This window comes from Fundidesulfovibrio soli (genome assembly GCF_022808695.1).
Taxonomy (GTDB): Bacteria; Desulfobacterota; Desulfovibrionia; order Desulfovibrionales; family Desulfovibrionaceae; genus Fundidesulfovibrio; species Fundidesulfovibrio soli.
The window spans coordinates 1-42814 of sequence record NZ_JAKZKW010000028.1 but is presented as its reverse complement, the minus strand read 5'-3'; the positions used below and the strand labels follow the sequence as shown (position 1 = coordinate 42814).

Here is a 42814-nt window from a genome sequence, read left to right as displayed (position 1 = left end):
TGGCCTCTGCGCCGCCGAAACGCCGCTGTATTTGAAGAACATCGCCGCTTCGGCGGCGCAGAGGCCACAGCCGGACCCGACGCGGCTCACCGCGCCTGAAACGTGGCGACCAAACTAGGCATCCCTCCTGAGCAAAAAAGCGGACGCCCCCGCGAGGAGGCGTCCGCTTTCTCATTTCTTCCTGTGTTCCGTCCGGCTACTGGGCCACGATCTCCACCTTCAGCGAGCCGTTGTCGTCGTTGACCTCGATCTGCGGCGCGGCGGCCTTCCACTCCACGGCCACGGCCAGGCACTGCTCCGTGAGCCAGCCCACGTGGGCCTCCAGGGCCTCCTTCCAGACGCCATCGGCCTCGATGCCGAGCCTGATGCGCTGGTCGTAGGCCAGGTCCAGCTTCTTGCGCTGGTCCTGGATGAGGCGGTTGAGCGTCCGGGCCGCGCCCTCGCGCTTGAGTTCGGGGGTGATGGTCAGCACCAGGCCGGCGACAACGCCCTTGTCCGCGGCCACGCCCACGTCGCCGGAGAGGGCCTCCCAGGCCACGGTGTAGTGCGTGGGCTCCACGCGGGTCCCGGCGGCGCTGAGCGCGCCGTCCTCGCCCACGGCGTAGTCGCCTTTCTTCACGGCGGCCAGGGTGGGGCCGAAGGCTCCCTTGAGCAGGGGGCCGAGGGTCTTGGCGTCCAGCTGCACCACGCGGGCGGCGAAGGCGCTGGCGTCCTCGGGGTATTCCACGGCCTTGACGTTGACCTGCTCCTCGATGAGCGCGCGGTAGGGCTCCACGGCGGCCCTGTCCACGCCCGCCACCATGATAGAGGCCAGGGGCTGGCGCAGGTTGATGCGCACCTTCTCGCGCACGCTGCGCCCGCACTCGATGATGCGGCGCACGGTGTCGATCTCGCTGGTGAGTTTCTCGTCGTCGCGGGCGGGCTGGGCAGCGGGCCAGTCGGCCAGGTGCACGGAGGAGCCCACGAGGTGCGTGTGGATGTAATCCATGGCGAAGGGGATGAAGGGGGCGAAGATGCGCGAGGACTCCACCAGCACGGTGTAGAGCGTGTCGAAGGCTTGGCGCGCGTCGTCGGTGACCTCTTCGGTCCAGAAGCGGGGGCGGTTCAGGCGCACGTACCAGCCCGAGAGCGTCTCCACGAACTCCAGGATGGCCTGGTAGCAGCGGGGCAGGTCGTAGGCCTCGATGTGGCCCTCCACCGTTTTGCGCAGGCGCTCCAGCTCCGCCAGGATGTGCCTGTCGGGCAGGGCCGAGGCGGCCTCCAGCAGGGCGGGCTCGTAGCCCTTGGCCAGGGCCGCGTAGGAGGTGAAGAAGTGGAACACGTTCCAGTAGGGGATCAGGTAGCGGCGCACGGCCTCTTCCACGTCGCGCTCGGTGAAGCGCACGTCCTGCCCGCGCACCACCGGGGAGGAGAGCAGGTAGATGCGCAGGGCGTCGGAGCCGTGCTTGTCCACCACCTCCATGGGGTCGGGGAAGTTCTTGAGCCGCTTGGACATCTTGCGGCCGTCCTCCGCCAGGACCACGCCGTGGCAGATGGCGTTGGTGAAGGGGGTCTGGTTCTTGAGCAGCGCCCCTTCCACCAGCAGGGTGTAGAACCAGCCGCGCGTCTGCGCGATGTATTCCACGATGAAGCTGGCGGGGTAGTTGTCGTCGAACCACTGCTTGTTCTCGAAGGGGTAGTGGGCCTGGCCGTAGGGCATGGCCCCGGACTCGAACCAGCAGTCGAACACCTCGGGCACGCGCTGCATGGTGCCGGAGCAGCCTGAGGCCGAGCACTTCCAGTTCAGCTCGTCGCAGAAGGGGCGGTGCAGGTCCGTGATCTGGGTGCCGGTCTTGGCTTCCAGCTCCGCGATGGAGCCGGGCACCTCCACCGCGCCGCAGGTCTGACAGCGCCACACCGGGATGGGCGTGCCCCAGAACCTGTTGCGCGAGACGGACCAGTCGCGCGCGTCCGCGATCCAGTTCTTGAAGCGGCCCTGGCCGATGTGCGCGGGCACCCAGTTGATGTCCTCGTTGCAGCTGAGCAGGGCCTCGCGGTTCTGGGCCACGCGCACGTACCAGCTGGAGATGGCGCGGTAGATCAGGGGCTGGTCGCAGCGCCAGCAGTGCGGGTACTTGTGGCGGTAGTTCTCCTGGGCGAAGAGGGCGCCGGTCTCGCGCAGGCGGCGGGCGATGTGCTTGTTGGCCTCGAACACGCCCATGCCCTGCCAGTCGGGCGCGGCCTCGGTGAAGCGGCCCTGGTGGTCCACCGGGTCGAAGAGGTCGATGCCTTCGGAGGTGCAGAGGTTGTAGTCGTCCTCGCCGAAGGCGGGGGCCATGTGGACGATGCCCGTGCCCATGGAGGTGTCCACGAAGGGGCCTTCCAGGATCACGTGGGTGCGCTCCCCCTTGGCGTAGGGGAAGAGCGGCTCGTAGGCGCGCCCGATGAGCCCGGAGCCGGGGCGCTCCTCGACGATGCGCGGCTCCTCGGGCAGGAATTTCTTCATGGCCTCCATGCGGTCCTTGGCCAGCCAGACCAGGTCGCCCTCGGCCACTTCGACCAGGGCGTAGGCGATGTCCTTGTTGACGGCCAGGGCCAGGTTGGAGGGCAGGGTCCAGGGGGTGGTGGTCCACGCCAGGTAGGACCACTGCGGGTTCTCGCGGTCGCGCAGGCGCACGGTGATGGCCATGTCGTCGCGCTCGCGGAAGGAGTCGTCCAGGCCGGTCTCGAAGTTGGAGAGCGGCGTCATGCAGCGGTTGCAGTAGGCCACCACGCGCGGGCTCTCATAAACCAGGCCCTTGTTGAACATTTCGGAGAAGGCCCAGAGCACGCTCTCCATGAAGGTAAGGTCCATGGTCTTGTACTGGCGCGAGAAGTCCACCCAGCGGCCGATGCGGGTGATGACGCGCTCCCACTCGCCGGCGTAGCCCAGCACGATGTCGCGGCACTTCTGGTTGAACTTGTCGATGCCGTACTTCTGGATCTCGGCCTTGCCCGAGATGGCCAGGTGCTTCTCCACCTCGTACTCGATGGGCAGGCCGTGGCAGTCCCAGCCCCAGGTGCGGTCCACGAAGCGGCCGCGCATGGTGTGGTAACGGGGCACGGTGTCCTTGACGTAGGACGTCAGGATGTGGCCGTAGTGGGGCAGGCCCGTGGCGAAGGGCGGGCCGTCGTAGAAGACGTAGGGTTTGCCGGACTTGGTCCGGTCCATGGACTTCCAGAAGGTGCGGTCCTGCTGCCAGGAGGCGAGGACGTCCTCCTCCAGTTTGGGGAAGGATACGGACGACGGGGCTGGTTTCACGGTAGGCTCCGGGGAAGCTAAATTGAGAGGCCAGGACTTTTGATGAAAACAGCGGGCAAGTCAAGATTGGCGGGCGGCGCAGGCCCCGTGCGGGTCGCGCTGGGCCTGGACGCGGCCTGGACCCCGGCCAACCCCTGGGGCGCGGCCCTGGCCGTGGACGGCGGAGATGGCTGGCGGTTGGTGCTCGCCGCGCCGGACATGGCCGGGTTTCTGGCCGTACCCCGGGAGGGATGCGCGCCTGGAACAAGGGCGGGAGGCGGCTCAGAAGCCGCTCATGGAGTCGAGCATGGAGGTGCGTACGGAGCAGGCATAGGAGCTGGGGCCGGACCCGGAGAGGGGCCAGGCGCAGTGGGTGCGAGGATTCGCGCCGCCCAGGCCCCCGAGCCCAAGGCCCTGCTGGCGCGCTGCCGCGAACTGGCGGGCGTGGAGCCCCAGTGCGTGGCCGTGGACATGCCCATCGTGCCGCATGGGCGGGTGACGGGGCGCAGAGAGGCCGACAACGCCGTGTCCCGGGCCTTCGGGGGCCGCAAGTGCGCCACGCACAGCCCAACGCCGGAGCGCCCAGGCGTTCTGGGCGAGGATTTCAGCCAGGGCCTGGAGGGCCGAGGATATCGCGTCGCCGTGGCCGGATGCGCGCCCACGGGGCGCGACCTGCTGGAGGTCTACCCGCACCCGGCGCTGCTTGCGCTCACGGGGGAGCGGATTCGCCTGCCCTACAAGAGCTCGAAAACCGGGAAATACTGGCCGGACCTGCCGCGCGCGGAGCGGGTGGAGCGGCTGCTCGGCGTCTGGCGGGCCATCCGCGAGGCCCTGGCCGGGCGCATGGAGTTCGCCCCGGGCGTGCTGCCCCCGCCGGACGGAACGCGCCTCAAGGCGTATGAGGACATGCTCGACGCGGCGGTCTGCGCCTGGGTGGGGGCCTGCTACCTGGACGGAGCGGCCGTGGCTTACGGAGACGCGGGCTCAGCCGTGTGGGTTCCCGAGGGAATTTGACAAACCCCCTAAAGTTTTCCCCATCAAGACCGATAAGGAGCCGCAGGAAACCGGTATTGTATGGTTTCATCCAGGGAGGGGTGGGACATGAACATCAAAGCCATAGATCAGCCCAAGGATGCGGCGGTTGCGGCGGGGGATGCGGAGCGCGCTGCGGCGGCGTCCAGGCATCCCGAATCTACGAAGCATCAAGACGCTGCGGGCGTGCAGGCGAAGCAGGCCGTCCACGAGTGGGAGCCCGCCCAGGCGGGCCAGCAGCAGGCCGCGCAGCCCGACGCGAATCAGGTGATCTCCCAGGCCCAGAGCTACTTCAAGGACAAGGGCGTGAACCTGCACTTCAAGCTGCTGGAAGGCGGCAAGGACGTGCAGGTGGAGGTGATGGACAAGGACGAGCGCAAGGTGATCATGAAGATCCCCCGGGACGAGATCGTCAAGCTCTCGGAAGGGCTGCGCAAGATGGCCAAGGGCGTGCTGGACAAGGCCGTCTGAGCCCGCGCGGGTTACCACATTGCAAGAATGCGCTTTTAGAAGCCCGGAACCCTTGATGCGGGGCCGGGCTTTCTTTATCCATGCCGCATGAAAACGTTCACCCGCCTGATGGGCCTGGCCCTGACGCTGTGCCTGGCCCTGGCAGTTCCCGCCGCCGACGGCCTGGCCCAGGATTCCTCCACCAAGCCGCAGTCGCAGTCGCAGTCCCAGTCCAAATCCAAGTCGAAGTCCAAAGACTCCAAAGACGCAAAGGGCTCCAAAGACTCGAAGAAGTCCAAGAAGTCCGGCAAGTCCGAGGGCAAGTCCTCCAAGTCCCAGGACGCGGAGAAGCCTTCCAAGAAGAAGACCCCGTCCGGCGAGGGCTTCCGTGGCCTGGCCTGGGGCGCGCCGCTTTCCGCGCTCAAGGAGCCGGAGCTGCGCGAGGATAGCGGCAACCTGCGCTACTACACCGTTCCCGACGAGAACATGAACGTGCAGGGCGTTGTCGTGCGCGAGATCGTCTACGTCTTCTGCAAGGACAAGCTGGCGGGCGTGCTGACCCGCTACGACGGGCAGATAAACCATCTGACCCTGCTGGGCAGGCTCACCGACCTCCACGGCGCGCCCCTGGAGAGCCCCGAGAACCTGCAGGGGGACCGCTCCTGGCGCTTCGACGCCGGGGACGTCTCCGTCATGATGGAATATTCCACCAAGGCCTCCACCGGGGCCCTGGTCTGGTTCGCCAAGGAGCCTCTGGCCGCCTGCCAGCAGGCCGCCGCTCCTTAAGTTTCCTGCGGTATGGCGCCCGGGCTTACAGGACCGGGCGCCGGACCGGCCCGCCCAGGGCGTATTCCAGCCGGACCAAAGCCTCCTGCTCCTCCAGGAGCGCCCGGTTGTGCTCCAGCCGTATCTTCAAGAGCTCCAACTGGGCCTCCAGCGCGGTCAGTTCAGAGATCTGCATGGCCTGGGCGTACTTGCCCGCCCAGGCGGCGGCCCGTCCGGCCGGGGGCAGCACCCGCGCCGCCAGGGCCTCGGCCCGGGCCTTGGCCAAACCGGCATCCTCCAAAGCGCGCAGGGCCTCCTCCCGGGCTTCGGCCCCGGCCTCCTGCGCCAAACGCTCTGCCTGGCGCAGCCGGAAGGCCGCCTTGGCCCGCTGGGCCTGATTCTGGTCAAAGAGCGGCAGCTTGAGGGACGCGCCAGGCCCCATGGTCCGGTTGCCCTCGATGTCGTAGTCGTAGCCGGCACCCACCTCGAAATCCTTGAGCCACCGCACCTTCTCCAACTCCGCGCCGCTTCGGGCGGCCTGGATGGCGTATCGCGCGGCCTGGACCTTGAGATTATTGTCCTGGGCGTACCGGACGGCCTGGGCCGTTTCGGGCAGGGGGACCGGCTCTTCCGAAACCTGCCCCGCGATGTCGAATTCCTGGCCCTCGGCCAGGCCCATGACCCTGGACAGCCGGGCCTTGGCCACTCCGGCCCTTGCCCTGAGCCCGGCCACCTCCAGCTCGGCCCTGGCCGTGCCGGCCTCAAGCGCCGCCACCCGGGCGTCGTCGGCCAGGCCGAAACTCCGGTATTGCCGCGAAGAGGCGGAGAGCTTCCCGGCCTGGGCGGCCACGTCCGAGGCCAGCCCTTCGGCCCTGCGGGAATAGGCCAGCTCCAGCCAGGCCAGCCTGGCCTCGCGGGCGGCGGTCATGGCCTCATGACCCACCAGGAGCACCTCGCGCTCCAGCTCGGCCTGGGCCTTGGCCGTGCGGTCCTTGATCTCGGCCAGGTCCGAAATCGAAATTGCGGCCTGGGCCGCCAGGGAGCTGAGCGGCCCGCCGGAGAACATGGGGAAGCCGAACAGAACCGCGATGGAGGGGTTGCGGGGCAGCCCGGCCTGGACCACGTCGGCCTGGGCCGCGCCGATCTCCTCGAAGCGGGCCTGCACCCCGGGGTTGTTCACCAGGGCCAGGCGCACGGCGTCGCGCTGGGATACCCCGCGCGACAGGATGGCCAGGACCTCGGCCCGGACGACGGCCTCGTCCTCGGCGGTTCGCACCCAGAGGGGGCGCTGGTCGAGCCGGGCCTGGGCGATGTCGGAGACCTTGCCGAAGGCGCTGTCCGGGTGCACCCGGGCGCAGCCCCCGGCCGCCAGGAGACAGAGGCCCAGAAGACAAGGGAAGAGCGTTGCGCGCATGTTATTGTCCTCCCCCGTGTCCGCCGTGGTTCTTGTCAGGGGCGGCGGGCGCGGAGTGGGCCCCGTGCCCCATGTGGCCCTGGTCCGGTGGAGCGGCTGGCGCCGCCCCGTGGCCGTCCCGCACGTCGAAGAGCATGGTCATGCCGCCCATGGGCATGACGCCCATGGGCACAGGGGCGTGGGCGTTCACCACATGGTGCAGCTTGTGGCAGTGCATGTGCCAATACCCGGGGTTGGTGAAGCTGAACTCCACGTCGCGGACCGCTCCCGGCGGTACGTCAACGGTGTTGCCCGGCCACTGGGCCGACTCCGGTATGGGGCCGCCCTCTGTACCGGTGACCCGCCAGGTGACGCCGTGCAGGTGAATGGGGTGTGAATGCAGGTTGGAAAGGTTGGCGAAGCGCAGCCGGACCTTTTCCCCCACCACGGCGGTGAGCACCTCGGTGGAGGGGGCGGCCTTGCCGTTCATGGTGAACCAGTTGGGGTCCGTGGAGGTGACGTCCACGTATTCGTTGCCGGGCAGGAAGAACCACTCCTGCAGCAGGATGGCGATGTCGCGGGCCACGCGGCGGGAGCCGTCCGCCGGGTGGATGATGAAGAACCCGCCCAGGCCCATGCCCACCTGCTTCTTCTCGTTGAAGGAGGAGTGGTACATGAACGTGCCGGTCTGGTGGACGGTGAACTCGTAAGTGTAGGTCTCCCCGGGCATGATGGGCTTTTGGGTGAGTCCGCCCACGCCGTCCTGGCCGTTGGGCACTTCCAGGCCGTGCCAGTGGACGCTGGTGGGCTCGGGCAACTCGTTCTTCACCACGATGCGCACCCTGTCGCCCTGGACCACCTCGATGGCCGGGCCGGGCACGGAGCCGTTGAACCCCCAGATTTTCACCTTCTTGGGGATGTCCATGCCGTGCATGGCTCCCTTGGCCGTGTGCCAGCGCTCCCAGAGGGAGCCGGGCGCGGGCGGCCCGTCCAGGAGCAGGCGCTCCACGGGCTGGGCGGTCAGGCGGAACACCTTGACGCCGCCGTCCGTCTCGTGGCCCAGGGTGGGGATGTGCGGGGTGTACACCTGCCCGGTCCCCTTGCCGGTGAGCGGCGGGGGCGGAGTGAGGGCGATGGCGGGATTGCGCCAGGGAAAAAGCGGGCCGCCGTGCCCCGCATGCCCCTGCTTGCCCGCCTCCGCCCTGACGGCGGCCCCGAGCGGGGCCAGGGCCGCCAGGGCCAGGAACAGTCGGCGGCCGGGATTCCCCTGGACCGGCCCGGCCACACGGTTCATCAGCCGCTGCATGGAGTCCTTGAATCGGGACGCGATGGGTTCCTGCACACTTCCCCCTTGTGGCCGCCTGGATGAAAGCTGACCCGCGGACGGCGTCCCCGACGGGCCTTGCCTTGGCGCTGGCTCAAAGCCGTACCTGATGGGATGGGCCGCGCTCATGCCCGGGAACAGCCGGAAGAACGGATGCCCCCGTCCCGGCGATCCCTGGTCTTCCTCCGCATCCGTCATTCGGCAATTGCCAACAGCCACAGAGTAATCACTTTAAAATGATAAGCATCCGTTGAGCGCCCGAGTCAATTGGAAAGTTCCGCACGAAGGTGATGGCCGCCTGCCGGGAGGAAGCAGCATCGTGGCGGTCGATCAAGGGGGCGCTGCCCCTGCGGTTCAGGAGCCGGGGCTGGACACTATCAGGGTGTCCGGCCCCTGTTTTCGTATTGCGGGCGTCCCGCCTGCCGTGTTGCCTGTGCAGTGGGACGCAGTCCAACCGAACGGGGTCATGGACGGAACCTGCCGGGACAGCCGTCCGGTCTTTGATAATAAGTAGAATGAAAATGAGTGGTTGCGCCTTGGTGCTCGGTCAGGTATGATAGGGATGCTTAGAGCGTCGGACGGGACTATGCGCCACCCGCCCCTGCATCCGTGCGTCGCAGTCCCAGGCTGGGCGGCTTCCGCCCTTGTCCGCCCCGATCCGGCGCGGCGTCCCCCATTCACCCGATCTCCAAGGACCATAGCCATGCCCGTAACGAAGCGGTTCGCACTCCTGGTCGCCTTTCTCACAACCATCGCGTTCGTCCAGGCCTGCCCGGCCGGAGCCGCGGGCAGGTTCAACCAGTTCGTGGGCCTGGGCGACAGCACCCTCGACACCGGCTATTTCCGGTATACGACCTCGGGCAACGCCCAGGTGGACGCGCAACTGGCCGCGGCCATCAGGCGCGGGGCCCAGGGCGGCTTCGCCGGGCCCGGAGTCATGACCACCACCATGCTGGCGGGCAGGTTCGGGCAAAGCGCGGCCCCCATCGGCGGGGGCGGGACCAACTACGCCAACGGCAGCGCCTACACCGCGCTCCTGAGCGCCGCGCCCGGAGCCCCGGCCATCCCCGGCAACCTGCCCGGCAACGTGGCCACCACCCAGCAGATCGCCAACTACCTGGCCTCCATGGGCGGCGTGGCCAACCCCCACGCCCTGTACGTGGTCAACACCGGCAACAACGACCTGATATTCGTGCAGAACCAGAGCCCGGCCTGGATAGCGGCAAACCCCAATTTCCTGAGCGGCGTCGCGTCCGAACTGACTGCCAGCGTGGCCGCCCTGCAGGCTGCCGGGGCCAGGACCATCATCGTGCCCAACACCTTCTACACCTCGGCCCTGCTGGGCCCCGGCGGGGCGCTCCCCGAGGCCAACGCCGCGTCCTACGCCCGGGCCATCGATTACGGGAACACCAAGTGGGCGAAGCTGACGGCGGCAGGCGTGCGCTTCATTCCCGCCGACCTGACCAGCGTGTTCCGCTTCGTCTCCAGCTATCCGGCCCTGTTCGGGTTCACCCCGGCCTCGGTGCTGGCGGCCAACGCCCCCTCCCCGGTGGCCGCCCTGGTGACCTCCTGGGCCGACATCACGCCCGCCCAGATGCAGACCTACCTGTTCATCGACGGCAAGCACCTGACCACGGCGGGCCAGCAGATCGAGTCCGACTACGAGCAGAGCCTGCTCACGGCCCCGAGCCTGGTCTCCCTGCTGGCGGAGGGCCCGGTGCAGGGCGGTCTGGCGCGCGCGGCCACCATCCAGGGCCAGATCGATCCGGCGGGTCGGCAGCGCGGCCCCGGAGGCGTGAACGCCTGGCTGAGCGCCGGGGTGGGCTCCCTGTACCTGGGCAACGCCTCGGGCTTCCCCGATCTCCAGAGCACGCTGTTCACCGGCACCGTGGGCGTGGACTGGCAGGCCCCCTTCGGGCTGGTGCTGGGCACGGCCTTCACCGCCGGAACCCAGACGCAGAACTTCTCCATGGGCGGGGGGCATTTCGAGCAGAACGACCAGGCCGTGAGCCTCTACGCCGCCTACCAGGCCGGGCCGGTGTGGGCCAACGCCGTGGGCTCCTACGGGTTCCAGCAGGACAAGATCACCCGTCAGGTGAACCTGGGCCTGTTCACCGACACCAACACCGGCTCCACCACGGGTACGTCCCTGGCCCTGGCCCTGCGCGCGGGCGGCGACATCACCTGGGGGCCGCTCACCACAGGCCCGGTGGCCGGGCTGGTGCTGCAGCAGGTACGCGTCAAGGGATTCTCGGAGTCGGGCCTGAGCGGCGTCACGGCCCTCTCCTACGGGGAGCAGGTGCGCGATTCGGCCGTGAGCCAGCTCGGCTGGCGCGTGGCGGTGGAGGCGGGCAGGTGGCGGCCCTTCGTGGAGGCCAAGTGGAACCACGAGCTGGCGGACACCAGCCGCAGGATCAAGGCGGCGCTGACCTCGGCGGCGGCCGCGCCCTATTCCATGGACGCCGCGCCCGTGGGCACGGACTGGGGCAGCGCCTCGCTGGGCAGCTCCTTGAGGCTCACCGACAGGGTGCTTATGCGCGGCGTGGTCTCGACGCAGTTCTCCAACCCCAAGGCGGTTGGATTCGGCGGGGAGCTGAGCCTCTCCGTGAGCTTCTAGCGGGACGCCCGCGCAATCCGTCAGGATGGGCCGCCTGCGCACGGGCTGCTGAAATCATGCCCCGCGCCAGGGGGCGCGAAACCGGGCGGGCGCTGGGTCTCGGTGGCCGCGCAGTGGGCCATGAAGCCCTCGCACCGGCTTAGGAAATCATTCCCTGCGTTTTGGAAGCGCGAAACGCAGGTGCGGGGCCCGGAGGGCCGCTATTTTCCCGCGAAGGCCTGCCGGGCCATCTGGCCCAGGATCACGGCCCCGGCCTGGGCCACGTTGAGGGAGTCGAACTCCCCGGGCATGGGGATGAACAGGCTCTCGTCGCAGTGCTTTGCCACGCCCGGGCGCACGCCCTTCTCCTCGCCGCCCAGCACCAGAACCAGGGGGAAGCGCACCTGGGCCGTGAACACGTCCTTGCCTTCGGGGCCCGCTTCGGCCTTGTAGATCGTGTAGCCCTCCTGTGCGCATTCTTCCAGATCGCGCGAGAGGTTCACGCACTGGTGCACGGGGATGCGCTCGAGCGCGCCCGCCGAAGCCTTGGAGGCCGACCCGCCCAGGCGCGAGCCGTGGTGCTTGGGCACGATGAGCCCGCCGCCGCCCAGGGCCAGCAGGGTGCGGGCCAGGGTGCCCACGTTGCCGGGGTCCTGCACCTGGTCCAGCGCCAACACCACGGGAAGCGGCGCGTGGCGCGCCGACTCCAGAAGGGATTCCAGAGGCACGAAGGACTGACCGAATATGAATGCGGCGACGCCCTGCCTGCAGTCCGGCACGGTGCGCTCCAGAGCTTCCGCAGGCAGGAAGCGGAAGCGGATTCCCGCATCGCGGCAGAGGTTGGTCAGTTCCTTGATGTCCTGGCCTTGCAGCCCCTGGCGAATGAGCACCTGCTCCACGATGGCCGGTTCGCGCTGCACCAGTTCCAGCACGGGTTTGCGGCCCATGACCACGTTGTCCATTGTAGTTCCCGCCGTATTTGCGTTGCATGGCCGCGCCGTTGCGTAGGAGCACCGATGCGGCAAGGTATTGCACGCTGATTATTACAAAGAGTTAACAAAGGCCACCCATTGCTTTTTTTGCGTCCCTGGGCTAGTCGGGCCATCATCCAGAGAAGGCAGCCATAAGCCACTATGCCGGCACTTCCTTTTCCCGATCTCCCCCGCGTGGCCGTCCGCAGCCGAGGAAACCAAATGCGATCATCCGTCAAAGCACTGCTCATATTATGCCTGGTGCTGCTCCCCGCCTGCGCCAAGAAATACCAGGCCGACAACCAGGACATGAAGCCCAACCTGGACCCCGAACTCTCCCAGGACTTCCTGAAGATCAAGCGCCCCAGGCCCCTGACCGAGCAGGAGAAGAAGGCCCTGGCCTCCAAGACGGACATCCCCTTCAACCTGGACGTGCGCGAAACCGAAGACGTGCAGATGTTCCTGACCTACTTCACGCAGGAACGCCGCGAAACCATGCACCGCTGGCTGGAGCGCGCCGCGCCGCACCTGCCCTACATACGCGCCGTGCTCGCCACCTACAAGCTCCCGCCGGACATCATCGCCCTGCCTTTCATCGAGTCGGGCTACAACACCATGGCCTACTCCCCGGCCGGCGCGGGCGGCATGTGGCAGTTCATGCCCGCCACGGGCCGGCGCTTCAACCTCACCGTGGACTGGTGGGTGGACGAGCGCCGCAACCCCTACCTGGCCACCGTGGCGGCGGCGAAGTATCTCACCGAGCTCAACAACATGTTCAACGACTGGAACCTGGCCCTGGCAGCCTACAACTGCGGCGAGGGCAAGATGAGCCGGGTGATCAGCCAGTCGGGCCAGAACGACTTCTTCGACATCGCCAAGAACCCGAACCTGCTCAAGCAGGAGACGCGGCACTACGTGCCCAAGTTCCTGGCCGTGCTGAAGATCTTCAAGAACCTGGAAGCCCTGGGCTTCACCCCCGTGAAATGGGACGCCGGGCAGGTGCTGGAGGAGGTGGCGCTTCCGGGCGGCACGGACCTGGCCGCCCTGTCCGAGGCCTGCGGCATGAACTGGGAGGAGTTCCACAAGTACAACCCGGGCTTCCGCAGGCAGGTGAGCCCGCCGGACCGCGAGAGCCCCGGCTACGTGCCCGTGGAGAAGAAGCAGCTGGCGCTCAACTATCTGGCCAACCCCAGCTGCGTGGCCAACAGGGGCATACGCTCCTATCCCGTCACCGCCGCCGACACCTGGTGGAACGTCTCCAAGCGCACGGGCGTGCCCGTGGCGGCCCTGCGCCAGATGAACCCCTCCTGCGGCGACGCCCTGACCCCGGACCAGACCGTCTACGTTCCTCTGGACGGCTCCGCGCAGGACTCCGCCATGGCCGACCTGGACGAGAAGCCCGGCAAGGGGTCTGAAAGCCAGAAGGCGGTCGTGTACCGCTACAAGCGGGGCGACTCCCTGGCCTCCGTGGCCAGGCAGTACGGCGTGAGCAAGGCCGAGCTCATGCGGGCCAACGGCATCAAGAACGAGAAATACGTCTCCCTGGGCGCCAGCCTGACCATCCCCGGCAAGTTCGTGGCCGCAAGCCCCGCCGCCTGCCCCCCGCCGGCCGTGGCCGCGCAGCAGGGCGATCAGCCGCGCAGCGTGGAGCTGAAAAAGGGCCAGACCCTGCAGCAGGTGGCCCAGACCTACAAGGTGGACGTGAAGGCGCTCATGGCGGCCAACGGGCTCAGGTCCGAGAAGGACGCCAAGCCGGGCAGGAAGCTCGTGCTGCCGGTGTCCCTTGCGGCCGCGCCAGCGGCGGCCCCCGCTGCGGCTCAGACCCAGGCTTCGGCCCAGGGCAAGGGAGCCCCGGCGGCTCAGGCCGTCCCCGCGCAAGCCCCGGCTCAGGCCAAGGCAGCTCCGGCCGCAGCTCCGGCCAAGGCCGCACCGGCTCCCGCGCAAGCCCCTGCCCCGGCCAAGCCTGAGCCTAAGGCCCAGGCCGCCGCCGTTGCCGCCAACGCCAAGGGCCAGCCTGCCCCCGCGAAGCCCGCCGAGCAGAAGAAGCCCGCCGCCGGTGGCGCGCAGCTCTACAGCGTGGGCAACGGCGACACGGTCTGGAGCATCGCGCGCAAGTTCAAGGTGGACCCCCACGCCCTGCTGGCCTGGAACAACCTGGACAAGTCAGTGCAGCTCAAGCCGGGAGACAAGCTGACCATCAAGACGCAGTAGCGCCGGGCCACACCGCGAAGCATCATGAAGAAACCGCCGGAGGCGTACGCCTCAGGCGGTTCTTTCGTTGAGGCTTGCATCATACGCGGCCCGCCCCCGCGCGAAGCGGAACGGGGTTCCAAGGGGCGCAGCCCCTTGGCCGCCGGAGGCCCCCTCCAGCCTGATATCCCCAGCGCGGGCTCAGCCTCCCCCACGCGGATTTCCTGGGGCCTCTTGCTCCGGGGGGGCGTCCCGCTCTCCTTGCCAGCCGACCCCATGATCCAGCCGACCCCATGAGTCAGCCAACCTCATGATCCAGCCGACCTAGTGTGCTTCATGATCGCGGGCAGGGGCCGTTGGCCCTGGACAGGGGGGTGCAGTAGTGATCTTCCGGCGCTAGCCGTCGACGGGCTGGGCGGGCGTATCCAGCAGCAGCTGGTAGAAGGCCAGGTCCAGCCAGCGGCCGAACTTGAAGCCGACCTGTGGCAGGGTGCCCGCGTGCCTGAAGCCGAGCTTCTCGTGCAGGGCGATGCTCCCGGCGTTGGAAGCGTCGATGCCGCCGACCATGGCGTGCACGCCGTTCTGGCGGGCCGCCGCGATGAGCTCCCGCATCAGCGTGCGCCCGAGCCCCCGGCCGCGATGCTCCTTGTGCACGTATACGGAATGCTCCACGGTGTACTTGTAGGCGGGCCAGGCTCGAAACACGCCATAGCTGCCGAAGCCCAGCAGCGTCCCCGCTCCGTCCTCGACGCCGATCACCGGGAAGCCGCCGGTCCGCTTGGCCTCGAACCAGCCGGTCATGCTCTCCGGCGGCCGCGGCTCGTAGTCGTAGAGCGCGGTCGAATGCAGGATCGCCTCGTTGAATATCTCCAGGATGGCCCCGGCGTGGCGCTCGAAGGTGCAGCGCACCATGACCTGTTTGCTCATGAGGGCCTCATTGTCGTGAATGCGGGGGGCCGGGCGAGGTCCGCGCCTTACGCCTGCGGCTCGCCCGCCTCGGGCGGCAGCCCCATGCCGGGGCTCATGCGCTCCCCGCACCAGGTGGGCTCGTAGCCGCCCACCTCGGCCAGCTTGGCCTTGAAGCCCTCGTCGCCCATGACCTTGAGCAGGGCCTGCACGCGCGGCTCCTCCAGGCTGGCCAGGGGCATCACCAGGTCGTAGCGCTCGCGGGCCAGGGGCACGAAGCCGAGGCCCAGGGCCTTGGCCGCCGCGTACACGCCCAGGCCGCAGTCCGCGCCGCCGTTCTGCACGTTGGCGGCCACGCCCATGTGCGTGGTCTCCTCCTGGCTGTAGCCCTGCACCTGCGCGGGCGATAACCCCGCCAGCTTCAGGTGGTAGTCCAGCAGGATGCGCGTGCCCGCGCCGCGCTGGCGGTTGACGAAGCGCACGTCCTGCCGGGCCAGGTCGGCAACGCCCTGGATGTTCTTGGGGTTGCCGCGGGCCACGATGAGGCCCTGGTGCCGCACGGCCAGATTGATGACCGCCACCTCCCTGCCTGGCAGGTGCTTCTGGATGAAGGAAAAGTTGAAATCGCCCGTCTCGGTGTCCAGCAGGTGCGAGCCCGCCAGCAGGGCCGTGCCCTGGGCCAGGGCCGCCAGCCCGCCCAGGCTGCCCACGTGGCTGGAGGCCAGGCGCATGGGCGGGTCCTGGCGCATGAGCTCGTCGGCCAGCAGGTCCAGGGTCATGTCGTGGCTGCCCACCACCACCAGGGTGCGCTCCAGCTCGTCGGGGGAGACCAGCAGCTCGGCCCGGACCTCCTCGCCCCTGGCCAGTCCCTCCTTGTCGGGCGGGATCTGGGCCACGGCCTGGGCGCGCGTCAGGGTGGTGATGAGCCCGGCCCCGCGCGAGAGCGGCAGCGCGGAGTAGCCGTCGCCCACGCGGCCCACGGCCAGGCGCAGGAATTCGGTGAGGCCCGGGCGGGAGGGGGCGTCCTTGGCCAGGCGCACGGTCACGCTTTGGCGGCGTTGGGGTTCGCGGCGGGTGAGCCAGGCCACCAGCGGCCCGACCAGCTCCTCAAAGCAGACCACGGAGGAGACGGGATACCCCGGCGCGCCCACGATGAGCTTGCCGCGCGCCACGCCAAGCAGCGAGGGCTTGCCGGGCATGGCCTGGATGCCGTGCACGATGACCTCGCCGAAGCGCTCGATCACGGCGCGGGTGAAATCCTTGCTGCCCGCCGACGACCCGGCCACCAGGGTGACGATGTGGGCCGGGGTGTCCAGGGCGTCGTCCACCGCGCGGGAGAGGGCCTCCAGGCTGTCGGGCACGGGCGGGCGGCGGCGGGCGTCCACGCCCCAGCCCTGGGCCAGGGCGCAGAGCATCACGGAGTTGGACTCCACCACCTGGCCGGGGCCGGGCTCGGGCCTGGAGGTGTAGTCCAGCACCTCGTCCCCGGTGGGGATAACGGCCATGCGCACCTGCTCGTAGACGTCCACCTCCCACACCCCGCAGGAGAGCAGCGCCCCGATGTCGTAGGCCGAGAGCACCCTGCGCCGGGGCAGGATGAGTTCTGTGGCCACGATGTCCTCGCCGATGCGGCGCACGTGGGTCCAGGGGGCCACGGGGGCCTCCAACTGGGCCTTGCCGTCCTCGGTGAAGACCACGTGCTCGATCATGGCCACGGCGTCCATGCCCGGGGGCAGGGGGTGGCCGGTGTTGACCATGCCGAAGCCCTCGTCCGGCTCCAGGGTCACGGGGCTGCCCTCGCGGGCAGAGAAGGTGGTCTCTGCGCGAACGGCGATGCCGTCCATGGCCGCGCAGTGGTACGTGGGGGAGCTCAGCCGGGCCAGCACGGGCCGGGCCGTGACGCGGCCCAGGGCCTGGTCGGTGGGGACGGACTCCACGCCCACGAGCGTGTTGCGGTCCAGCGCGGCGCGCGTGCGGTCCAGTGCCTCGGCGATGGGCATTGTGCGCAGGTAGATGTTTCGCTTGGCGTTCATAGCAGCACCACCTGGTGGGTTGTCCCGGCCTCCAGGCCCTCCAGGTCCGCCGGGATGCGGACCAGCCCCTGGGCCTGAACCAGGGTTTTGACCAGCCCGGACTTGCCGAGCAGCGGATGGGCCTTGAGCCCGCCGTCGCCGGATTCCTCCAGGCGCACGCGCACGTAATCCTCCCGGCCCTGGCGCGAGGCCACGTTGCGGGCCAGCACGGCGCGCACCGAGGGCCTGGGCCGGGTGAAGGCGGCCTGATCCCCGGCCAGGTGGGCCAGGAAGGGGCAGCCGAAGACGAACATGACCACCTGGGCCGAGGCCACCTGCCCGGGCAAGCCCCACACGGCCTTGCCCCGCGAGCGCGCCAGGATGGTGGGCTTGCCGGGGCTCACGGCCAGGCCGTGCACCAGAAGCTCGGTGTCGGGCAGCAGGGAGAGGGCCTCCACAGTCAGGTCGCGCACGCCCACGGAGCTGCCGCCGGAGAGGAACACCGCGTCGGCCTTGTCCACGGCTTCGGCCAGGGCCGCGGCGATGGCCTCCAGGCTGTCGGGAACGATGCCCATGCGCAGGGGCTCGGCTCCGGCCTGCATGGCCATGGCGGCCAGGGCCGGGGCGTTGGCGTCGCGGATCTGGCCGGGTCGGGGGGTGGCGGATGGCGGGATGAGCTCGTCCCCGGTGGAGAGGATGGCCGCCACGGGCCGCCGCCCCACCGGAACCTCCAGGATGCCCAGCGCCGCCAGGAAGGCGATCTCGGAGGGGCGCAGCGGGATGCCGGGTTCCAGCGCGGTCTGCCCGGCGTGGGCGTCCTCCCCGGCGAGCATCATGTTCTCGCCCGGGGCCGAGGGCTTCCTGATCTCGATGGTGCCGCCGCCCAAGTCCGCCGTGTGCTCCACCATGACCACCGCGTCGGCGCCCGGGGGCAGGCTCGACCCTGTGACCACACGCACGCAGGTGCCGGGCTGGAGTTCCTCGGTGGAGACCTCGGTTATGTCCAGCTCGCCCGCCAGATCCAGGTAGGAGGGGTTGGTCTCGGTGGTGCCGAAGCAGTCGGCGGCGCGAACGGCGTAACCGTCCATGCCGGAGCGGGGCAGGGCGGGCAGATCCTCGCGGGAGGCGACCGGCGCGGCCAGATAGCGGCCCAGGCAGCCTTCAAGGGGCAGGGTCTCGGAGGTCAGGCGGGAGAACGTGGCCAGAACGCCCCGGAACTGCTCCGGGGAGATGAGTTCCAGAAAACCTTTTTCCATCGAATCTATCCGCCGATGGCCGTCATGGCCCTGGAGCAGACCGCCCGCTTGTGGCGCTCGTCCAGAAGTTTGTAGCCCATGGGTTTGCGGGCCAGGGCGCGCCTGAGCACCTCCAGCAGTTTGCCGTCGCTGGTCCTGGGGGAGCGCAGCAGGGGCCGCAGCCGGTATTCCTTGTCGGAGTAGAGGCAGGGCCTGAGCTTGCCGTCGCAGGTCAGGCGCAGGCGGTTGCAGCTCAGGCAATAGTGGCCGGAGAGGCCCGAGATGACGCCCAGCCTGCCCATGCCGCCCTCGATCTTCCACATGCGGGCCGGGCCGTGGCTGCCCTTGACCGGCGGGACGGGCGTGAGGTCCGCGAAGCGGCGGGCGCTCTCCAGGATGTCGGAGGCCGCCCAGAAGCGCGACTCGTCCCAGGTGGTGCCGCCGCCGATGGGCATGAACTCGATGAAGCGCATGTCCAGCGGGAGGGTGCGGGCCAGCTCGATGAAGCCGGGGAGCTCGTGGTCGTTGACGCCGCGCATGGCCACGGCGTTGACCTTCACCCGCAGCCCCGCCTCCAGGCTGGCCTCGATGGAGGCCCTGGCCTCGGCGTAGAGGTCCATGCCGGTGATGCGGTGGAAGCTCTCGCGGTCGAGCGTGTCGAGGGAGATGTTCACGGCGCGCAGCCCAAGGGAGGCCAGCATTTTCGCCTGCGGGCCCAGGAGCGTGCCGTTGGTGGTCAGGCGCACGTCCAGGCCCGGGGCGGCCTCCATCACCCGGGCCAGGAAGTCCGGGAAGCCGCGCCTGGCCAGGGGCTCGCCGCCGGTGAGGCGGATCTTGGTCAGGCCCAGCGGAGCGGCCAGGCGGATGACGCGCAGGTACTCCTCGTAGGAGAGCAGGTCCCTGTGGCTGAGTTGCTGAAAGTCGTGCACAGGCCTGCAGTAGACGCAGCGCAGATTGCACCTGTCCGTGACGCTGACCCGCAGATAGCTGACTTCGCGTCCGAAGCCGTCGGCCAGTTGCGGGGCTGGAGGGCTGGAATCACGATTCATGGTGAAAATGATATGCCATCATTGACACAAAGGGAAGGTCTCACCCCCCGTCAACCATGGGAATAAGTCGAATCTCCGCTCCGTCGCGCAGCGGGGTGTCCGGCCTGGCGGGGGTTCCGTCCTGCAGGGCGATCAGCTCGCCCGCATTGGCAATGCCCAGCCGGGCCAACAGCTCGCCCAGGGTCGCGCCCTCGGGCAGAGTCTCGGATTGGGCGGGCGCATGCCCGGAAGGGCGGGCGCGCCCCAATTGGCCCACCAATTCGACCGTGACCTTCATGGAGGCCTCCTCCCAGTTGCCACGGCCCCCCGGCAGCCGGAACAGCCGGGCGCCGTGGCCAGTCCAGATGCGGCAAGGCTGCCGAGCGAACCACTTTCCGATGCGCTTCCGGCGCTGTGGGTCGGACGTCCAGCAGGTGATTCCCGCGGAGCGCTACTTCGTCACCTCGTAGCCCTTGGCCTTCATGCACTCGTCCAGGACCTTCTGCAGGGCTTCCTCATGGTCCTTGGCGCCGGGCATGGCCGTGGCCACGGCGGCCCGTCCCCGGCATTCGTCGTAGTCGGCCTGGGCGGCGGAGCCCGGCTTGTTGGGGTTGACCACCTTGGGTTGGCCGGAGCAGCCCAACAGGAGTGCGGAAAGCGCTACGCAGACGAAAAGACGCATCGGAACCTCCACGGCTTGACAGTTCACCCCCACCATGACTAAACCCTAGTCCATGCGCAATACCCACGCCCACTGCAGCCAGTATTATTATTCCTACGGTGTCCGCTTTCGCGGGGCGTGGCGGAGCGAACTCCAGTAGGATCAACCCAAGCAGCGCTCTTTCCACAGGGCCGCGAACAAGACGTTCGCGGCCCTTTTTCGTGGCGCGGGCGTCATGGGCCGGGAAAGGCCAGGAGCAACCACCATGCACATCGGCAAAACCATCCGTCTCGAACGCATCATCAACCGCGACACCGGCAGGGCCATCATCGTGCCCCTGGACCACGGCGTCACGGTCGGCCCCATCGACGGCATCATCGACATGCGCGACACCGTGACCAAGATCGTTGAGGGCGGGGCCAACGCCGTGCTCATGCACAAGGGCGTGGTGCCCTGCGGCCACAGGGCGCGCGGGCGCGACATCGGGCTGATCGTCCACCTCTCGGCCTCCACCTCGCTCTCGCCCTTCCCCGGGGCCAAGACCCTGGTCTGCGAAGTGGAGGAGGCCATCCAACTGGGCGCTGACGCCGTGAGCGTGCATCTGAACCTGGGCGACGAGTCCGAGAGGGACATGCTGGCGGACATGGGGCGCATCAGCCGCGAGGCCGCGCGCTGGGGCATTCCGGTGCTGGCCATGGTCTACGGGCGCGGCCCCAAGATCAAGAACGAGTTCGACCCCGAGGTAGTGGCTCACTGCGCCCGCGTGGGCATGGAGCTGGGCGCGGACATGGTCAAGGTGCCCTACACCGGCGACCCCGAGAGCTTCGCCCGCGTGGTGGCCGGTGCGCGCGTGCCCGTGCTCATCGCGGGCGGGCCCAAGACGCCCACCACCAGGGACTTCCTGCGCATGGTGGCGGATTCCATCCAGGCGGGCGGTTCCGGCCTGTCGGTTGGCCGCAACATCTTCCAGCACAAGGACCCCACCCGCCTGCTGCAGGCCCTGGGCAAGATCGTGCACGACGGCGGCGACGTTGAGGACGCCCTGGCCGGGCTGGGGGAATAGTCAGCCCTCGTAACAACGCAGCGGCCAAAGGGCGATGCCCTTTGGCCGCTGAAAAATGTAGGGTTGTAGTCTCCTGCTCCGGCCTCGTGCGGGCCGAGCCGGACGCTGTATTTGAAGAACATCGCCCGGCTCGGCCCGCACGAGGCCAGAGCAGCAGACGGTGCGGTTCATCGCGGCAGGGTAGCCGGTCACTCTCGTCAGTTCTTTCTGGCCCAATGCTTCCCGGCGCGGCCTCGGGGGCCGGACTTCCCTGCGAAGCTCGTCCGCCTGGGGAGCGAAGCTATATGGGATTCAAAAGGGAGGAACTCCCTTTTGCCGCCGGAGGCCATCTCCGTCCCGTTACCACGCAGCCCAAAGAAGCCTCCGGAGTGCAAAGGGCCTTCCGCCCTCTGCACTCCCTTTCCGCTTCGCGACGAGCGCCGGCGCGTTATTCCCCCAGCAGCATGTCCAGCAGATCCTGGCGCTTGTCCTTGGGCAGGCGCGCCAGGAGCCTGTTGGCTCCCGAGAGCACGGCCAGGATGGCCGAAGTGACGATGTTGGGGCTCAATCCCACGCCGAAGGTGCTCCCGGTCACTCCGTCCAGGCTCACCTCCACGAAGGAGGCGGCCCTGGCGTCCGCTCCCACCCCAAGAGCCCGCTCCTCATAGGAGTGGATGCGCAGCGGCAGACCCAGCGCATGCACGGCCGCGTCCAGCGGGCCGTTGCCCTCGCCCATGGCGCAGACGGTGCGCTTGCCCGCGCCCACCTCCAGGCGGATGCCCTGGCGGCCGGGAACGTCCACCAACTGGTGCCCGGCGTAGAGGATGGGCTTGGTCTTCTCCAGGTATTCGCGGGCGAAGAGCTTCCAGAGCGTCTCGGGCGGTATCTCGCCGCCGTGGGTGTCGGCGTGGCGCTGCACCGCGGCCGCGAACTCCACCTGGAGCCTGCGCGGCATCACCAGCCCGTAGGTGGCCTCCATCACATAGGCCACGCCGCCCTTGCCGGACTGGCCGTTGACCCGCACGATGGCCTCGTAGCCGCGCCCCAGGTCCGCCGGGTCGATGGGCAGGTAGGGCACGTTCCAGAGCGACTCGGGCGTGCGCGCGGCGAAGCCCTTCTTGATGGCGTCCTGGTGGGAGCCGGAGAAGGCGGTGAACACCAGCTCGCCCGCGTAGGGGTGGCGCGGGTGGACGGGCAGGCGGGTGAGCTCCTCCATGGCGGCGGTCACCTCGGCCATGCGCCTGAAATCCAGCCCGGGCACGATGCCCTGGGTGTGCAGGTTGAGCGCCAGGGTCACCAAGTCGGCGTTGCCGGTGCGCTCGCCGTTGCCGAACAGGCAGCCCTCCACGCGCTCGGCCCCGGCCAGCTGGGCCAGTTCGGCGGCGGCCACGGCGCAGCCCCTGTCGTTGTGGGGATGCACTGAGATGACCACGCTGTCGCGCCTGGCCAGGTTGCGGTGCATCCACTCGATCTGGTCCGCATAGACGTTGGGCGTGGCCAGCTCCAGGGTGGCGGGCAGGTTGACGATCACCTTGTCCCCGGGGGTGGCGCCCCAGGCGGCGGTGACGTCGTCGCAGACGTCGCGGGCGAACTCCAGCTCCGTGCCGGAGAAGTTCTCGGGGGTGAACTCCAGGGTCCAGGCCGTGCCGGGCTGGGCGGCGGTGAGCTCGCGGGTCAGGAGCACGGCCTCCACGGCCATGCGGCGGACTTCGTCGGGCGTCTTCTGGAAGACCACCTCGCGGAACACCGGGGCCGTGGACACGTAGATGTGCACGATGGCCGAGCGCGCGCCCTCCAGCGATTCCACGGTGCGCCGGATCAGGTGCTCGCGGGCCTGGGTCAGCACGGAGATGGTCACGTCGCGGGGGATGTGCCCGCCCTCGATGAGGGTGCGCACGAAGTCGAAATCGGTCTGCGAGGCCGAGGGGAAGGCCACCTCGATCTCCTTGAAGCCGATGTCCACCAGGAGCTTGAACAGCTTGAGCTTGGAGGCGGTGTCCAGCGGATCGAACAGGGCCTGGTTGCCGTCGCGCAGGTCCGTGGAGAGCCACGTGGGGGCCTGGGTGATGGTCTTGTCCGGCCAGGTGCGGTCCTTGAGGGCCACGGCGGGGAAGGGGCGGTATTTCTCGATCATACGGGCGGTCTGCATGGATGACTCCGGGGTTTTCTGCGTTATCGGCGCGAAGCGGCACGGGGACAGCTGCGGTTCGGGCCTGATAGTCGGCGTCGGTCGATCATGGCGGACCTCCTGCATGGTCGATCATATGGACAATGCCGCTTGGCGGCTGGAGCGGGACGAAAACGGAATAAAGAGAAGAAAAAAACGATTATCAGACCGCCAGGGGCGGTAGCGAGAGGGCGGCGGGAGCCGCGAGGAAGCGGGGGCGGAGGGTCAGCGTCGTGAACATGGACTCACGATACGGACCCTCCGCCCCGCTGTCAACATTGCTGGTGATGGGAGGGGGTTACATGCCAAGCGCGGCGGGCCTGCGGCCGGCGAGGGCCTTGCCGCCCGCGCCGCCTTCGGCCTGGAGCTCCTCGATGAGGCGGGAGAGCACCTGGGCCTGGGCGGCCAGCTCGGCCACGGCCTGGGCGGACTGGCGCATGGCGTCGGACGTCTCGGAGGAGATGCGGCTGATGTCCTCCACTGAGTGGTTGATCTCCTCGCTGGCGGCGGACTGCTCCTCGGAGGCGGCGGCGATGGAGCGCACCTGGTCCGTGCTGCGGTCCACCAGGTCAACGATGGAGCGCAGGGCCTCGCCAGAGGCGCTTGCGATGGAGGTGGCCTTGCCCACAAGGGTCACGGTGCGCTCCACGCTTGCGATGTTGGAGCGGGTGCCGTCCTGGATGCCCCGGATGGCCTCGCCCACCTCCTTGGTGGCGGTCATGGTCTTCTCGGCCAGCTTGCGCACCTCGTCGGCCACCACCGCGAACCCCCTGCCCGCCTCGCCCGCGCGGGCCGCCTCGATTGCGGCGTTGAGGGCCAGCAGGTTGGTCTGGTCCGCGATGTCGGAGATCACGCCCATGATGCGCCCGATGGCTTCGGCCTGCGCACCCAGGCCGGTCATGTCGGCCTTGAGCTCCTCGGCCTGCTTGGCCACCATGCCGATCTCGCGCACCACCTCGTCCACGGCTTTGGCCCCCTCCTGGGCGCGGGCCTTGGCCCGCTCGGAGGTCTCGGCGGCCTGGGAGGCGTTGCGGGCCACCTCGAGAACGGTGGCGTTCATCTGCTCCATGGCGGTGGCGGTCTCGGCCACCCGTCCGGACTGCATCTCGGCCCCGCGCGTGGACTGCTCCACCTGGGCGGAAAGCTCCTCCGAAGCGGAGGAGATGACCTCGGCCACGTCCTCAAGCCTGCCCGCGGCCTGAAGCATGCCTTCGGCCTTGGCGCGCTCGGCCCTGGCGGTGGCCTCCTCGGCGGCGGCGGTGGCCTCCTGAGCGGCCTGGGCCTGCCTGGCGGCGTCCTCGGATTTCTGGTTGGCCTCGCCGATCTTCTCCTTCAGGGTGGAGACCATGCGGATGAGCACCGCGTAGACGCCGCCCTTGCCCTCAACGGGCTTGAAGGCCACGTCCAGGTTGCCCTCGGCCACTTCGGCGGCCACCTGGCCCAGATAGCCGGGGTCCTCCCCGAGCTGGCCGCGCACGTTGCGCGTGGTGAAGAAGGCCAGAGCCGCGCCCGCGCCCACGCAGAGCGCGATGGCCAGCAGCAGCTTGGCCCGGCCGCTGGAGTAGATTTCCAACGCCCTGGCCGCGCTTTCCTCGCCGCCCTTGGTGTTCATCTCTACCAGCGCATTCAGGAGCACCAGCGCATCCTGGATCTGTTTGGCCGATTCCCCCACGGCCACCTCGGCGGCCTTGGCCTGGTTGATCTCAGAGAGCTTGGCGATCTTCTCGTGCTGCGCAAGGTAGCTTTTCCAATGAACCATGAACTTTTCCAGCCCGGCCCGCTCCTCGGCCTGGTCCGGAGTGATGAGCTTGTCGTATTCCGCCAGCAGCTTCTCGGCCCTTTCCCGCGACTGCTTCATGCGCGCTTCGTAATCGCGCATCTGGGCGTCCCCGGTGGACATGATGTGCACCAGCTCGTAGCGGCGGAACTGCTGGACGGCCTCGTTGATCTGCCCCAGGCGGGTGATGCTCGGCAGCCAGTCTCCGGCGAGCAGGTCGGTTTCCGCGCGGATGGCCCCCATCTGGGCGATGGCGAACAGCCCCACCCCGGCCACCAGCAATACGACTATGCCGAATCCTCCGAACAGTTTGACCGACAACTTCATGGTACGACTCCTGAATGGTGTCAGACGGGAAAGTCTGGATCCGTCCATGGAAGAAGTTGAGCAGAAAATGACAACATGGTCAAATTGAGATTTGACGGCAAGCCGGCGGGCCTTTCTCGTGGCGGCCGCCCGTTCAGGGCAGCGGCACGGGCCGGAAGGGCTGGTGCAGATAGCGCTCCACGGCCTCGATCACGACCACGTCCGGCTTCTCAGCCTCGATGATCTGGGGCTGGAAGGTGTGCTCCCACAGGAAGACGCTGCGCTGGAAGCGCTGGGAGAGGAAGGGGATGGCCGCGCTTGAGAAGCTGTCCCGGAAGAAAACCGCCTTGGGCAGGGACTTGTCACCCGTTTCGAGCACCACCATGTCGCGCCCGGAGCGCATGGCCGGGTTGGGGTAGCCCGGAGGCCCGGCGGCGTGGGCCCGGGTGGGGGACAGGCGCTCCATCTCGATGTCGCGCTCGGTGAGGGTGTCGGTGAGCAGGAGCATGTCCGAGAGGTCGCCGCCGTGGGTCTCGAACTCCAGTGGGCGGTACTCCTCGTCGGCCAGGGGCGGCATGCCCGGGAAGCGCGCCCGCAGGGCCTCCACGATGGCCGCGCTGCCCCGGAACGCGCCCCAGCCGTTCCAGTGGGTGTCGGTCTTCCAGTATGCCCGGCGCACTTGGCCCGCGCTGATAAGTGCCGGGCGCAGGTCCAGGAAGGGCACTCCAGCCTCGCGCATGGCCTGGCCCAGCTGGTCCAGCCGGGTCACGGGGGAGAGCTTGTGCATGGCCGGGGGCATGAACTGTCCGTAGACGCTGGCCTTGTTGGGCGCGATCACCAGGAGCATGGGGATGCCGCGGGCCGCCAGCCAGTCTCGGCGGGCCTTCATCTCGGCCGTGAAGGCGTCCAGCTCCTCGCGGCTGAGCAGGTTCACGCCCAGCCAGTCCTCCAGGGCGGACTCCATGTTGAAGAACAGCCAGCCGTCGCGGCCCAGGATCACGTTCTTGGAGGGCGACTCCCTGAACAGGGCCAGCTTGATGCGGTTGGCCGCGCGGATCATGTCGTCGCGGAAGGGGAAGGTCTCCCCGTAGGACGTTGTCAGCTGCTTGGCGAAGGCCTTGAAGTCCTGCCCGGCCAGGGAGAGCGGCGGCAGCGGGGTCTTGAGGCGGTTCTCCACGGCCTTGGGGCCTTGGGAGACGCCCAGCAGGGTCAGCCCCTGGGGCAGGATCAGGGGCAGCAGGAGCAGGGCGACACTGGCGGCGGAGAGGATGCGTTTCATGGCGGCGGCTCAGAATTGGGCGTAGATGAAGGGGGCGTAGGTTCCGGCTGCCAGCTGCAGGAGCGCGGCGGCAAGCAGGACGGGGGCCGCGAGGCGGGCGCAGGCACCGGCCACGGCGGGGGAGAGCGCCTCCAGCCGGGCGGCCAGCCAGGGCAGCGCCGGGGCGCTGCCGATCAGGCCCACGGCCAGGGCCGCCATGTACTGCCGGTTCACGCGCACCATCCAGGTGTAGTCGAAGCCGCTCTGGTTGGCTCCGGCCAGGGCCGAGAAGTAGGCCAGGGCCTGGCTGAAGTCGGCGGCCCGGAAGAACACCCAGCCCAGGCAGACCACGGCCAGGGCGTAGGCGTGGCGCAGCGGGCGGGGGAGGGCGTCCAGCGCCTTGCCTATCCGGGTGCGCTCCAGGGCCAGGAACACCCCGTGCCACAGGCCCCAGACCACGAAGCTCCAGGATGCCCCGTGCCACAGGCCGCACAGCGCGAACACCGCGAGCAGGTTGCGCTGCACCTTCCAGGGGGCTACGCGCCCGCCGCCCAGGGGGATGTAGAGGTAGTCGCGGAACCAGCTGGAGAGCGTCATGTGCCAGCGCCGCCAGAACTCGCGCACGGACTGGCTGACGTAGGGATAATTGAAGTTCTCGGGCAGCTTGTAGCCGAACATGCGGCCCAGGCCCACGGCCATGTCGGTGTAGCCGGAGAAGTCGAAGTAGAGCTGCAGGGAGTAGCTCGCCAGGCCAAGCCAGGCCGTGCCCATGTCCAGGCGACCGGCGGGCTCGCCGAAGGCGGCGTCCGCCATGGGGCCGAGCGTCCCGGCCACGAGGGCCTTCTTGGCCAGGCCCACGGCCAGGCGGGCGAGCCCGGCGCGCAGGTCTTCCATAGTTGGGGCTGCGGGCCAGCCGCCCTCGGGGAACATGTCACGGTAGCGGGCGATGGGGCCGGCCGTGATCTTGGGGAAGAAGACCATGAACAGGCCGAAGCGCAGGGGGTTGGCCTCCGGAGCCTGCTGCCCGCGCGAGACGTCCATCAGATAGGCCACGGCCGAGAAGGTGAAGAAGGAGACGCCCAGCGGCATGCCCGCCGGGGCCATCCAGGCCGGGGCTGAAATGCCGAGCACCTGCGCGGTGAGGAACGAGAAATACTTGGCCCAGGCCAGCAGGAGCAGGTTGGCGCCCACCCCGGCGGCCAGCAGCGCCCGGCGCGCGCCGGAGCCGGGCTCGGCCTTGCCGATGGCCAGGCCCAGGAGCATGTTGCCAGCGGCGGAGAGGCACAGGAGCGGCAGGGAGGTTACGTCGGACAGGGCGTAGAACAGCAGGCTGGCGGCCAGCAGCAGCCCGCCCCGCAACCCGCCGGGGCAGAAGGCGAAAACGCCCAGCACGACGGGGAGCCACACCAGCAGGAACAAGGGTGAATCGACAGGCATGGGCAGCCATATCCTGAGCGGGCTGCGCAGGCAAGCCGTGGGTTCCCGAGAAGTTGCGGCGCGGCAGGCCGCGATTGCATTCACCCCCCCATGTTGCTACATCATGCAAAACAATCGACCGCAGGCCTCCATGCTCCCTTCCGACCAAAAGCAAAGCGCACCCGCCGACGGCGGCACCCAGGCCGCGCCCCCTCAGGGGGGGCGCGCGGCGAAGCCCAAACGCGCGGCAAAGACCTACAAGATAGGCCAGATCGCCGATCTGCTCGGGCTCAAGACCTTCGTGCTGCGCTTCTGGGAGACGGAGTTCCCCATGCTCCAGCCGGTGCGCACGCCCAAGGGCCAGCGGCTCTACACCGAGGAGCACCTGCGCCTGCTCAAGACCATCCAGCGCCTGATGCACACCGAGGGCATGACTCTTGAAGGTGCCAGGCGCAAGCTGGCCGAGCGCCAGCGCAAGAACGAGCTGCGCACCCTTGTGGAGCGCGAGCTCCGGGAGATCAGGGCGCTGCTGGCCCCAGAGGACGAAGTATGAGCCGTTTACGATATGTCGTGATTCTGCTGATGGCCGCCTGGATCGCCGCGGTGGCCTTCGCCAACACCCCCACCCCCGCCGGGGTGGTGGACGACCTCACCGGGCAGGCCGAGGCCGCCTCCGGGCAGGAGCCGCCGCGCAAGCTGGCCAAGGGCGCGCCCGTGTTCGCCCAGGACGTGGTGAGCACCCCCTCCGCCAAGGACAAGGCCCGCCTGCTGTTCTCCGACGGCTCGGCGCTCGAGATCGGGCCCGAGTCCAAGGTGGCGCTCAAGGAGTTCGCCTACGACGAGGCGGACAAGTCCAAGTCGCGCCAGAACATCGAGATGAGCAAGGGCGTGTTCCGCTTCGTCACCGGCAAGGTGGTGGCCCAGAATCCGGAAAACCTGAAGATCGCGAGCCCGCTCTCGGTCATCGGCATCCGCGGCACCACCACGGACCACTGGATACAGACCAAGCAGACCCTGGTGCTGGGCAAGCCCTCCACAGAGGTGCTGGCCGAGCTGCACGCCCTGCGCGAGACCTCCTCCGGCAAGGAGGTCACCGTGCAGACCGAGGAAGGGCTCATGGTGCTCAAGAAACCAGGCGACGTGGCCTGGGTGCGCCCCAAGCTGCCCGGCTCCGTGCGCCCGCTCACCGAGGGCGAGAAGGAGAGCTTCGGCACCTTCACCATCAAGCGCAAGAACTTCGACCCGGCCCCGCCCAGGCGCGGCCTGCCCGGCGGCGGGGGTTGAGAAGGGCGGCGAAGTAAGGGTAATAGGGAAGGAAGAGCTGTTGCCGGAGCGGGGCGCGGCCCCGCACCCCGCCAGGGGGATCATCCCCCTGGACCCCGCAACGGCTTCGCGGGAACAGGGGTTGATACGGGCCTGGAACGGGAATGCGCCTCACCGTGAAGACATGAGGAAACAATGATGAACATCTGGCTCGCCGTACTCGCCCTGCTGGTGGCCCTGCCCGGTCAGGCCCTGGCCTTCAGCTTCTCCGAGGAGGCCGGGAAGGACGCCGCCCAGCGGCAGGCCAAACAGGCCGAAATTTCGGCCCTGCTCTCCGAGCCGTGCCGCAAGAGCATCAAGGGCCAGACCATCGCCCTGCTCATCGCGGAGAAGCAGCAGGGCCTGATGAACGTGAACGCCTCCAACCAGGGCGTGCTCTTCGAGGCCCTCAACTCCAGGCTGCGCGGCATCGGGCTCTCCACCATCCCGCAGCAGGCCATCACCGCGCGCATCGCCCGCGCCGAGGCCGAGGCCATCCTGAACAACGACCCCGACGCCGCCCTGGCCGCCTCCAAGCGCCTGGGCGCGGCCTTCATCCTCAAGGGGATCATCTCCGCGCGCAGCGGTGCCAACAAGATGGTCAAGGCCAACGAGGTCAGCGTGGACATCGTGCTGACCCTCTCCGACGGCTCCGGGCGCACCGTCTCGCAGGTGCGGGCCTCGGGCCAGTCCTGGGCGGGAACCGACGTCACCGGCGCGGCCCTCTCCGTGCTGGACGACCAGGCCGACACCCTGGTGGCCAAGCTCTATTCCGACTTCTGCGCCAGGGGCAAGAAATGAGCCCCCGCACAGCAACACCACTTGAAAAGAGAACGCGCATGAACGCTCGCACACTTGTTTCGCTGCTGCTTATGCTCCTGCTTGGCGCGCTGCCCGCGCTGGCCCAGACGCCCAAGGCGCCCGCCCCGGCTCCGGCCCCAGCCGCCGCCCCGGCCCCCGAGGGCGGCAAGACCGTCACCGTCACGGCCGAGGGCCTGGCCGACCCCAACGCCGACACCTACAAGCGCGACAAGGGCCTGCTCCTGGACGACCTGCGCGCCGACGCCCGCCGCCAGGTGATCGAGAAGGCCGTGGGCTCCTACATGGAGACCTCCACCCTGATGCAGAACTACACCCTGGTGCACGACAAGGTGCTCTCGCGCTCCAAGGGCATCATCAAGCGCGTGGTCAAGGAGTCGCAGCCCTGGGTCGGGGAGGACGGCTTCGCCCACCTGATGATGACCGCCGAGGTCTACACCGGCGAGCTCAAGGACACCCTCTCCGAGATGGGCCGCCAGGAGCGCGTGAGCCTCATCAAGGACGCGGGCAACCCGCGCATCGCCGTGGCCATAAACATCCGCGACGCCGAGCGCGGCGTGGACATCAAGCCCGAACGCTCCGAAGTGGCGGAGAACATCCTCAAGGAGCGCATCAAGGGCTTCGGCTACCGGGTGTGGTCCACCGGGCAGGCTGGGCAGTCCGACTTCACCATCAGCGGCGAGGCCAAGTTCAAGACGGTCTCGGCCAAGCTGGCGGCCTCCGGGCTCACGCTCACCAAGTACGTGCTCACCTCCTGGAGCGTGAAGTGCGTGGACAACCACACCGGCGAGGAAATATACTTCAACAACAAGGTGCCCCAGAAGCAGAGCTGGCCCGACGAGGACCAGGCCATCAAGGAGATCGGCCAGTTGATCGGCGGGGAGTTCTCCAAGGAGTTCTTCGAGGAGCACCTCCAGGCCCCGGCCAAGACCTACCAGGTCAAGGTGCTGGGCCTGCCCAGCTACGACACGGCCCAACTGCTGCGCAAGGAGTTCATCGGCCTGCGGCCGGTGCTGGGCGTGGAGCTGCGCGACTTCGACCGCTCCGGGGCCTCGCTCTTCGAGATCGAGTTCGCTGGCGCGGGGGGCAACTTCAACCAGTTCATGCAGTCGGCCATCCTGGCCCCGCTGAACAAGAAGATGGGCGAGGAAGCCTTCACCCTGGAGAGCGCCTCCGGCGGGGCCGTCACCGTGGCCTACAAGAATGCCCGGGGGGTGAACATCGACGAGCGCCTGCGCACCGCGCCCCCGGCCGGGCTCAACCAGGCCGCGCCGCAGCGCCTGCGCGAAGTCGTGCAGACCGAAGAGACCAGGACCAAGCTGGCCCAGGCCGCGCCCGAGGTGGTCAAGGCCATGGATTCGCAGGATGCCAAGCCCGCCAGCGGGCTGGACGTGATGAAGAACTTCTAGACACCCAGGCAGATGTGCGACGCCTGACGGAGGAAAACGACCATGACCAACCGCGCCATTCTCGCTCTCGCCGCCCTGCTCGTTCTGGCCGCCCTGTTCGCGCTGCCGGGTTGTCAGTCCGCGTCCCAGTCGGCCAACAAGACCGCCGACCAGGCCATGTACCAGCCCGTGACCTACGCCAACCAGGGCAAGCCCGGCCCGCAGCTGGTGGTCATCCCCGGCGCGGTGAAGAGCATGAACGCCACCTTCGCCCAGAAGTACGGCCCCAACAACATCGCCGACTTCGCCGAGATCGAGCTGGGCAAGGACAACTTCCAGGTGCTCGAGCGCCAGGACCTGGGCTCCATGATCCAGGAGATCGAGGTGGCGGCCAACATGGGCGACGCCCAGACCCTCAAGAAGTTCAAGAAGGGCAAGTTCCAGGCCACCAACTGGCTGGTCCGCTTCGACGTTCTGCGCGCCGAGCCCGTGGCCGAGGAGTCCCGCAAGTTCGACGGCTCCTACCTGGGCGCCATCACCGGCTCCATCGTGGGCTCCACCACCAACAGCTGGGCCGCGGGCGTGGGCTCGGGCGCGGCCGTGGGCTCCGTGCACGCCAACGAGGCCGTGGGCATCTGGATCGTGGGCATGCGCTACAAGGTCATCGACGCCAACACCGGCGAGCAGAAGGCCACCGGATATTTCGAGGACAAGATGGAGATGGGCACCAAGGGCGGCGGCGCGCTGGGCGTCTCCTCCCAGTCCACCAAGATGGTCACCCTGGACACGCTGGTGCAGCGCCTGATCCAGCAGTGCGTGGCCGACATCGACAAGCTGAAGTAGGGAGCCCCCATGCGCACAGCACTCCTCCTGACGTTCACGCTCCTGGCCGCGCTCACGCTCGGCTGCGCCAGGAAGCCGCCTCCGGCCCCGCCGGAGCCCTCGGCCCAGGAGTATTTCGACTCCGGGCTGCGCGCCTACAAGATGGAGAACTACGCCCAGGCGGCGCAGAACTTCGAGATGGCCGCGTCCAAGAGCCCCAGCATGCAGGAAGCCTTGTACTACCTGGGCCTCTCCTGCTGGAGGATGAACCTGACGGCCAACGCCAGGAAGAGCTTCGTGGAGGTGCTCAACCTCAACCCCGGGCACCTCTACGCGCGTGAGTCCCTGGGCATCCTGCTCTACAGGGACGGCAACGTCGCCGAGGCCCAGCGTCAGCTGGAGGCCGCGCGCGGGCTGGGCTCCATCAACCCGGACGTGTATCTGGCCCTGGGGCGCGTCTACGCCGCCCAGGCCCGCTGCCCCGATGCCGCCGAGGCCCTGCAGCGGGGTCTCGCGGTGGACAGCTCCAACGCATCGCTGCGCGCCGAGCTGGCCAACGTGAAGAAGACCTGCGGCCGCGCCCCCAAGGGCAAGCCCAAGGCCCCGGCGACCCGCGCACCGGAGCCTCGGGCGAAGAAAGCCGCCAAGGCGGCGCCCGCCCCGGCCGCCCCTGCATCGAGCCTCACCGGCGGGGCCGCTCCCCTGACCCCGGGGCAGTTCTAGCATGAGACGCGCAGCCCTCCCCGCCGCCCTCCTTCTGGCGCTGCTGGCGGCCGCACCGGCGTCCGCCCAGGGCAACAAGGAGCTCATGGACGAACTGGTGCGCCAGAAGCAGAAGGCCAAGGACGAGGTGTTCCAGGAGCTCAAGCGCCAGGGACAGGTGCCCCAGAACGGCACCGTGACCTTCGAGGCAACGGTGAAGCGCAACCCCGTCAACCCGGAGGCCACCAGCGTCCGCATCGACTCCGTGACCGTGCAGGAGCGCCCCTCGGGCAACTTGCAGGGCAAGGCCCTGGATCCGGTGTTCGCCCCGCGCGACCCCTCCACCGGGGCCGTGGCCTCCCCCGGGCTCAAGGGCGGAGCCGCGCCTCTGCCCCAGGACAACGGAGCCCCCGGAAAGCAGCCCGAAGTCAAGGTGCGCGAGAGCGTCACCGTGGTGGACGGCGTGCCGCAGAACGGCGCGCCAAAGGCCAAGAAGGCCAAACCCAGGACCAAGAGCACCAGGAAATACACGAACTGACGATATCTCGTCAGCCTTTCCCCGCGCCGCCGCAGGCCTTCCCCTGCGGCGGCGCGGATACCGGAAGCCCGTCAAGGAGAACGCCCATGACCCGCACAGCGTCCGCAGCCCTCGCCGTAGCCCTCGTCCTCGCCCTGCTGACGGGCGGGCAGGCCTGGGCCCAGGGCAGCAAGCAGCTGATGAGCGAACGCATGGCCGTCCAGGACATGAAGCGCATGATCGTGGAGACCATCATCGGCTACAAGGTCCAGAGCCAGACCCAGTTCGGCCTCACCGAGCAGCCCAAGTACCAGGCCGACGCCAAGGCCCAGGCCGTCATCAAGGACATCCAGGTGGACCAGGTGGTCTACGACCGCCAGAAGGACATCGCCCTGGCCATCGGCTACATCGACCTCAACGGCGAGATCCAGAACGTGCTCGGCGAGCGCCTGGCCTTCAAGGACGTGCGCGTGGAAGGCTTCGGCTTCGGCACCACCACCGAGGCCTCGCGCCCGCCGCTCTTGGCCCTGCGCGCCGCCATGGTCAACGCCTACGACCTCATGGGCGCGGCCCTGCTGGGCGAGAAGCTCTCCTCCCGCACCGTGACCGAGAACTTCATCCTCTCCAAGGACTCCAACCGCTCGAAAGTGGCCGCCGCGGTCTACGGGGCCTACATCCCCAACCCGCGCGTGGATGACCCGCAGCGCGGATGGGGCTGGGACGAGAAGGGCATCGCCTTCGTCAAGCTGGAGATGGACGCCCGCAAGATCCGCGACCTCATGGGCAACGTCACCGAGATCAACTACGAGAACATCATCTCCGTCACCGGGCGCGGCGCGCAGGTGGACGAGGTGGCCAAGACGCCCCAGTCCATGCGCAAGCCCGCCGAGTTCAGGGACCTGGGTGTTCCCGGACAGCAGGCCCCGGCGGACCTGAACGGCAAGACCGGCCAGTAAGAGAAGATATGGACAAGAGGGGTGGAGCCAGGGGCTCCGCCCCTGGACCCCGCCGGGGGAAATGATTTCCCCCGGACCCCCTCGACGGCTTCGCGCCTGTCGGTAGTCACTGTGTAATATATTGCCGGGGTCCGGGGGGAGGCACTCCCCCCGGCGGGGTGCAGGGGCAGCGCCCCTGATTCCCTCCCCCTCTCCAAGTCTCCATGAAGCCAAATCCCAACATCCGCACCGTCAGCGCAGCCGAGGCCGGGCAGAAGCTCGTGCAATACCTGGGGCGCGTGCTCGGCGAGGACGCCCCCGGCTCGGTGCTCATGCGCTGGATCAGGACCGGACAGGTGCGCGTGGACGGCAAACGCGCCAAGCCCTTCGACCGCGTGGCCGAGGGCCAGAGCGTGCGCATCCCGCCCTTCGCCGAGCTGCGTCCCGTTGAGGAGCGGGCAGGGGCAGGCGCTCCGCTGGACCTGCCCGTGCTGGCCGAAACGCCCGACTGGCTGGTGATCGCCAAACCCGCAGGGCTGCCCGTGCACCCGGGCAGCGGCTGGACCGACTCCGTGCAGACCAGGCTCGCCCAGGCCTTCGCGGGCAGCGCCTTCGTGCCGACAATCGCGCACCGGCTGGACCGCGACACCTCCGGCGTGCTCCTGGCCGCGCGCACGCACCAGGCCCTGACCAGGGCTCACGCCATGCTGGCCGCGAGGGAGACGGACAAACGCTACCTGTGCTGGGTGCTGGGGGAATGGGGCCTTTCAGCCCTGCGCGAGCCGGTGGAAATGGCGGACAGGCTGGAGAAGGCCGGCGCGCCGGGGCGCGAGCGCATGGAGGCCGGGGAGGAGGGCAAGGAGGCCCGGCTGGTGGCCGTGCCCCTGCGCATCGAGGCGGACAGGGCGCTCCTGGAGGTGCGCCTGCTCACGGGCCGCACCCACCAGATCAGGGCGCAGCTGGCCTCGCGCGGGCACCCCATCGCCGGGGACGCCAAGTACGGCGGCGGCAAGCCGCCCATGCGCCTGCACGCCTGGAAGCTAACCATCGGGGAGGAGACGTTCGCCTGCCCGCCGCCCTGGAGCGGGCGGTGGGACGCAGGCCCCTTCCTCCCCTGAACAGGGCCGCCAGCCTCAGCTGATGGGCATGGGCACCACCACGGCCTTGGTCGAGTGCTTGACGCTGTAGTGGAAGGGCGGCTTCACGGGAAGGGTGAACGGCAACATGCCCGCGAACGGGTTCACCTTGCCGTAGAACCGCAGCGCCGCGGTGGCCTTGTAGCACTGGGCGTTCCAGTAATAGCTGGTGGAGTTGAAACTCTCCGTCTCCCCCGTGTGCTCATAGATGTTGTTGCCGGAGCGGACCATGTACCCGGTCAGCGCATAGAGCGCGTAGGCCTGGCCGGAGCAGTCGTCCGTCTTGTAGAAGAGGTAGACGTTCTGCAGGTTGTAGGTGGTCATGTCCAGTTCGAAGAACTTGCCGATCTTCTGATTGTAGAATCCCAGCGTATTGGGCGAGGTCACCATGCCCAGGTCCTGGTTGTTGGCGTCGTAGATCTCGATCTGGGCCAGGGACGCGCTCACCGTGGACAGGACGATGGCGACCGCGAGGAGAATGTTGCTTGCCGGGCGCATTATTCCGCTCCTTGGGGGTTTGGCAGGCTCCCCCATGTGCAGGGCTCGCCTGGTGCGATTCTTCTCAGTATAATTCCTAATATCGCATGGCGGAAAGCACAAGGCCGGATGTCGGATTTCCCGGAGTTTTGCGACGGCCGGTGAAGGGCGGGGCTAGTGGGGCATCACCCGCGCCCACAGGGCGGAGAGCGGCATGACGATGAACAGCGCCGGCAGCCAGTTGGCCACGGCCATGGATTTGATCTCGCAGATGCGGAAGCCCGTGGCCAGCATGATGACCCCGCCGCAGGCCGAGAAATCCGCCACCATGGCCGGGGTGGTCAGGGGCATGATCAAGGTGGAGGCCCCGAAAAGCGCGGCCTGGATGGCCAGTTGCGGAACGGCCAGGGCGGCCACCGCGTAGCCCAGCGACGCCGCGAAGATGGCCGAGGTGAACAGGTCCAGCACGGCCTTGACCAGCAGCAGGGTCGGGTCGCCGGTGATGCCCTCGTTCATGGAGCCGAACACGCTGGTGCCGCTGACGCAGAACAGCACCATGAGCGCCACGAAGCGCTCCAGGAAGTCCTCGTGGCTTATGCCTCCCTTGGGGGCCGGGGCCACCTTCTCCACCAGCTTGCGCAGCTTCCCGGCAAGGCTGCGGATGCCGCGCTCCAGGTGGACGAGCTCCCCGATGATGGCCCCCAGCACCAGGGCCAGCACCACGGGAGGCAGGGCGTTGACCTTGACGATCATGGCCACGCCGAGCGCCATGGAGCAGCAGCCGAACACGTGGGGCATCCTGTTGCGCAGGTTGGCGCTCATGCGCTCGCCCAGCGCGCCGCCGAACACGCTGCCTATCACCACGGAGACGCCGTTGACGTATGGTCCGAGCATGGTTCCCCCAACGATCACATTTTCGCAAAGACGCGCGCCCGGCATACTCCCGCAACAAGGAGGGGGCAAGCCCGCCCGCACCTGTACGATCACGCCTCCTGAATGAGCGCCATCCCGCGTTCGCGGAACGCACGCCCGTGCCTAAAATTCCGAAAGCTTCCTTTGAGGATGCAGGCGGCAACGGGAGGCCCGCGTCCGTCCGGGGGGGGCCTGACCAAGTTGTAAGCTAAAAATTTATCCCCAATGATGCCACGATCTTTGCAGAGTTAGGAACAGGATGCGAACACTCGAAGCGCCCCCGCGCGGCCCAAACCCTGTGGCTTTCCAGGCGATTTTGAATTAAGAATCCCGGCTGCGGCCATTCGGCCCTCGAACGACATCCAGCAGTATCATTTCCTTTTTTGAAGGAGTCTCCATGCCCGTCTCCAGCATCCCGGCGGACCTGCCCGAGCCCGGTTTGAACCAGAACGCCAAGGTCGTCCTCGCCAAGCGCTACCTGCGCAAAGGCCCCCAGGGCGAAGCCATAGAAACCGAGCAGGAGCTCTTCTGGCGCGTGGCCGATGCCATTGCGGGCCAGGAGACGCTGTTCGCCACGTCCTCCTGGAAGCCGGACGCGCTCGCCCGGGCCTTCTACGACCTGATGACCTCCTTCAAGTTCCTGCCCAACTCGCCCACTCTGATGAACGCGGGCACGGACCTGGGCCAGCTGGCGGCCTGCTTCGTGATCCCCGTGGGCGACTCCATGGACGAGATCTTCGACGCGGTGAAGCACGCGGCCCTGATCCACAAGTCCGGCGGCGGCACGGGCTTCTCCTTCTCGCGGCTGCGCCCGGTGAACTCCCGGGTGGGCTCCACGGGCGGCGTGGCCTCCGGCCCGGTGTCCTTCATGCGCATCTTCAACACCGCCACCGAGCAGGTGAAGCAGGGCGGCACGCGCCGTGGCGCCAACATGGGCATCCTGCGCGTGGACCACCCGGACATCCTCGAGTTCATCCGCTGCAAGGAGCGCGAGGGAGACCTCAACAACTTCAATATTTCCGTGGCACTCACCGAGGCCTTCATGCAGGCCGTGGAGGCCGACGAGGAGTACGACCTGGTGGCCCCGCACTCCAAGGAGGTCATCACCAGGCTCAAGGCCCGGGAGGTGTTCTCCCTGCTGGTGCAGAAGGCGTGGGAGTCGGGCGATCCGGGCATCATCTTCCTGGACCGCATCAACCGCGACAACCCCACCCCGGCCCTGGGCGAGATCGAGTCCACCAACCCCTGCGGCGAGCAGCCCCTGCTGCCCTACGAGGCATGCAACCTGGGCTCGGTGAACCTGGCCCTGATGAAGGCCGACACCCGCGACGGCGTGGACTGGGACGAGCTCAAGCGCGTCATCCACCTGGCCGTGCGCTTCCTGGACAACGTGATCGAGGCCTCGGTCTACCCGCTGGAGCGCATCAGCGACATGGTGCGCGCCAACCGCAAGATCGGCCTGGGCGTCATGGGCTTCGCGGACCTGCTCTATCAGCTGGAGATCCCCTACGACTCCCAGGAGGCCCTGCGCCTGGCCGAGAAGATCATGGACTTCATGCAGGACGAGTCCAAGGCCGCGTCCAAGGTCCTGGCCGAGGAGCGCGGCGCCTTCCCCAACTTCGAGGGCTCGGTCTACGCCCAGCACAAGCAGGGCCCCTTCCGCAACGCCACCACCACCACCATCGCGCCCACGGGCACGCTCTCCATCCTGGCGGGCTGCTCCTCGGGCATCGAGCCGCTGTTCGCGCTCTCCTTCGCGCGCCACGTGATGGACGGCGAGAAGCTGGTGGAGTCCAACCCCTACTTCGAGGCCGCGGTGAAGGCCGCCCAGTGCCACTCCCCCAAGCTCATGGAGGAGGTGGCCGCCAAGGGCTCCATCAAGCACATCGACTACATCCCCGAAGAGCTGCGCCGCACCTTCGTCACGGCCATGGACATCGAGCCCGTGTGGCACCTGAAGATGCAGGCCGCCTTCCAGAAGTACACTGACAACGCCGTCTCCAAGACCGTGAACCTGCCCAACTCCGCCGTGCAGGACGACATCTGGCGCATCTACTGGCTGGCCTACGAACTGGGCTGCAAGGGCGTCACCGTGTATCGCGACGGCTGCAAGTCCGCCCAGGTGCTCTGCACCGGCGACGGCTCCAAGAAGGAGAAGGCCGACGACCGCCAGGAGTCCAAGGTGCGCAACCGGCCGGACGTGGTCTACGGCTTCACCCAGAAGGTCAAGACCGGCTACGGCGACCTCTACCTCACCGTGAACGAGGTGGACGGCAAACCCTTCGAGGTGTTCGCCACCATCGGCAAGTCCGGCCGCTCCATCACGGCCAAGGCCGAGGCCATCGGCAGGCTCGTCTCCCTGGCTCTGCGCTCAGGCGTGGACGTGGCCGACGTGGTGGGCCAGCTCAAGGGCATCGGCGGCGAGAACCCGGTGTTCCAGAAGAAGGGGCTGCTGCTCTCCCTGCCGGACTCCGTGGCCTGGGTGCTTGAGCGCCGCTACATGCAGGGCCGCACCATGGGCGACGGCGTGAAGTCCCTGACCACGCCCACCTGCCCTGACTGCGACCACGAGCTGACCTTCGAGGAAGGCTGCTACGTGTGCAAGGCCTGCGGCTTCACCAAGTGCGGCTAGTGTCGCGTCCTTGAAAAACATGCATATGTTTTGCAAGGGAAAGAGTAATTATTTCAATTATTTTTCGGACGTTACACTAGGCCGCCGGGGGCAGGGATGATTTCGGCCGTGCACCTTTCGCACGCCTTCGGCGGGCACAAGGCGCTCCAGGCCGTGAGCTTCCGGGTCCACAAGGGGGAGTTCGCCTTCCTCACGGGCCGCTCCGGGGCGGGCAAGACCACGCTTCTGCGCATCCTGCACGGGCAGCTGCCCCTGCAGGCAGGCAAGGCGCGAATCGCGGGGTACGACCTTGCGGCGCTTACGCGCTGCAGACTGCCCCTGCTGCGCCGCGACGTGGCCGTGGTCTTCCAGGACTTCAAGATACTTCCCGACCGCACCGTGGCCGAGAACGTGCGCCTGCCCCTGGAGGTCTGCGGCCTGCCCGAGGGGCAGATCGCCCGCCGGGTGGACTCCGTGCTGGCCGCCCTGGAGCTTGAGCGCGCGGCTGGCCTGCCCTGCGCGGTGCTCTCCGGCGGCGAGCAGCAGCGCGTGGCCATCGCCCGGGCCATGGTGGCCGGGCCCAAGGTCATCCTGGCGGACGAGCCCACCGGCAACCTGGACCGCGACATGGCCCTGCGCCTCATGGACGTGTTCAAGCAGTTCCACGCCCACGGCGTGACCATCCTCATGGCCACCCACAACCACGACATCGTCGCAGCCACCCCGCAGGCCCGCGTGCTCAATCTTGAGGCCGGTTTCCTGGGGCAATCCGGCGGCGCCCACCCCGGCGAGGGTGCGGCGTGATCCTTCTGCGCCGGGCGCTGGCGCGTGCCTTCCTGCAGATCGGCGGAGCCCCCGGGCTGCACCTCATGGCCGCGCTGGCGCTGGCCCTGGCCTGCTTCCTGGCCGGGGGGCTGGGGCTGTTCCTGGCCAACCTGGAGGGCAACCTGCTCGAAAAGCACGGGCACGCTCAATTCCGCATCTACTGGAAACCGGGGACCGGCCTGGCCGAGGTGCGCCGCCAGTGGGAGCTGATCCGGGCCATGCCCGGCGTGGACGAACTCACCGGGCTCACCCCGGAGGAGTCGCTGGAGAGCCTGCGCTCCACCCTGGACGAGGGCTACGATTTTCCCCGCGCGGGCGGGTCCGCCCCCCTGCCGCCCAAGGCCTTGGCCTCGTTCGCGGTGCGCGCAGCGGACACAGCCCCCGCGCTGGAGCTGCTGGAGCGGCTCAAGGCCCTGCCCGGCGTGGAGCGGGTGCGCATCGCCCCCGCGCAGTTGGACGTGGCACAGGCCCTGCGCAGCCTCTCGGCCGCTGCGTTGTGGCCGCTGGCGGGGGCGCTGGCCCTGGCGGTCGCCCTGGTGGCGTATCTTTCCGCCAGGCTGTGCTTGGAGGGCCGCAGGGCCGAAGTGGAGCTGATGCGCCTGGTGGGCGCGAAGGAATGGTTCGTGCGCCTGCCCTGGGTGGTGAGCGCGGCGCTGACGGGCCTGGCGGGGTCCCTGCTGGGGCTGGCGGCGCTGGCGGCCCTGCGCCTGGTCCTGGCCGGGCGGCTCCACGGCCCCCCTCTGTGGATCAGGCTCGCGCCCATGCCCCTGGAGGAGATGGCCGCCATGGTGGCCCTGGCGGCGTGCATGGCCGCCCTGGGCGGGCTGTTGGCGGCCAGGAGGTAGCTTCAGCCCTTCCCGGTAGTCTCCGCGAAGCGGAAGCAGCTTTCCAGGTGGTCGTTGACCAGCCCGGCCGACTGCAAATAGGCGTAGACGCTCACCGGCCCCACGAACTTGAACCCCTTGGCCTTCATGTCCTTGCTGACTTTCTCGGCCAGGGGCGTCACGGCGGGCACCTGGGACATCTCCTTCCAGGCGTTGACCACGGGACGCCCGTCCACGAATCCCCAGAAATAATCGGCGAAGCTGCCGTGGCTGGCCTGGACCTTCATGAAGGCCCTGGCATTGACCGGTGCGGCCTCCACCTTGAGGCGGTTGCGGATGATGCCGGCGTCGGCCATCAGCCGCTCCATGTCCGCCTTGCTGTAGCCCGCCACCACCTGGGGGGCGAATCCCTGGAAGGCCTGGCGGAAGCCCTCCCGGCGCTTGAGGATGGTCAGCCAGGAGAGCCCGGCCTGGAAGCCCTCCAGTATCAGCAGTTCGAAGAGAACCCGGTCGTCGCGCAGGGGCGCGCCCCACTCTGCGTCATGGTATTCGAGCAGCAGCGGATGCCCCAGGCTCCAGGGGCAGCGCGGCCTGCCGTCGGGACCGGGGACGGCGCTCACGCAGGCTCCGAGGCGGTCAGATAGATCTCCATCTTTTCCGAGAAAAGATAGAGGCAGTCCACCATGAAGGCGTACTCGGGGCACTCCTGGCGCCAGAGGGCCATGATGTCCTTCAGTTCCGCGCGGGCCTGGCGCACCTCTTCCGGGGTGTCGGCGTTGTTGATGCGGGCCAGCAGCTCCAGATACTCGTCAGAGCCGAAGGCCGTGAGCACGGCATGGCTGACGCGTTCCTTGTCCAGATCGTCCCAGACGCCTTTCATCGCTTGGTCTCCAGTGGTGGTTTGGCCCGCCCGCCCGGGAAGGTGCGCGGACCCATGCAGCGCGCCATATACGCAGCCCGGACGATTTGGTAAAGCTGCCAGGCAGGAGAGGTCCATGCGCCCCAGCACGATCTTCAGCGTCATCACGCCCAGCCGGGGCGACAGGCCCCTGGCCCTGGAGCAGGCCGGGCGCAGCCTTGAGGCCGCGACGCGCCACGCGGAGGCCCTGGGGCTGCTTGCACCTGGCCAGGTGGAGTGGCTGGTGGGCTTCGACGGGCTCAAGGGCCTCCGCCCGCATGTGGACCTGCCCGCGCGCTTCGTTGATTTCCCCAAATACGGCGATTTCGGGCACCGCATCCGCGACAACCTGCTGCCTCTGGCCAAAGGCTCGCACCTGCTCTTCCTGGACGACGACAACGCCTTCACGGAATCGGCACTGGCCAGCTACATGCCGCACTTGGAACACGAGCTGATCGTGGCCAGGATCGACGTGAGCCGCGCCTTCCCGGACGTGGGCCTGCTGCCGCGTCCGGGGCCGGACAGCCAGGTGCTCAGGCAGTGCAACGTTGACACCCTGTGCGTGTGCGTGGCGCGCGATCTGGCGCTGACGCGCGGGCGCGGCTGGACGTCGGAGGGCGGCTATCAGGCGGACTTCGTGAACATCCGGCGCTACTGGAGACGTGCTCGTTCGGTAAAGGTGATCGAGGACGTGGTGGGTGTGTACGACGCGGGGCGCGGGTTGGATGCGGCGGGCGTGAGCGAAAGGCAGGCCCTGCTGGAACCGGGGGATTGAACCGGACGGGTTTTAGGGGTTGTAGTCGGCGTCCCTGGCCCACAGGCGGCACGGCCCCAGGATATATTTGAAGAATATCCTGG

General features: G+C 68.4%; 37 protein-coding genes. 19 read left to right on the top strand and 18 right to left on the bottom strand.

Annotation, left to right across the window (positions count from 1 at the left end; translation table 11 throughout):
- Positions 1-196: 196 nt before the first annotated feature.
- Positions 197-3280 (bottom strand): isoleucine--tRNA ligase, encoded by a 3084-nt coding sequence (ileS, locus tag MLE18_RS16855; protein ID WP_243439969.1) that lies wholly within the window; start codon positions 3278-3280, stop codon positions 197-199.
- Positions 3281-3367: 87 nt separating this feature from the next.
- On the opposite strand from ileS, the gene MLE18_RS16850 reads away from it, so the two are divergent.
- The 3 genes from MLE18_RS16850 (at position 3368) to MLE18_RS16840 (ending at position 5527) form a co-directional block, all read left to right on the top strand.
- Positions 3368-4273, top strand: coding sequence for a DUF429 domain-containing protein (locus MLE18_RS16850; protein ID WP_243439968.1), 906 nt, complete (start codon positions 3368-3370; stop codon positions 4271-4273).
- A gap of 87 nt (positions 4274-4360) precedes the next feature.
- The gene (locus MLE18_RS16845) at positions 4361-4762 is read left to right on the top strand and encodes a flagellar protein FlaG (protein ID WP_243439967.1); all 402 of its coding nucleotides are present in this window, start codon (positions 4361-4363) and stop codon (positions 4760-4762) included.
- Positions 4763-4849: 87 nt separating this feature from the next.
- Complete coding sequence (locus tag MLE18_RS16840; protein ID WP_243439966.1) at positions 4850-5527, top strand: hypothetical protein; 678 nt, start codon at positions 4850-4852, stop codon at positions 5525-5527.
- Positions 5528-5552: 25 nt separating this feature from the next.
- On the opposite strand, the gene MLE18_RS16835 is transcribed toward MLE18_RS16840, so the two are convergent.
- Both MLE18_RS16835 and MLE18_RS16830 read right to left on the bottom strand, forming a co-directional pair.
- A complete protein-coding gene (locus tag MLE18_RS16835; RefSeq protein ID WP_243439965.1) occupies positions 5553-6920 on the bottom strand; it encodes a TolC family protein in 1368 nt (455 codons plus the stop codon).
- Between the two features lies 1 nt (position 6921).
- The gene (locus MLE18_RS16830) at positions 6922-8241 is read right to left on the bottom strand and encodes a multicopper oxidase domain-containing protein (protein WP_243439964.1); all 1320 of its coding nucleotides are present in this window, start codon (positions 8239-8241) and stop codon (positions 6922-6924) included.
- Positions 8242-8926: 685 nt separating this feature from the next.
- Between MLE18_RS16830 and MLE18_RS16825 the strand changes: the two genes are divergently transcribed.
- Positions 8927-10840, top strand: a complete 1914-nt coding sequence (locus MLE18_RS16825; protein WP_243439963.1) for an autotransporter outer membrane beta-barrel domain-containing protein — start codon at positions 8927-8929, stop codon at positions 10838-10840.
- Positions 10841-11040: 200 nt separating this feature from the next.
- On the opposite strand, the gene MLE18_RS16820 is transcribed toward MLE18_RS16825, so the two are convergent.
- Positions 11041-11781 (bottom strand): TrmH family RNA methyltransferase, encoded by a 741-nt coding sequence (locus MLE18_RS16820; RefSeq protein ID WP_243439962.1) that lies wholly within the window; start codon positions 11779-11781, stop codon positions 11041-11043.
- A 231-nt stretch (positions 11782-12012) separates the two neighbouring features.
- Between MLE18_RS16820 and MLE18_RS16815 the strand changes: the two genes are divergently transcribed.
- Positions 12013-14001: a LysM peptidoglycan-binding domain-containing protein gene (locus MLE18_RS16815; RefSeq protein ID WP_243439961.1), complete on the top strand. Its 1989-nt coding sequence runs from the start codon at positions 12013-12015 to the stop codon at positions 13999-14001.
- Positions 14002-14376: 375 nt separating this feature from the next.
- Here MLE18_RS16815 and MLE18_RS16810 read toward each other — a convergent pair whose 3' ends face one another.
- From MLE18_RS16810 to MLE18_RS16785, 6 genes are all read right to left on the bottom strand, one after another.
- Entirely contained in the window at positions 14377-14907 is a 531-nt protein-coding gene (locus tag MLE18_RS16810) for a GNAT family N-acetyltransferase (RefSeq protein WP_243439960.1), read from the bottom strand.
- Positions 14908-14954: 47 nt separating this feature from the next.
- Positions 14955-16919 carry a molybdopterin biosynthesis protein gene (locus MLE18_RS16805; protein WP_243439959.1) on the bottom strand — a complete coding sequence of 655 codons (1965 nt, stop codon included), beginning with the start codon at positions 16917-16919 and terminating at the stop codon, positions 14955-14957.
- Positions 16916-18154, bottom strand: a complete 1239-nt coding sequence (locus tag MLE18_RS16800) for a molybdopterin molybdotransferase MoeA (protein WP_243439958.1) — start codon at positions 18152-18154, stop codon at positions 16916-16918. The genes MLE18_RS16805 and MLE18_RS16800 overlap by 4 nt, the downstream gene beginning before the upstream one ends.
- 5 nt (positions 18155-18159) lie before the next feature.
- Positions 18160-19182, bottom strand: coding sequence for a GTP 3',8-cyclase MoaA (gene moaA / locus MLE18_RS16795; protein ID WP_243439957.1), 1023 nt, complete (start codon positions 19180-19182; stop codon positions 18160-18162).
- Between the two features lie 40 nt (positions 19183-19222).
- Entirely contained in the window at positions 19223-19459 is a 237-nt protein-coding gene (locus tag MLE18_RS16790; protein WP_243439956.1) for a MoaD/ThiS family protein, read from the bottom strand.
- Between the two features lie 153 nt (positions 19460-19612).
- Positions 19613-19843: a hypothetical protein gene (locus MLE18_RS16785; RefSeq protein WP_243439955.1), complete on the bottom strand. Its 231-nt coding sequence runs from the start codon at positions 19841-19843 to the stop codon at positions 19613-19615.
- Positions 19844-20087: 244 nt separating this feature from the next.
- On the opposite strand from MLE18_RS16785, the gene MLE18_RS16780 reads away from it, so the two are divergent.
- Positions 20088-20885 (top strand): 2-amino-3,7-dideoxy-D-threo-hept-6-ulosonate synthase, encoded by a 798-nt coding sequence (locus MLE18_RS16780; RefSeq protein WP_243439954.1) that lies wholly within the window; start codon positions 20088-20090, stop codon positions 20883-20885.
- Positions 20886-21312: 427 nt separating this feature from the next.
- Here MLE18_RS16780 and leuA read toward each other — a convergent pair whose 3' ends face one another.
- From leuA to MLE18_RS16760, 4 genes are all read right to left on the bottom strand, one after another.
- On the bottom strand, positions 21313-23013 hold the full coding sequence (gene leuA / locus MLE18_RS16775) for a 2-isopropylmalate synthase (RefSeq protein WP_243439953.1): 1701 nt from the start codon (positions 23011-23013) through the stop codon (positions 21313-21315).
- A 316-nt stretch (positions 23014-23329) separates the two neighbouring features.
- Positions 23330-25135: a methyl-accepting chemotaxis protein gene (locus MLE18_RS16770; RefSeq protein ID WP_243439952.1), complete on the bottom strand. Its 1806-nt coding sequence runs from the start codon at positions 25133-25135 to the stop codon at positions 23330-23332.
- Positions 25136-25268: 133 nt separating this feature from the next.
- Positions 25269-26393 carry an alginate O-acetyltransferase AlgX-related protein gene (locus MLE18_RS16765; RefSeq protein WP_243439951.1) on the bottom strand — a complete coding sequence of 375 codons (1125 nt, stop codon included), beginning with the start codon at positions 26391-26393 and terminating at the stop codon, positions 25269-25271.
- A 9-nt stretch (positions 26394-26402) separates the two neighbouring features.
- The gene (locus MLE18_RS16760; RefSeq protein WP_243439950.1) at positions 26403-27809 is read right to left on the bottom strand and encodes an MBOAT family O-acyltransferase; all 1407 of its coding nucleotides are present in this window, start codon (positions 27807-27809) and stop codon (positions 26403-26405) included.
- Positions 27810-27939: 130 nt separating this feature from the next.
- On the opposite strand from MLE18_RS16760, the gene MLE18_RS16755 reads away from it, so the two are divergent.
- The 9 genes from MLE18_RS16755 to MLE18_RS16715 all read left to right on the top strand — a co-directional run bounded on the left by MLE18_RS16755 (position 27940) and on the right by MLE18_RS16715 (position 35391).
- Positions 27940-28341, top strand: a complete 402-nt coding sequence (locus tag MLE18_RS16755) for a MerR family transcriptional regulator (protein WP_336605594.1) — start codon at positions 27940-27942, stop codon at positions 28339-28341.
- Positions 28338-29072 carry a FecR family protein gene (locus MLE18_RS16750; protein ID WP_243439949.1) on the top strand — a complete coding sequence of 245 codons (735 nt, stop codon included), beginning with the start codon at positions 28338-28340 and terminating at the stop codon, positions 29070-29072. The genes MLE18_RS16755 and MLE18_RS16750 overlap by 4 nt, the downstream gene beginning before the upstream one ends.
- A gap of 177 nt (positions 29073-29249) precedes the next feature.
- The gene (locus MLE18_RS16745; protein WP_243439948.1) at positions 29250-29891 is read left to right on the top strand and encodes a hypothetical protein; all 642 of its coding nucleotides are present in this window, start codon (positions 29250-29252) and stop codon (positions 29889-29891) included.
- A 38-nt stretch (positions 29892-29929) separates the two neighbouring features.
- Positions 29930-31318 (top strand): hypothetical protein, encoded by a 1389-nt coding sequence (locus MLE18_RS16740; protein ID WP_243439947.1) that lies wholly within the window; start codon positions 29930-29932, stop codon positions 31316-31318.
- 42 nt (positions 31319-31360) lie between these two features.
- Positions 31361-32140: a hypothetical protein gene (locus tag MLE18_RS16735; RefSeq protein WP_243439946.1), complete on the top strand. Its 780-nt coding sequence runs from the start codon at positions 31361-31363 to the stop codon at positions 32138-32140.
- Positions 32141-32149: 9 nt separating this feature from the next.
- Entirely contained in the window at positions 32150-32842 is a 693-nt protein-coding gene (locus tag MLE18_RS16730) for a tetratricopeptide repeat protein (protein WP_243439945.1), read from the top strand.
- 1 nt (position 32843) lies between these two features.
- Positions 32844-33359 carry a hypothetical protein gene (locus tag MLE18_RS16725; protein ID WP_243439944.1) on the top strand — a complete coding sequence of 172 codons (516 nt, stop codon included), beginning with the start codon at positions 32844-32846 and terminating at the stop codon, positions 33357-33359.
- 86 nt (positions 33360-33445) lie between these two features.
- Positions 33446-34294, top strand: coding sequence for a hypothetical protein (locus MLE18_RS16720; protein ID WP_243439943.1), 849 nt, complete (start codon positions 33446-33448; stop codon positions 34292-34294).
- 203 nt (positions 34295-34497) lie between these two features.
- Entirely contained in the window at positions 34498-35391 is an 894-nt protein-coding gene (locus MLE18_RS16715; protein WP_243439942.1) for an RluA family pseudouridine synthase, read from the top strand.
- A gap of 15 nt (positions 35392-35406) precedes the next feature.
- Here MLE18_RS16715 and MLE18_RS16710 read toward each other — a convergent pair whose 3' ends face one another.
- Positions 35407-35907 carry a hypothetical protein gene (locus tag MLE18_RS16710; RefSeq protein ID WP_243439941.1) on the bottom strand — a complete coding sequence of 167 codons (501 nt, stop codon included), beginning with the start codon at positions 35905-35907 and terminating at the stop codon, positions 35407-35409.
- 153 nt (positions 35908-36060) lie between these two features.
- On the bottom strand, positions 36061-36780 hold the full coding sequence (locus MLE18_RS16705) for a DUF554 domain-containing protein (RefSeq protein ID WP_243439940.1): 720 nt from the start codon (positions 36778-36780) through the stop codon (positions 36061-36063).
- A gap of 415 nt (positions 36781-37195) precedes the next feature.
- Here MLE18_RS16705 and MLE18_RS16700 point away from each other — a divergent pair, with 415 nt between their 5' ends.
- The 3 genes from MLE18_RS16700 to MLE18_RS16690 all read left to right on the top strand — a co-directional run bounded on the left by MLE18_RS16700 (position 37196) and on the right by MLE18_RS16690 (position 41079).
- Positions 37196-39430 carry a vitamin B12-dependent ribonucleotide reductase gene (locus MLE18_RS16700; protein WP_243439939.1) on the top strand — a complete coding sequence of 745 codons (2235 nt, stop codon included), beginning with the start codon at positions 37196-37198 and terminating at the stop codon, positions 39428-39430.
- A gap of 96 nt (positions 39431-39526) precedes the next feature.
- Entirely contained in the window at positions 39527-40213 is a 687-nt protein-coding gene (locus MLE18_RS16695; protein WP_243439938.1) for a cell division ATP-binding protein FtsE, read from the top strand.
- Positions 40210-41079 (top strand): cell division protein FtsX, encoded by an 870-nt coding sequence (locus tag MLE18_RS16690; protein ID WP_243439937.1) that lies wholly within the window; start codon positions 40210-40212, stop codon positions 41077-41079. The genes MLE18_RS16695 and MLE18_RS16690 overlap by 4 nt, the downstream gene beginning before the upstream one ends.
- 2 nt (positions 41080-41081) lie before the next feature.
- On the opposite strand, the gene MLE18_RS16685 is transcribed toward MLE18_RS16690, so the two are convergent.
- Together MLE18_RS16685 and MLE18_RS16680 are read right to left on the bottom strand one after the other, a co-directional pair.
- Entirely contained in the window at positions 41082-41678 is a 597-nt protein-coding gene (locus tag MLE18_RS16685; RefSeq protein ID WP_243439936.1) for a DNA-3-methyladenine glycosylase I, read from the bottom strand.
- Positions 41675-41938: a hypothetical protein gene (locus tag MLE18_RS16680; protein ID WP_243439935.1), complete on the bottom strand. Its 264-nt coding sequence runs from the start codon at positions 41936-41938 to the stop codon at positions 41675-41677. Before MLE18_RS16680 ends, MLE18_RS16685 begins: the two co-directional genes overlap by 4 nt.
- A 115-nt stretch (positions 41939-42053) precedes the next feature.
- Here MLE18_RS16680 and MLE18_RS16675 point away from each other — a divergent pair, with 115 nt between their 5' ends.
- Positions 42054-42731 (top strand): glycosyl transferase, encoded by a 678-nt coding sequence (locus tag MLE18_RS16675; RefSeq protein WP_243439934.1) that lies wholly within the window; start codon positions 42054-42056, stop codon positions 42729-42731.
- The last annotated feature ends 83 nt before the right edge of the window (positions 42732-42814 follow it).

What these genes read in the sequence shown, in the direction of transcription:
- MLE18_RS16720 (WP_243439943.1), top strand. Translation starts at nt 33,446, where the DNA reads ATGACCCGCACAGCGTCCGCAGCCCTCGCCGTAGCCCTCGTCCTCGCC.
- MLE18_RS16740 (WP_243439947.1), top strand. Translation starts at nt 29,930, where the DNA reads ATGAACGCTCGCACACTTGTTTCGCTGCTGCTTATGCTCCTGCTTGGC.
- MLE18_RS16725 (WP_243439944.1), top strand. Translation starts at nt 32,844, where the DNA reads ATGAGACGCGCAGCCCTCCCCGCCGCCCTCCTTCTGGCGCTGCTGGCG.
- MLE18_RS16810 (WP_243439960.1), bottom strand. Translation starts at nt 14,907, where the DNA reads ATGAGCAAACAGGTCATGGTGCGCTGCACCTTCGAGCGCCACGCCGGG.
- MLE18_RS16710 (WP_243439941.1), bottom strand. Translation starts at nt 35,907, where the DNA reads ATGCGCCCGGCAAGCAACATTCTCCTCGCGGTCGCCATCGTCCTGTCC.
- MLE18_RS16675 (WP_243439934.1), top strand. Translation starts at nt 42,054, where the DNA reads ATGCGCCCCAGCACGATCTTCAGCGTCATCACGCCCAGCCGGGGCGAC.
- MLE18_RS16765 (WP_243439951.1), bottom strand. Translation starts at nt 26,393, where the DNA reads ATGAAACGCATCCTCTCCGCCGCCAGTGTCGCCCTGCTCCTGCTGCCC.
- MLE18_RS16715 (WP_243439942.1), top strand. Translation starts at nt 34,498, where the DNA reads ATGAAGCCAAATCCCAACATCCGCACCGTCAGCGCAGCCGAGGCCGGG.
- MLE18_RS16785 (WP_243439955.1), bottom strand. Translation starts at nt 19,843, where the DNA reads ATGCGTCTTTTCGTCTGCGTAGCGCTTTCCGCACTCCTGTTGGGCTGC.
- MLE18_RS16770 (WP_243439952.1), bottom strand. Translation starts at nt 25,135, where the DNA reads ATGAAGTTGTCGGTCAAACTGTTCGGAGGATTCGGCATAGTCGTATTG.
- MLE18_RS16805 (WP_243439959.1), bottom strand. Translation starts at nt 16,919, where the DNA reads ATGAACGCCAAGCGAAACATCTACCTGCGCACAATGCCCATCGCCGAG.
- leuA (WP_243439953.1), bottom strand. Translation starts at nt 23,013, where the DNA reads ATGCAGACCGCCCGTATGATCGAGAAATACCGCCCCTTCCCCGCCGTG.
- MLE18_RS16825 (WP_243439963.1), top strand. Translation starts at nt 8,927, where the DNA reads ATGCCCGTAACGAAGCGGTTCGCACTCCTGGTCGCCTTTCTCACAACC.
- MLE18_RS16735 (WP_243439946.1), top strand. Translation starts at nt 31,361, where the DNA reads ATGACCAACCGCGCCATTCTCGCTCTCGCCGCCCTGCTCGTTCTGGCC.
- moaA (WP_243439957.1), bottom strand. Translation starts at nt 19,182, where the DNA reads ATGAATCGTGATTCCAGCCCTCCAGCCCCGCAACTGGCCGACGGCTTC.
- MLE18_RS16790 (WP_243439956.1), bottom strand. Translation starts at nt 19,459, where the DNA reads ATGAAGGTCACGGTCGAATTGGTGGGCCAATTGGGGCGCGCCCGCCCT.
- MLE18_RS16845 (WP_243439967.1), top strand. Translation starts at nt 4,361, where the DNA reads ATGAACATCAAAGCCATAGATCAGCCCAAGGATGCGGCGGTTGCGGCG.
- MLE18_RS16815 (WP_243439961.1), top strand. Translation starts at nt 12,013, where the DNA reads ATGCGATCATCCGTCAAAGCACTGCTCATATTATGCCTGGTGCTGCTC.
- MLE18_RS16800 (WP_243439958.1), bottom strand. Translation starts at nt 18,154, where the DNA reads ATGGAAAAAGGTTTTCTGGAACTCATCTCCCCGGAGCAGTTCCGGGGC.
- MLE18_RS16745 (WP_243439948.1), top strand. Translation starts at nt 29,250, where the DNA reads ATGAACATCTGGCTCGCCGTACTCGCCCTGCTGGTGGCCCTGCCCGGT.
- MLE18_RS16840 (WP_243439966.1), top strand. Translation starts at nt 4,850, where the DNA reads ATGAAAACGTTCACCCGCCTGATGGGCCTGGCCCTGACGCTGTGCCTG.
- MLE18_RS16730 (WP_243439945.1), top strand. Translation starts at nt 32,150, where the DNA reads ATGCGCACAGCACTCCTCCTGACGTTCACGCTCCTGGCCGCGCTCACG.
- MLE18_RS16700 (WP_243439939.1), top strand. Translation starts at nt 37,196, where the DNA reads ATGCCCGTCTCCAGCATCCCGGCGGACCTGCCCGAGCCCGGTTTGAAC.
- MLE18_RS16695 (WP_243439938.1), top strand. Translation starts at nt 39,527, where the DNA reads ATGATTTCGGCCGTGCACCTTTCGCACGCCTTCGGCGGGCACAAGGCG.
- MLE18_RS16780 (WP_243439954.1), top strand. Translation starts at nt 20,088, where the DNA reads ATGCACATCGGCAAAACCATCCGTCTCGAACGCATCATCAACCGCGAC.
- MLE18_RS16705 (WP_243439940.1), bottom strand. Translation starts at nt 36,780, where the DNA reads ATGCTCGGACCATACGTCAACGGCGTCTCCGTGGTGATAGGCAGCGTG.
- MLE18_RS16760 (WP_243439950.1), bottom strand. Translation starts at nt 27,809, where the DNA reads ATGCCTGTCGATTCACCCTTGTTCCTGCTGGTGTGGCTCCCCGTCGTG.
- MLE18_RS16750 (WP_243439949.1), top strand. Translation starts at nt 28,338, where the DNA reads ATGAGCCGTTTACGATATGTCGTGATTCTGCTGATGGCCGCCTGGATC.
- MLE18_RS16820 (WP_243439962.1), bottom strand. Translation starts at nt 11,781, where the DNA reads ATGGACAACGTGGTCATGGGCCGCAAACCCGTGCTGGAACTGGTGCAG.
- MLE18_RS16755 (WP_336605594.1), top strand. Translation starts at nt 27,940, where the DNA reads ATGCTCCCTTCCGACCAAAAGCAAAGCGCACCCGCCGACGGCGGCACC.
- MLE18_RS16835 (WP_243439965.1), bottom strand. Translation starts at nt 6,920, where the DNA reads ATGCGCGCAACGCTCTTCCCTTGTCTTCTGGGCCTCTGTCTCCTGGCG.
- MLE18_RS16680 (WP_243439935.1), bottom strand. Translation starts at nt 41,938, where the DNA reads ATGAAAGGCGTCTGGGACGATCTGGACAAGGAACGCGTCAGCCATGCC.